We start from the raw sequence: 57159 nt of genomic DNA, 5'->3' as shown, positions 1-57159 counted from the left end.
CGCTCGAAGTTACCACGGAGTCCGAATACCAGCCCGGCCGCGAAGTCCACCAAACGTTTGGCGTCTGCCTCGTCCATTTCGGTGAGGTTCATGATCACCGGCACGCCGTCGCGGAAGTGCTCCCCGATGGTGCGCGCCTCGTTGTACGTGGTCGGGTGCAGCGTGGTGATCGCGTAACGGCGATCGTCGCTGTCCTCCTCGACCTGCGGGCGGTCCCGGAGCGTGCTCGACGGGGTGAGCGCGAGATTGTCGCGTGTCGGGTAGCTGATCGACGAGCTCGGCCGCGTGATGGAGCGCACGGTGCTGGTCCGGCTGGCCGCGCTGGCCTCCAGCCGCTCGGCCGCGGAGAGCCGGTCGGAGCCGCTCAGCCGGTCCGACGAGGACAGCCGGTCGGACGCGCTCAGCCGGTCGGAGCCGCCCAGCCGGTCCGACGAGGACAACCGGTCGGAGGCGCTCAGCCGGTCGGACGTCCGATCCACGGCCGACAGCCGGTCGGCGGCCGACAGGCGGTCCGAGGACGTGCGGGAGCGCGGCGCCGGCACCTCGTCGACGTCATCGTCGTCGTCGAGTAGGTCGTCGCCATACCGGTAATGACGATCGTCGTAGCCCCGATCGTCCTCGTCCTCGACGAGGCCGAGCCAGACGCCCGCCCTGCGCAGAGCACCCATGCGCGCCCCTCCGTCCACCGCCATGCGGCACTTCCCCCCGTTGTCCGTGCCACCGATCACGTTGTGCGACACCGCCCCGCCGGCGCAGAACCACACCCGTGTAGTTTTTCCGTTACCGCGGCCAGGCTACCCCAGCGGGGTGCGTTTTCCGAGCAATGCACTTCCGACACGAACATGTGTCGAGCCGTGCAGAATCGCGGATTCCAAGTCGTTGCTCATGCCCGCGGAAATCCAGTCCGCGGGGTCGTGCGGGCCGGCGAAGCGCTGGCGAATCCGCGACCCGATCGCGGCGAGCCGCGCGAATGCCTCGTCGGGGGCCCAGTCCAGCGGGGCCACCGCCATGACGCCGCGCAGCGACAGCGCCGGGCTGGCCGCGATCGCCTCCGCCACCTTCTCCACCATGCCGGTCAGCGCCCCGCCGCGCTGCTCGTCGTCGTCCAGGCTGACCTGCACCAACGCGCCGAGCGCAGCCTCCCGCCCGGCCCGCGCCGCGGCGTCGGCCAGGGCGTCGACCAGGCGCAGGCTGTCCACGGAGTGCACGGCGTCGGCGTAGGACGCCACCGAGCGGGCCTTGTTGCGCTGCAGCTGCCCGACGAAGTGCCAGCGCACGCCGGGCACGGCGGCGGCCTTGGCGGCCGCCTCCTGGTCACGATTCTCCCCGACGTCACGAATGCCGAGCTCGGCCAGGCGGGCGACGTCCCCGGCCGGATAGGTCTTCGTGATCGCCACGAGCGTCACCGATTCCGGCTCGCGCCCCGCGGCCCGGCAGGCGGCCGAGATCCGCTCGCGCACCGTCGCGAGATTGGCCGCGATCAGCGCCGTGCGCTCGTCCACACAAAACTCCCCCAGATATGGCGATTGGGTAGACCGCCCCAGCGGCCTACCCAATCGCGGCAGTTGTCAATCACGCGCCGTTCTTGAGGAAGTCCGGCACGTCGACGTCGTCGAACAGGACCCGCCGGGGCGGCGGCGGGGCCTGGCGCTCCTGGGGAGCCGGCTCCTTGGGCTGGCTGTGCTGCGGGCCGTGCGCGGTGCGCGGGGCCCGCGCCTCGATCGGGCGGTACGCCGGGGCGCCCCCGTCGAAGCCCGCCGCGATGACCGTGACGCGCACCTCGTCGCCGAGCGCGTCGTCGATGACCGCGCCGAAGATGATGTTCGCGTCCGGGTGCGCGGCGTCGGTGACCAGCTGCGCCGCGTCGTTGATCTCGAACAGGCCCAGGTCGGACCCGCCCGCGATGGACAGCAGCACGCCCCGCGCGCCGTCCATGCTCTGCTCCAGCAGCGGGCTAGAGATCGCCGACTCCGCGGCCTCGACCGCGCGGTTGTCCCCGCGGGCGCTGCCGATGCCCATGAGGGCGCTCCCGGCGCCGCTCATGACGCTCTTGACGTCGGCGAAGTCGAGGTTGATCAGGCCCGGCGTGGTGATCAGGTCGGTGATGCCCTGCACACCGGAGAGCAGCACCTGGTCGGCCTGACGGAACGCGTCCATCATGCTGATGCCGCGGTCCCCGAGGGCCAGCAGCCGGTCGTTGGGGATCACGATGAGCGTGTCGCACTGGTTGCGCAGCTCCTCGATGCCCGCCTCGGCCTGCACCTGCCGGCGCTTGCCCTCGAACGAGAACGGCCGGGTGACCACGCCGATGGTCAGCGCGCCGAGCTTCCGCGCGATATTGGCCACGACGGGCGCCCCGCCGGTGCCGGTGCCGCCGCCCTCACCGCAGGTGACGAAGACCATGTCGGCGCCCTTGAGCACCTCTTCGATCTCGTCCCGGTGGTCTTCGGCCGCATTCTTGCCGACGTCGGGATTGGCGCCCGCGCCGAGGCCACGGGTCAGTTCCCGGCCGACGTCGAGCTTGACGTCGGCGTCGCTCATCAGCAGGGCCTGGGCATCGGTGTTGATCGCGATGAACTCGACGCCCTTCAGGCCAACCTCGATCATGCGATTGACGGCATTGACACCGCCGCCGCCGATGCCGACGACCTTGATGACCGCGAGATAGTTGTGCGGATGTGTCATCGGACCACCTTTCCTTTCGAGGTTGGCGAGCGCCGATCCTGCCCGGAGTCGTGATGCCCGACCCCGCGACGGGTGGCGTCCGCCAAAGTGCGAACGCATCGGATGGGGGTCCCGCAAACCCTCATCCTTTACTAGAGGCTTATAGTTATGTCAACTAATGCCTTATCGCAAGGTAAGGGCCCGACTGTCGTGATCCAAGGACCACGCCTCGGCGTGTCGGCTAATCGCCCACGACGCCGTCGACCAACTTCCTAACGGCGTCGAGGCGCCCGTTGTGACGGGCGGTCCCCTCGATCATGCGCAAAGCGCACTCGAGGTGCACCGTCTCGCGATGGAAGTCGAGCCGGCGGGCCAGCTGGACCGGGGTGTGGGTCACTTCTCCAGCACCACGCCGGGCGCGCTCACGTCCAGGGTCCGGCCCGGCTCGATCCGGGTGAGCTCCAGCACCCGCACCTTGGCCACGTTCTGCGTGGCGTCGCCCCAGATCACCACCCGGTTGCCGGTCAGCTCGAGCCGGATGCGGGTCGGACTCTCGGCGACCAGGGCGACCAGCTGCGCGCGGATCCCCGGCGACAGGGCCCCGAGCACGGTCAGGGCGCCCTTGGTGGTCGGGTCGCCGGGCCCGGGCTGGGCGATGCGGATCACCGGCAGGCCGGGCGGGACGGCGTCGACCGGCAGGTAGGCCACGCCGTCGCCGTCGAGCAGGGTGTACCCGCCGGCCTTGGGCACCACGGCCACCGCCGTGCGCTCCCGCACCGCCACGACGAGGGTGTGCGGGTAGCGGGTGGTGACGGCGGCCGAGCGCACCGGGGCGAGCGCCTCGACCCGCCGCTGCACCGCGCGCAGGTCGAGACGGGGCATCGGGGTGCCGTGCGGGACGGCCGCGGCTCGCCGTACCGCCGCGGGGTCCATCGCCGAGGCACCCGTGACCTCGATGCTGCCGACGCCCAGGACCGGGGTCAGGTAGACGATCGCCACCACCCCGCCGAGCAGCGCCGCCACGGCCAGGCCGATCAGCCAGGGCAGGGCCGCGCGGAGGCGGTGCTGCCGGGCCCGCTTCGCGAAGCGCCGCACCGAGGACGGCGCGTCGCGAGGGGCCAGGACGAGCCGCCATCCGCGCGTCTGCGTCACGACGTGGCCTAGTCGTCGACCCGGGAGTGCCGGCCCACGTAACCCTCCGGATCCGGGTCGTCCTTGAGCGCGGCGAGCAGTTCGTCGCCCATGAGCGAGATCGGCGGGGCGCCCATGGTGACCACCACGTCGCCCTCGCGCACCCGGGCGACGACCTCGCCGGGCACGTCCTCCCAGGACGGCACGAACACCTTGCGGTCGTCGGGCAGGTCGACGGCGGCGGTCAGGGCCACCCCGCCCTCACCCGGCTCGCGCACCTCGCCCGGGCCGAAGACCTCCATGATGATCGCCTCGTCGGCCAGCGACAGGCCGGCCGCGATCTCGGCCTGGAAGTCGCGGGTCCGGTACACCCGGTAGGGCTGGAAGACCACGACGAGCCGCCCGTCGCCGGCGACCTCGCGCAGCGTGCGCAGGGCCGCGGCGATCGGGACCGGGTGGTACGCGTACTCGTCGTACACCCGCACCCCGGCCTCGGCGCCCTTGAACTCGAACCGGCGGCGCACGCCCGGGAAGGTGGCCAGGCTCTCGATCGCCGTCTCGGCCGGCACGCCCAGCCGCAGCGCGGCGAGGATGGCGCCGGCCGAGTTGAGCCCGAGGTGGGCGCCCGGCACCGGCAGGAAGACCTCGCCCAGCGGCACGCCGTCGTGGTGGGCCACGTAGCGCACCCCCTGGACGGAGGAGCGGACCTCGCTGATGCGCAGGTCGGCGTCGGGCGCCGTGCCGTAGGTGACTACGTCGGCGCCGGCCGCGCGGGCGCGCACCGCCATCCGCATCGCCCCGGCGTCGTCCGCGCAGGTCACCACGAACCCGCCCGGCTCCACCCGGGAGCAGAACTCGACGAACGCGTCCTCGAGCCCCTGCAGGTCGCCATAGGTGTTGAGGTGGTCGGCGTCGATGTTCGTGACGACCGCGACGTGGGGGGTGTACAGCAGGAAGGACCGGTCGCTCTCGTCCGCCTCGGCCACGAACAGCTCGCCGGTGCCGTGGTGGGCGCTGGAGCCGACCGCCGAGATCTCGCCGCCGATCACGAACGACGGGTCGAGCCCGGCGTGCTGCAGGATCAGCGTGATCATCGAGGTGGTGGTGGTCTTGCCGTGCGTGCCGGCCACGGCGATGCTGCGCCGGCCGTGCATCGTGGCCGCCAGGGCCTCCGAGCGGTGCATGAGCCGCAGGCCCCGCTCCCGGGCGGTGACCAGCTCGATGTGGTCCTTCGGGATGGCGGTGGAGTAGACGACCGTGTCCACGCCGTCGAGGTTGGACGGCTCGTGGGTGCGGTAGATCGTCCCGCCGAGCGCCTTGAGGGCGGCCAGCTGGGGCCACTCCTTGAGCTCGCTGCCCGACAGCGGGATGCCGCGGGTCAGCAGCAGCCGGGCGAGCCCGCTCATGCCGACCCCGCCCACCCCGACCAGGTGCACCTTGCCCAGGTCCTCGGCCGTGAGACCGTTCCCGCTTCGCTCCGGACCGCTCATGCTCCGACCACCTTCAGCACGTACCGACGAAGGGCCTCGTCGCCGTCGCGGCGGCCGTAACCGGCGGCCGCGCGGCTCATCGCGGCGAGCCGGGCGCCATCGCGCACCAGCGGCACCACGGTGTTCGCGATCAGTTCGGGCGACAGGTCGCCGTCCTCGACGATCAGTCCTCCCCCGGCCTCGACCACCGGCAGCGCGTTGCGCCGTTGCTCGCCGTTGCCCCACGGCAGCGGCACGTAAACCGCCGGCATGCCGATCGCCGCGGTCTCGGCGCAGGTCATCGCGCCGCCGCGGCACAGCGCCAGGTCACCCGCGGCGTAGCCCAGCTCCATCTCGGAGAGGAACTTGACCCGCACGTACGGCGCGGCCAGCCCGAACGGGACGTCGAAGTCCTCGTTGCGGGCGCCGATGATGTGCAGCACCTGCACGCCGGCCGAGGTGATCGCCTTGGCCGCACCGGCCACCGCGTTGTTGATCGAGCGGGCGCCCGAGGAGGCGCCGAACACGAACAGCGTCGGCAGGTTGGGGTCCAGGCCGAAGTAGCGCCGGGCCTCGGCCCGCCGGGCCGCCCGGTCCAGGGTCGCGATGCTCTGGCGCAGGGGGACGCCGACGACCTCGGCGCCGGCCACGGCCGGCATCTGCTGCCGCTGGTGCGGGAAGCCGAGCACGAGGTGGTTGGTGAAGCGCATGCCCATCTTGTTGGCCACGCCGATAGGCACGTTCACCTCGTGGATCACGGTCGGCGTCTTGCGTCGCCAGGCCGCGAGGTAGGCCGGCACCGAGACGTAACCGCCGAAGCCGACGACGGCGTCGGCGTTGACCTCGTCCAGGATCGCCCGGGTGGCCCGGGCCGCCTTCCACATCCGGTCCGGGGTGCGGACGAGGTTCATGTTGACCGAGCGGGGCAGTTGGTACGCCGGAACGTGGCGCAGATCGTAGCCGCGCTGCGGGATGAGGTCGTTCTCCATCCCGCTGGGCGACCCGATGCAGGTGATGCGGACGCCGGGGTCGTGCCTGCGCAAACAGTCGGCGAAGGCCAGCAGCGGGTAGATGTGCCCGCCCGTGCCTCCGCCGGCCAGCACCACCGAGCGCAGCGCTGCCATCAGGTGCTCCTTCCGCGGGTCGACCCCGCGAGGCTGGGCCGGCCCGTCGTGCGTGTCGAGGGGTCCGTGCCGTCGTCGTCCTCGCGGGCGCGCGGAAGCGGCGGCAACGGCGCCCAGAGTAGTCGCACCCATTTCCGGGGTGGACGGGCGTGCATGGCTAGCGCGCACTCCGGCTCGGCCCGGGCGGCTGACGTCAGGATGCCGGCCGCGGCGAGCGCTACCACGAGGGCGGTGCCGCCGTAGGAGATGAACGGCAGCGGAAGGCCGGTGATCGGCATCAACCCGACCACCCCGCCGATATTGATGATCGCCTGACCGACGAACCAGATGGTGATCGCGGCCGCCATCAGCCGGCGGAACGGGTCCTCAACCCGGCGGGCGATGCGCAGCCCGGTGTACGTCAGCATGCCGAACAGCAGCAGGATCACCATGCAGCCGACCACGCCGAGCTCCTCGGCGACGATGGCGAAGATGAAGTCGTTGTGCGCGTTGGGCAGCCGGCCCCACTTGAGGTGTCCCTGGCCGAGGCCCACGCCGAACCAGCCGCCGTCGGCCATCGCCCAGAGGCCGCGCAGGTACTGATACCGCCCGTTCTCCCCCTTCGGGTCGATGCTCGGGTCGAAGAACACCTTGAGCCGGTCGAGCCGGTAGTCCTTGTGCGCCGGCAGCAGGATGAGCGCCAGCACGCCGGCGGCGAAGAAGCCGCCCAGCCAGCCGAACACCTGCAGCCGGGCCCCGGCCGCCCAGAGCAGTCCGACGAACAGCACGACCATGCAGATCATCGAGCCGAGGTCGTTGTAGCCGACGAGCAGCAGCAGGGTGACCGCCACCGGGAACAGCGGCATCAGCAGCTCGCGCCAGGACAGGATGGTGCGGCCCTTGCGCACCAGCAGGTCGGCGCCCCAGACCACCAGCGCGATCTTGGCCAGCTCGGCCGGCTGCAGCTGCAGGCTGCCGATGCCCAGCCAGAGGTCGTAGACCCAGATCGGCCCGAGATGGATCGCCGACACCTTGTCGCCGGGCGGCGTATGCCGCGCGGCGAGCCACCCCATCAGGTCCACGAAGGACATGAGCAGGAACGACGCGAGCAGCAGCGGGATCGCCAGGGCGCGGAAGGTGCGCGTCGGCAGCCGCTGGAAGACCCAGAACGCGAGCAGCCCGACCACCGCCCAGAGCGCCTGCTTGGCGATCGAGGTGAACGGGCTGCCCGTGGTCGCGAAGTTGCCGACGCTGGTCACGGAGAAGACCATGATCAGGCCGATGAGCACGAGCAGCCCGACGCTGGACAGCAGCAGGTAGTACGAGGCGAGCGGGCGGTCCAGCAGGCCCCGCAGGGTGCCGACGAAGTTCGCGGCCCACCCGCCTTCCGCGGGACGCGTCCGCTCGTGCGTAAGGTTCGGAACTTCCTCCCCGTCGCTCCTCATGCCGCCCATCATTCCGGCGCGGCGCGCCGAATGCCCGTTACGACGCGCGGACAGCGGCAGGGGGTTCCGCCGCGGAACCCCCTGCCGCTACGAACCGGCGACGAGGCGACTACGAAGCGCCACTCATCACTCTGAGGAAGTCGGCGGCGAAGAGGCCGAGGGCCGCCGCCACGCCGAGGCCGGCGATGATCCAGAACCGGACCACGATGTTGACCTCGCTCCAGCCGGCCAGCTCGAAGTGGTGCTGGAGCGGGACCATCCGGAAGATGCGCTTACCCGTCGTCCGGTACGAGCCGATCTGCATCACCCAGGTCACCACGATGATGACGAAGAGCAGGCCGAGCAGCGGCAGCAGCAGGATGGTCTTGGTCGCCACCGCCAGGCCGGCGATGAGCGAGCCCAGCGCCATGGAGCCGGTGTCGCCCATGAAGATGCGGGCCGGGGACGTGTTCCACCACAGGAAGCCCACGAGCGCGCCGACGGCGGCCCCGGCGATCAGGGCCATCTCCAGCGGGTCGCGCACGTCGTAGCAGAAGTCGGCGGTGTACTGCGCGTCGGCGCACCAGTGGCGGTACTGCCAGAACGCGATCGCCATGTAGGAGATGAGCACCAGGATCGACGTGCCCGTGGCCAGGCCGTCGAGGCCGTCGGTCAGGTTCACCGCGTTGGACATCGACATCACGACGAACACGAAGAACACGACCGCGGCGATCTTGCCGATGTTGAGCCAGTCGATGTCGTGCACCCAGGACAGCTTGGGGCTGGCCACGGTGGTGACTTCCTGCCGGCCGGTCTTCTTGGCGCCCACGTAGAGGGCGATCGCGCCGAAGATGGCGCCGATGAGCGCCTGGCCGATGAGCTTGCCGCGCTTGTTGAGCCCGTCGCTGTTGCGCTTGGCGACCTTGAGGTAGTCGTCGAGGAAGCCCAGCAGGCCGGTGAAGACGAACAGGCCGAGCAGCACGACGGCGGTGGCGGTCGGCCCAGCCGGGCGCAGCTGCTTGTCGGGCAGCGTGGTGAGGGCCACGTGACCGCCCGTGTAGGCGACCAGGGTGGCGAAGATGAAGACGACGCCGCCCATGGTGGGCGTGCCCTTCTTGCCGAGGTGGGTCTGCGGGCCCTCGGTGCGGATGGGCTGGTCGGCCTTCAGGCGGGTGAAGTACTTGATCGCGATCGGCGTGCCGAACAGCGAGATGAGAAATGCCACGAAGGCCGCGACGAAGACGGCCCTCACTTCAGAGCACCTTCCAGGTCACCGGAGCGCAGGGCGTCGGCGACCTCCCAGGTCCGGTACCGCGATCCCTTGACCAGGACCACATCGCGCGGAAGCAGCTCGGCGCGCAGCAGCGCCACGGCGGCCTCCTGATCGGTCACGAGCACCGAGTCTCCTCCCCAACTCGCCACGGCGGCCGCCCCGTCCAGGATCGGCGCGGCCTGCTCGCTGACGGCCACGAGACGGTCGACGCCGAGTTCCGCGGCGAGGCGACCGACCTCTTCGTGTCCGGCTCGCTCGTACTCGCCGAGCTCCGCCATGAAGCCGAGCACCGCGATCTTGCGCCGCCCGCCGGCCACGGCGACGAGCGCGCGCAGCGCCGCCTCCATGGACGCCGGATTGGCGTTGTACGAGTCGTCGATGACCGTGACATCGTCGGCACGGTCGAAGACATCCATCCTTCGGGTCGACAAACCCGCTAGATCGCCGAGTCCGGCGGCGATCGCGGCCGGGTCCATGCCCGCGTGGGCCGCGACGGCGGCGGCGAGCAGCGCGTTGCCCACGCTGTGCCGCCCGGCGACGTCGAGGCACACGGGCACCGGCTCGGCGCCCGGCAGGTGCAGCGTGAAGCCGAAGCGGCCGCGGTCCAGCGCCACGACGTCGGTGGCCCGCACCTCGGCGCCGGCGGCCTCGCCGGCCGGCACGACCCGGGCCCGGGTGCGGGCGGCCATGGCGCTCACCCGCTCGTCGTCGGCGTTGAGCACGGCCACGCCGTCCGGCCCCAGGACCTCCACGAGCTCGCCCTTGGCCTGCGCGATGCCCTCGACGGAGCCGAACTCGGCGATGTGGGCCACGCCCACGTTGAGCACGACGGAGACGTCCGGAGGAGCGATTTCGCAGAGGTACCTCAGGTGCCCGATCCCCCGCGCGCCCATCTCGAGCACGAGGAAGCGGGTCCGCTCGCCGGCCTTGAGGACCGTGTAGGGCGTGCCGAGCTCGTTGTTCTCGCTGCCGTTCGTGGCCACGGTCTCGCCGTGCGTGGCGAGCAGCCGGGCGATGAGGTCCTTCGTGCTGGTCTTGCCGGACGAGCCGGTGATCGCCACGACGGTCAGGCGGGGCAGCCGGTCCAGCACGGCCCGGGCCAGCAGCCCGAGGGCGTGGCGCGGGTCCTCGACCACGATCGTGGGCACGCCCGGGACGGGGCGGCTGCCGAGCACCCCGGCGGCGCCGTCGGCCATCGCCTTGGGCGCGAACTCGTGCGCGTCGACCTTGGCCCCCGCGAAGGCGACGAAGAGCCCGCCGGGCCCGACCTTGCGCGAGTCGTACTCCACCGGCCCGTCGACGATCGCGGCCGGGTCGCCCCCGTGCAGCGCCCCGCCGACGATCCCGGCGATCTCCCCCAGCGATAACGCGATCATGAGGCCGCCTCCCGCAACACCGCCGCCAGCTCGACCCGGTCGTCGAACGGCAACACCTCGCCGTTGATCTCCTGGCCGCGCTCGTGGCCCTTGCCCAGCAGCGCGATCACGTCGCCGGGCTTGGCCTGGGCGACCGCGTGGGCGATCGCCGCCCGCCGCCCGTCGACCTCGACCACCGCCGCCGCGCCGCCGGTGGCGCCGCGGGCACCGGCGAGCACCTCGGCCCGGATCGCCGCCGGGTCCTCGGTGCGCGGGTTGTCGTCGGTGACGATCACCAGGTCGGCCCCCTCGGCCGCGGCCCGCCCCATGAGCGGCCGCTTGCCGCGGTCCCGGTCGCCGCCGGCCCCGACCACGCACAGCACCCGGCCGCCGCGGTCGGCGGCCAGCGCGCGCAGTGCCCGGAGCACCTCGACCATGGCGTCGGGCTTGTGCGCGTAGTCCACCACGCCGATCACGTCGCCGGGGGCGTCCACGCGCTCCATGCGCCCGGGCGAGCCCGGCGCCGCGGCCACGGCGCCCGCCGCGACGTCGAGGTCGACGCCCACCGCGACCAGGGAGGCGATCGCCAGCAGCGCGTTGGCCACGTTGTGCCGGCCCGGCAGCCGCACGCCGGAGCGGGCCGTGCGCCCCTGCCAGTGCACGTCGAACGCCTGGCCGTAGCCGTCCGGCGTCACGCCGGAGACGCCGAAGTCCGCGCCGTCACCCGCGGCGGAGTAGGTCCACGTGCCGGGCTTGCTCAGTCGCATAACCGACACATCATCGAAGTTGAGGATCTCGACGGCGGCGCGGCCGTCGAAAAGGCGCGCCTTGGCCGCGAAGTACGCCTCCACGCTCGGGTGGAAGTCCAGGTGGTCCAGGCCGAAGTTGGTGAAGCCGGCGGCGGCGAAGTGCACCCCGCCGACCCGGCCGACCTCCAGCGCGTGGCTGGAGACCTCCATCGCCACCGACTGCACGCCGCGCTCCAGCGCCGCGGCGAACAGGGCGTGCAGGTCGGTCGCCTCGGGGGTGGTGCGGATGCTCTCGACGCTCAGGTCGCCCAGCCGCGTCTCCACGGTGCCGATCAGGCCGGTGACCTGGCCCGCGGCCCGCAGCCCGGCCTCGATGAGGTACGTCGTGGAGGTCTTGCCGGCGGTCCCGGTGATCCCGATCGTGCTCAGCCGGCGGGTCGGCTCGCCGTACACCTTGGAGGCGACGTCGCCGAGCACGTCGCGGGGCCGGTCGACCACGATGAACGGCACGCCGGCGTCCTCCCGCACCCCCTCGGGGTCGGTCAGCACCGCGACCGCGCCGCGCTGCAGCGCCTCGGGGATGAACCGGGCGCCGTGGACGCGCGAGCCCGGCAATGCCGCGTAGAGATCACCCGGAAGTACGGCCGAGCTACTGTGCGTCACCCCCGTGACCGAGACATCTTCCGGTCCGCCGCCCAGCTCAGCGATGAGTACGGGGCGGACATTCCGCGGACGGGGATAGCCGGGCACGGGGTCAGACCCTACCCGCCTCGCCGGAGGCCCCCGGAGCCGGTATCACGGGTAGATGCGGAGCTTCGGCGGCTCGGTTCCGGTCGGCTGGACCCCGAAGCTTGACAGGGTCATGGCCATCATGTCGCGGAACGCCGGGGCGGCCACGGAGCCGCCCGCCCCGCCGGGCACGTGCGCGACCACCGCGACCACGTAGCGGGGCGCCTCGGCCGGCGCCATGCCGATGAACGACACCACGTCGCCGGGGGCGTACCCGCCGTTCTGCGGCATTTTGGAGGTGCCGGTCTTGCCCGCGATCCGGTACCCCGGGATCGCCGCCTGGTGGCCGGTGGCGTCGTCCAGCGTGGTCACGCCCTCGAGCATGACCCGCAGCTCCTGCGCGACCTGCGGGTCGAGCACCTGGCGGGTCTGCTGCGGGGCCGGCTTGGACACCGCGCCGTCCGGCGAGATGATCTTGCGGACCAGCGTCGGCTGCACCCACAGGCCGTTGTTGGCGATGGCGCCGTACACCGCGGCCATCTGGATCGCGGTCGCCGCCACGCCGTTGCCGATCGGGATCGAGCCCGGGCTGGAGCCGGTCCACTGGCTCGGCGGCAGCAGCTGGCCGGGCGACTCGTTCGGCAGCCCGACGCCGGTGCGCTGGCCGAGCCCGAACTTCTGCTGGTACTCGTACAGCTTGTCCTTGCCCAGCCGGTCGGCGACCGCGATGGTGCCGACGTTGGACGACAGCGCCAGGATGCCCGGGATGGTCATCTGCGTGCCGTCCTTCTGCGGCGGGTGATCCGTGTAGGTGGTGTCGCCCTTCTTCACCCTCGAGTTCACCGTGATCGTGCTACTCGGGGTGATGATGCCCTCCTGCAGCGCGGCACCCATGACGATCGCCTTGTGGATCGAGCCGGGGTCGAACACGGTCGCCGTGCACTGGTCCTTGACCAGCTCCATCGCCGTGCGCCCGGGGTCGGCCGCGGCGAAGCTCGGGTAGCTGGCCATCGCCAGCACCTCCATCGAGCGCGCGTCGAGCACGATGGCGGCGGCGAAGTCGGCGTTCAGCGGGCCCATGCGCTCGGCCAGGGTGCTCTGCACGGAGTACTGCAGGTCGGCGCTGATCGTCAGCTCCACCGAGCTGCCCGGGCGGGCCGGTTCGAGCTCCTCGTAGCCCCAGGGCAGCGGCTTGTCGAGCTCGCCCTCGCCGTGCTCGTAGACGTGCACGCCGTCGACGCCGCGCAGCACCTGGTCGAACTGCTGCTCGATGCCCATCTTGCCGGACAGGTCCTCGCGCGAGGTGTAGCCGATGACGTTGGACGCCAGGTCGTAGCCGGGGATCTCGCGGCGCTCGTCGCGGGCGACCTTGAGCGCGCCGACGTGCAGCGCCGCGATGCGGTCGCCGTCGGCGACGTCGATCTGGTGGACCAGGTACTCGAAGCGCACGTTCCTGCGCCCGTCGGCGGTCTTGTGCGGGGTCAGCTTGCGCACCAGGTCGGAGCGCAGCACGCCGTACTTGTCGAGGATGGCGAACAGCTGGTCGGCCAGCGCCTCGGGATTCTTGACCGCCATCGGGTCGGCGGCGACGAAGCGGGTCTCGACCGAGTGCACCAGGATCTTGCCGTTGCGGTCCAGGATGGCGCCGCGGGCGGCCGGCAGCACGACATTGGCCAGGCGGTCCTTGAGGCCCTCGGCGGCGTACGCGCTCGCGTCGGTCAGCTGCAACTGCACCAGGCGGCCGCCGATGATCGCGAACAGCACCAGCGCGATGACCGTCGCCAGGCGGAGGCGGCGGCGCGGCTCGGCCAGCTTGGGCAGGCTGGGGCGGCGGGCCAGGCGGGGGACGCGGACGCGGCTCAGCTTCTTGCCCGCGCCGCCCGATCTGCCCGTGCCTACCGATCTGCCCCGGCCGGTCCTGCTCCTCGCCCCGGCCCCCCGGACGGCGCCCCGGACGCCCGCGGCCCGTCCCCCCCTCAATCGGGTGGGCCGGGCGCCGCGTTCCGCGTCGAAGCTGTCGCCGCGCTGCGCCCGCCCGGCGTCCTGGTCGCGGATCGGATGGTTGCGTTGCGCCCAGTCGGCGCTGTCGTCGGCGTCACGATTGTGGAACGCACCGCTGCGCCGCGCCCGTGCGGCGCGCTCGGCGCGGGCCTCGCGCTCCGCGCGGGTCATCCGCTCGGCGCGCGAGGCCGTGGTGCGGCGGGCCGGCTCGCGCTGCTGCGCCCCAACGACGCCGTCGCCGTCCGGCGATCCGTTGCGTTGCGCCCGCTCGGCCCGCTCGTCCCGCGCCGCGCGCTCCGCACGGGCGGCCCGCTCGGCGCGGGAGGCGGCGCTGCGGTCGGCGCGCGCCGGGGTGTCCGTCCGTTCGACGCGCAGCGGATCGGACCGCTGCGCGTCGTAGTCCTGGTCCGCCTCGTCCTCGCGGGGGCGGCGGACCGCCGTGCGGCGCGGGTCGGCGCGGCGCGGGTCGCGGGTCGGGTCGGTGCGGCGCGGCTGCTCGCTGCGGCCGCCCTGGATGACCTCCAGCGCCGGGCGGAACGGGTCCTTGCGGCCGCCGGCCTCGACCGACGCGTCGCGGACCGAGCGCCCCCGCGGGGTGTACCGCTTGGCCTCGGACATCGTGCCGCGCAGCGGCTGGTCCGCCGTGCCGTTGCCGCCGGACGGCGAGGCACCCTCCGAACGGGAACGGGCGGAGGCACCGGCACCCCCCGCGCCGGCGCGACCGCCCGTCCGCTGCCGACCGGCGTCAGCCCCCCGACCGGTGGTGTCCCTGCGCTCGGCGCCCCCGCGCCGCTCGCTCCCGCCCCGCCGATCTGGAGTGTCGCCAGCCATCGTCCCGACTTCCGTTCGTCAGTCCACTATGGACTTGGGTGGAATTCCCTTGGTCACTTGCTCGGGCCCGGCATCTCCAGCTTGGTGCCGTCGGGCAGCACCAGGAAGGCCGGCGTGCGCGACGGCACGAGGCCCAACTGCTTCGCCCGCGACGCGAGCGTCACCGGCGATTCCTTGTTGGCCAGATCGCTGCGCAGCCGCTCCTCGTCGCGGTCGAGGTTGTCCTGCCTGGTCTTCAACGCGTCGAGCTTGAAGGCGTTCTCGGCGATCCGCGTGTTCAGCACGAGGATGCCGACCACGCCCGAGAGCACCAGCACGAGCACGAGCGCCACGAACGGCGCCCGCGGCGCACTGACCGGCGCCGGCGGCGCCACCCGCAGGCGCGGGGACGCCTGCTTGGTGTCGGACGCGTGCCGTTCGGGCGCGGCGCCCGCCTTCGTGGTCTCGTGCTGCGGCGCGAGCGCCGTCGCACCGTCGATCAGATAGTCCCGTCGCTGCTGCTGGTCCTGCTCAGCGACGCGCCCCGTGGTCCGGCCCCCCGACCGCGGTGCACCCTGCTGAGCCTTGCGCTGCCGGCTGGCCGGCAGTGTCGTCACGTTCATCACACCTCCCCCAATGTGTTTGTCCGGGATCACGCTGGACTGTTCGGACGTTTCTTGCGTTCCACCGCGCGGAGTCGCACCGACGCCGCGCGCGGGTTGGCCGCTGTTTCGGCCGCGTCGGGGAGCTCGGCTCCCCGGGTGAGCGCCCGCAGCTCGGGTTCGCTGCCGGGCGGCTCGAAGGGCAGCTCGACCGGCACGGTCGAGCGGGTCCGCTCCGTGATCGCCTGCTTGACCAGGCGGTCCTCGAGCGAGTGGTACGACAGCACGACCAGCCGCCCCCCGGGCCGCAGCGCGTCCAGCGCCGCGGGGATCGCCCGCTCGAGGACCGCGAGCTCGCGGTTGACCTCGATGCGCAGCGCCTGGAAGGTCCGCTTGGCCGGGTGCCCGCCGGTGCGCCGGGCGGGCGCGGGGATGGACTCGCGGACCAGTTCGGCAAGGCGGGCCGAGCTGGTCAGCGGGGACTTCTCCCGCTCCCGGATGATCGACGCGGCGATACGGGAGGCGAACTTCTCCTCCCCGTACACGCGCAGGACCCGGGCCAGGTCGCCGTGGCTGTAGGTGTTGAGCACCTCCGCCGCGGTCGTGCCCCGGGTCTGGTCCATGCGCATGTCCAACGGCGCGTCCTGGGCGTAGGCGAAGCCGCGCGCGGCCTCGTCCAGCTGCAGGGAGGACACGCCCAGGTCGAACAGGCCGGCGTCGATCCGCTCGTCGCCCAGCACCTCGGGCAGCTCGTCGTAGACGGCGTGCACGAGGCGGATCCGATCGGCGAACGGCGCGAGCCGCTTGCCCGCCAGCGCCAGGGCCTGCGGGTCGCGGTCCAGGCCCAGCAGCCGGGCCTGCGGGTTCGCCGTGAGCACCGCCTCGGCGTGCCCGCCGAGGCCGAGCGTGGCGTCCAGGTACAGCGCGCCGGGCCGGGTCAGCGCCGGGGCGAGCAGCTCGAGGCAGCGCTCGAGCAGCACGGGCACATGAACGTCCCGCTCCCCCATCGTCGCCCCCCTGCCGGCGGCGGGTTCGCGGCCCGCCGTGGTGCTGAAAAACCTGCCCCAGTGCGCGAGCGCCGTACCGCCAGCTCCCCATCCGCCCGCCCGCCCTGGCACCGGGGAAGTGGTGTCAGGACTTCGAGAAACTCTGAGCGGCTGGAGAGCTGCCGGTACGGCGGCCTCAAAGTCGGTTACTGCAGTTGGACCTCACAGTCCTCCCGGCAGCACCCCCTCCTCGATGCCCGCAAAGTCCTCCTCGCTTTCAGCGAGGTAGGTGTCCCAGGCCTGGCGATCCCAGATCTCTACCCGGGTGCTTGCCCCGATCACGACGAGATCGCGGTCCAACCCGGCATACTCGCGAAGATGCTGCGGGATGGTGACCCGGCCCTGCCGATCGGGAACCTCGTCGTGCGCGCTGGCGAAGAACACCCGGCTGTACGCCCGGGCCGCCTTGTTCGTCATCGGTGTGGCGCGAAGCTGCTCGGCGATTCGGGCGAATTCGGCACCGGGGAACACGTAGAGGCAGCGCTCCTGTCCCTTGGTGATCACGACACCTCCCGCCAGTTCGTCCCGAAACTTGGCCGGCAGGATCAACCGGCCCTTTTCGTCCAGGCGAGGAGTGTGGGTGCCCAGGAACATGCGGCAACCACCCCTTCCCACCGCGAACGGTCCCCCCGGGGCCGGCCGAGCCCCCCGGCTCCGCCATCGCGCTCCACTGTACTCCACTTCCCTCCACCGTCAACGGAAAACCGCCCGATCCGGCGCGCCCGCCCGTGAAGAATTCCCACGTCAAACGGGGTGGAGACGAGTGGAGGACGCCGGGCGTGCCCGATCGGTGGAGGCCACTCCCGCCGCTCGATAAATCGGACAAACCGCCCTATGGTGCGCCCTTCGGCGCCGGGCCGGCTGCCCGGGGAGTCGCGGTGGAGGGAAGTGGGGGGCCGCGGGGAGCCGGGTGGGCCCGTGGGACCGTGTGGGTGTCGCGCGCGCCGGGTAGGGTCAGCGCATCGCCGAACACCGTGGAAGCGAGATGACGGACAACAAGCTGCCGATGCGGGCCAAGCTCGCCACCTCACTGTCGCGCGGCGCCGCCGCGCTGTCACGCGCAACCGGCCGGGGCGACGGATCGGTCATCGGCGGCCGCATCGGCCTGATGATCGACCCGAACCTCCTCGCGGCGCTGGCCGCCGGCCGGCAGATCGCGCTGGTCTCCGGCACCAACGGCAAGACCACCACCACCCGGCTGACCGCCGCCGCGATGGGCGTGCTCGGCCCGGTGGCGACCAACAGCCTGGGCGCCAACATGCCGACCGGGCACACCTCGGCCCTGGCCAAGGCGGGCGCGACGCCCTACGCCGTGCTGGAGGTCGACGAGCACTACCTCAAGCAGGTGCTCGACCAGACCAGGCCCAGCGTCGTCGCGCTGCTCAACCTGAGCCGCGACCAGCTGGACCGGGCCAAGGAGGTCGCCATGATGGCGGCCATGTGGCGCGACGCGCTGCCCGGCCGCGACCTGCACCTCGTGGCCAACGCCGACGACCCGATGGTCGTGTGGGCGGTCGGCAAGGCCGTCACCGGGGGCACCGGGGTGACCTGGGTCGCCGCCGGCCAGCGCTTCCACGACGACTCCTGGGTCTGCCCCGAGTGCGGCGCGTCGATCGAGCGCGACGGCGAGCAGTGGAGGTGCGCGGCCGGCAACCTCAGCCGCCCGATCCCCCACTGGACGGTCAGCGGCGACGGCGTGGTGGACAACACCGGCATGTACCACCAGATCACCCTCCAGCTCCCCGGCCGGGTGAACCGGGCCAACGCGGCGACCGCCCTGGCCGTGGCCGCGTACTTCGGCGTGCCGCCGGCCAAGGCGGTGCCGGAGCTGGCCAAGGTGGCCTCCGTCGCCGGCCGCTACGCCACCGTGGTCCGCGACGGGCGCACCATCCGGCTGCTGCTGGCCAAGAACCCGGCCGGCTGGCTCGAGTCGTTCGACATGGCCGAGGACGTGCCGACGCTGCTGTCCATCAACGCGCGGGACCCCGACGGCCTGGACACGTCGTGGCTGTACGACGTCGACTTCTCCCCGCTGCGCGGGCGCCGTGTGCTGATCACCGGCGACCGGGCCATGGACCTGGCGGTGCGCCTCGAGGTCAACGAGGTGCGCTTCGAGCACGTCCGCTCGTTCGGCCAGGCGCTCTCGCTGGTCCCGCCGGGCCGGCTCGAGGTCATCGCCAACTACACCGCTTTCCAGGACATCCGAGCGGAGCTGGACCGTGTCAACTGAGTCCCACCTGCGCCTGATCTGGCTGTACCCCGACCTGCTCTCGACCTACGGCGACCGCGGCAACCTGCTGATCCTGGCCCGCCGCGCCGACCTGCGCGGCCTGCCGGTCGAGTGCGCCGAGGTCCGCGCGGACAACCGGGTCCCGGCCGACGGCGACATCTACCTGCTCGGCGGCGGCGAGGACGGCCCGCAGGCCCTGGCCGCCCAGCGCCTCGCCGCCGACGGCAACCTGCGCCGCGCGGTCGAGCGCGGCGCGACGGTGTTCGCGGTCTGCGCCGGCTATCAGCTGCTGGGCCACTCGTTCTTCGCGAAGGGCGCGAAGTACCCCGGCCTGAGCCTGCTGGACCTCGACTCGGACCGCGGCGAGTCCCGCGCCGTGGGCGAGCTGGCCGGCGAGACCCACCCGGCCCTGGGCCTGCCGACCCTGACCGGCTTCGAGAACCACGGCGGCCGCACCCACCTCGGCCCGGGCGTGAAGCCCCTGGCCAAGGTCACCACGGGCATCGGCAACGACGGCCAGTCCGAGGGCGCCTGGAACGGCCGGATCCTGGGCACCTACTCCCACGGCCCCGCGCTGGCCCGCAACCCGGCCATCGCCGACCTGCTGCTGCGCTGGGCCACCGGCCTGGCCATGGAGCCGATCGACGACCGCTGGCCCATGGCCCTGCGCAACGAGCGCCTCTCCGCCATCGCCAGGTAACTGCGGTCTTGCCACCACAAAGCTGGCAGGGAGGCCCCCAGGGCCGACCGGTCGCTGACGGGAGCAACGGCGCCCTGGTTGCGCGGACCGGAGCCATATGTATTGCAAAGGGCCGGCTCTTCGGTAAGAGCCGGCCCTTTGCGTGCGCCAGGATCAGACGACGACCGAGACCATGCGGCCCTTGACGACGATGACCTTCTTCGGGGTCTTGCCGGACAGCTGGTCGGCGACCGCGGCCAGGGCGGCGGCGCGGACCGTCTCCTCGTCGGCGTCGGCGGCGATGTCGATCTTGCCGCGGACCTTGCCGTTGACCTGGACGGGGTAGGTGACCTGCTCGGCGACCAGGTAGGCCGGGTCGGCCGCCGGGAAGTCGGCGTAGGCGACCGACGTGGTGTTGCCCAGGCGCTGCCACAGCTCCTCGGCCAGGTGCGGGGCGAACGGGGAGATCATGCGGACCAGCGGGTCGGCGACCTCGCGCGGCGTGCCGCTCGGGGACACCTGGGTGGCCCGGTTGGTCAGCTCGATCATCTTGGCGATGGCGGTGTTGAAGCGCATCTCCTCGATGTCGACGCGCACGCCGTCGATCACCCGGTGCAGCAGGCGGCGGGTCTCGTCGTCCAGGGCGTCGTCGGTGATCCGCACGGCGTCGCTCTGCTCGTCGATGACCAGGCGCCACACGCGCTGCAGGAAGCGCTGGGCGCCGACGACCGCCCTGGTCTCCCAGGGGCGGGAGACGTCCAGCGGGCCCATCGACATCTCGTAGACGCGGAACGTGTCGGCGCCGTAGCGCTCGCACATCTCGTCCGGGGTGACGACGTTCTTCAGGGACTTGCCCATCTTGCCGTACTCCCGGACCACCTCCTCGTCGCCGTAGAAGAACCTGCCGGCCTGGCGCTCCTCGACCTTCTCGGCCTCGACGTACATGCCGCGGGAGTCCTTGTACGCGTACGCCTGGATGTAGCCCTGGTTGAACAGCTTGCGGAACGGCTCCTCGGACGAGACGAAGCCGCGGTCGAACAGCACCTTGTGCCAGAAGCGGGCGTACAGCAGGTGCAGCACCGCATGCTCCACGCCGCCGACGTACAGGTCCACGCCGCCGACGTCGCCGGGCTGCTGCGGGCCCATCCAGTACTGCTCGTTGGCCGGGTCGACCAGCTTCGCGGCGTTGGCCGGGTCCAGGTAGCGCAGCTCGTACCACGACGAGCCAGCCCACTGCGGCATGACGTTGGTCTCGCGGGTGTACGCCTTCGGGCCGTCGCCCAGGTCCAGGGTGACCTCGACCCACTCCTTCGCCCGCGACAGCGGCGTCTCCGGCATGCTGCCGGCGTCGTCGACGTCGAACGTGCGCGGCGAGAAGTCCTCGACCTCGGGCAGCTCGACCGGCAGCATCGACTCGGGCAGCGCGATCGGCAGGCCGGTCTCGTCGTAGACGATCGGGAACGGCTCGCCCCAGTAGCGCTGGCGGCTGAACAGCCAGTCGCGCAGGCGGTAGGTGATGGCGCCGACGCCGTGGCCGTTGGCCTCCAGCCACTCGGTGATCTTCGCCTTGGCGTCGGCGACGCCCAGGCCGTCCAGGCTGAACCCGTCGGGGCGGGTGGAGTTGATGGCGGGGCCGTCGCCGGTGAACGCCTTGCCGTCGAAGCCCTCGCTCGGCTGCACCGTGCGGATGATCGGCAGGTCGAAGACCTCGGCGAAGGCCCAGTCGCGCTCGTCCTGGCCGGGCACCGCCATGATCGCGCCGGTGCCGTAGCCGGCCAGCACGTAGTCGGCGATGAAGACCGGGATCGAGCGGCCGTCGACCGGGTTGGTGGCGTAGGCGCCGATGAAGACGCCGGTCTTCTCCTTGGCGTCGGCCTGGCGCTCGACGTCGGTCTTCGAGGCCGCGAACGCGCGGTAGTCGGCGACCGCGTCGGCCGGGGTGGCCGCGCCGCCGGTCCACTTGTCGTTGGTCCCCTCGGGCCAGGCGGCCGGGACCAGGTCGTCGACCAGCGCGTGCTCCGGGGCCAGCACCATGTAGGTCGCGCCGAACAGCGTGTCGGGGCGGGTGGTGAAGACCCGGATCGGCGCGCCGGCCTCGGTCGCGAAGTCGACGTGGGCGCCGCGGGACCGGCCGATCCAGTTGCGCTGCATGGCCTTGACCTTGTCCGGCCAGTCCAGCCGGTCCAGGTCGTCCAGCAGCCGGTCGCCGTAGGCGGTGATCCGCATCATCCACTGGCGCAGGTTGCGCTTGAAGACCGGGAAGTTGCCCCGCTCGCTGCGCCCGTCCGGCGTGACCTCCTCGTTGGCCAGCACGGTGCCCAGGCCGGGGCACCAGTTGACCGGGGCCTCCGACATGTACGCCAGGCGGTAGCCGTCGACCACGCCGCGGCGCTCGACCGCGGACAGCTCGTCCCACGCCCGGCCGTCCGGGGTGGCCCGCTCGCCGGACGCGAACTCCTCGATCAGCTCGTCGATCGGCCGGGCCTTCTGCCGGTCGGTGTCGAACCAGGAGTTGAAGATCTGCAGGAAGATCCACTGGGTCCAGTGGTAGAACTCGGTGTCGGTGGTCGCTACGCTGCGCCGGTCGTCGTAGGCCAGGCCCAGGCGGCGCAGCTGGCCGCGGTACCGCTCGACGTTGGCCTCCGTCGTGGTGCGCGGGTGCGTGCCCGTCTGCACCGCGTACTGCTCGGCCGGCAGGCCGAAGGCGTCGAAGCCCATCGGGTGCAGCACGTTGTAGCCGGCCATGCGGAAGTACCGCGTGTAGCAGTCCGTGCCGATGTACCCCAGCGGGTGGCCCACGTGCAGGCCGGCGCCCGACGGGTAGGGGAACATGTCCATCACGTACAGCTTCGGCGCGCCCGCGCGCGGGTGGGCAGGGTCGCTGAGCGGACCGGTCGGGTTCGGTGCGTGGAACGTGCCGTTCTCGGACCAGTAGTCCTGCCAGCACGCCTCGATCTCCGCCGCCATCGCCGCCGTGTAGCGGTACGGCGGGATGTCGACCGCTCCGTCGGTCACTGCCTCGCTCATGACTGTCGCCACCTCAGGGTCTCGGAATTCTCCAGCATTGTCCGGGCATGAAAAAACCCCTCGCGCAGGAGGGGTCGCCGTGCCGTCGCGTTTCAGCGCGTCAGCACGGCTCGCTAAGAAGCCGGACCACCCGGGTCATACCCGCAGTGTACCCCAGCGTGCGAGGCGGCTATCCGAGCGTCGATCGGGCTCACCCGGCGGCCACCGGGGGCGCCGCGGCATCACCGCGAACCGTGCGTGACCGTCCGTTTCCCCGTAGTCGTAGACGTTCGTCATGTTCGGGTGCGAAAGTCACGCCGCGCGCCGGATTCGGCGACGCCAATCGGTGTCGGCGGCGAAGCGCGGGCGCCGCCCTCGCCCGGCAGCCACCCCGCTTCCACCCTTCTGGTCTGCCCCGATCGACGGTGGCCGACATCCCGGGCCACCGTTTACCCGCAGCCTGGCCGGGTACGTCGGGGCCGCCGGAAAAAGCTGCAACCGGCCGGGCCAGGATGTCCGCAATGACGGAATCCCGTCCGGCGCCGCGTCAATTCCCCGGCTAGCCTGAGGGGACACGACGGCCCGAGTCGCGATTGATGACAACGTTTTCGCGCAACCGGGCGGTTCACCTATGGGTCTTACACCTAACGGTGGCCACGGCACGATCACGAGGAGGCCAGTTGACCAGGCACCGCACGTTCGAGGAACTCGGGGCCCCGCTACCCGCGCCCGAGTTCCGCGCGGCGACCGACGCGATCGTCGCGAACATCGAACAGGTCATCGAGGGTAAGACGGCGACCGTGCGGCTGGCCCTAGCCGTGCTGCTCGCCGAGGGGCACCTGCTCATCGAAGATGTTCCCGGCGTCGGCAAGACCAAACTCGCCAAGGCGCTCGCCCGCTCCATCGACTGCTCGGTGCGGCGGATCCAGTTCACGCCGGACCTGCTGCCCAGCGACGTCACCGGCGTCAGCGTCTACAACCAGGAGACGCGGGACTTCGAGTTCAAGCCGGGCGCCGTGTTCGCCAACATCGTCGTCGGCGACGAGATCAACCGGGCCTCGCCGAAGACGCAGTCGGCGCTGCTGGAGAGCATGGAGGAGCGGCAGGTCACCGTCGACGCGGCGACGTACCCGCTCCAGGTGCCGTTCATGGTCATCGCGACGCAGAACCCGATCGAGATGGAAGGCACGTACCCGCTGCCCGAGGCCCAGCGCGACCGGTTCACCGCCCGGATCGCCATGGGTTACCCGGACATGGGCGCCGAGCTCGCCATGCTCGACGTGCACGGCCGCCACGACGCCCTGGACGACCTCGCGCCGGTCTCCGACTCCACCACCATCCGCCGCATGATCGCCAGCGTCCGCGACGTGCACGTCGCCGACGCCGTGAAGCAGTACGCCGTGAACATCGTGACCGCCACCCGCGAGTCCGGCGAGCTGCGCCTCGGCGCCTCCCCTCGCGCCACGCTGCAGCTGCTGCGCACCGCCCGCGCCGTCGCCGCCATCGAGGGCCGCGAGTTCGTGCTCCCGGACGACCTGCAGGCGCTCGCCGTGCCGGTGCTGGCGCACCGCGTCATCCCCACGGCCGAGGCCCAGCTGTCCCGCCGGACCACCGACGCCATCATCGCCGAGCTGGTGCACCGGCTGCCGCTGCCGTCGGACCGCCAGCCGCGCTCGCCGTACGACACCCGGCAGCAGCGGCCGCAGCAGTACGGGGGCCGCTGAGCATGCGAGAGGCGCTGCGGGGGCTCACCACCCGGGGTCGTAGTTTCCTGGCCGCCGCCGCAGCGGCCCTCATCGCCGCGCTGATCCTCGGCGAGCGCGACCTGCTGCGCGTGGCGATCCTGCTCGCCGCGCTGCCGCTGCTGTCCGCTGCGTACGTGGGGCGCACCCGCTACCGCCTGTCGTGCAGCCGCACCCTCGACCCGCACCGCGTGCAGGTCGGGGCGAACGCACGCGTCATCCTTCGGCTGCAGAACCTGTCCCGGCTGCCCACCGGCACCATGCTGCTGGAGGACCGGCTGCCGTACGCACTGGGCAGCCGGCCCCGGCTGGTGCTGGAGAAGCTGGGCGCGCACCAGGCCAGCTCGGTGGCCTACACCGTGCGGGCCGACGTGCGCGGCCGCTACGAGGTCGGCCCGCTGGTCGTGCGGCTGACCGACCCCTTCGGGCTGTGCGAGCTGACCCGGGCCTTCCCGTCGGTCGACCGGCTCACGGTGATCCCGCAGGTCGCGCCGCTGCCGGCGGTGCGCCTGGCCGGCGAGTTCGCCGGCTCCGGGGACAGCCGGGCCCGCTCGGTCGCCGTGCACGGCGAGGACGACGCGGCCACCCGGGAGTACCGCTACGGCGACGACCTGCGCCGCGTGCACTGGCGCTCGACGGCCCGCACCGGCGAGCTCATGGTGCGCCGCGAGGAGCAGCCGTGGGAGAGCCGGGCGACCGTCGTGCTCGACACCCGTTCCGCCGCCCACCGCGGCGAGGGTCCCACGGCGAGCTTCGAGTGGGCGGTCTCCGCGGCCGCGAGCATCGCGGTGCACCTGCGCGAGGCGGGGTACAAGATGCGGCTCGTCACCGATGCCGGCGTCGACGTGGACGCGACCGAGATCGACGGCGACGGCCCGCTGCTCGACCAGCTCGCCGACGTGCGGCTGGCCCAGCGCAGCGACATCGGCACCCTCATCGAGCGGGTGCGCCGGCGCAGCGACGGCGGCCTGATCATCGGCATCTTCGGCCTGCTGTCCTCGGCCGAGGCCGAGCTGCTGGCCTCGTTCCGCTCCAACAACGCGACCTGCGTCGCGCTGTTCATCGACTCCTCGACCTGGCTGAACCTGCCCACGGCGGCCCGCGAGGAGGCGGACAAGGCGCACGGCGTCGCGTCCCTCGCGCTGCTGCGCAGCGGCTGGCGGGTCGTGGAGGTGCCGCACGGGGCCAAGCTCTCCGGGTTGTGGCCGCAGACCGGGCGAGGGTCGCAGGGCTTCGCCTGGCGCGCCGCGTCCGCGGAGAGCGTCGCTGGAGGAGTCCGGTGAACCAACGCAAGCACCTGACGCTGATCGCGGCCGGCTCGGCGTTCCTCGCCTCGCTGCCGCTGACCAACGTCTTCGACCACTACACCTGGGCCTTCCGCGCGCTGCTCGTGGTCGCCGTCATGTGCGGCGTGGGCCTGCTGGTGCGCAGCCTCCGGGCGCCGGTCTGGGCCCCGACGGCGGCGATGGCGCTGGCCGCGCTGCTGTCGCTCACCTGGCTGTACCGCAGCCACGAGGAGTACCTGGGCATCCTGCCCTCGCCGGGCACGATCGCGCACTTCGCGCAGCTGCTGCGCACGGCGTCGGTGGAGATGAGCGAGTACGCGACGCCGGTCAGCGACCGCGACGGCTTCCTCTTCCTGGCCACGCTCGGCGTCGCCGTGGTCGCGCTGCTCGTCGACGTGTTCGCCGTGGTGGTCCGCCGGCCGGCCCTGGCCGGCCTGCCCATGCTGGCGATCTACTCGGTGCCGGTCACCGTCGACACCGAGGACACCAGCTGGTTCCCCTTCGCGCTGGGCGCCGTCGGCTTCCTGTGGCTGCTCGTCACCGACAACGTCGACCGGGTGCGCCGCTTCGGCCGCCGCTTCACCGGCGACGGCCGCGACGTCGACCTGTGGGAGCCGTCCCCGCTGGCCGCGGCCGGTCAGCGGCTCGGCGCGCTGAGCGTGATCGCCGCGGTGATCCTGCCGCTCATCCCGTTCGCCATGCCGGCCGGCCTGCTCGGCAGCATCGGCGCGGGGGCGGGCGGCGGCGGGGGCGGCGGCATCGGCAACGGGCACAACGGCAGGTCGGTCAGCATGTTCGCCCTGCTGTCCGGCCAGCTCAACCGGGACAAGGCGTTCGAGATGGTCAAGGTGACCGACCTCGACGACCCGCACCCCTTCTACCTGCGCTTCAACGTGCTCGAGGACCTCTCCGCCAAGGGCTTCAGCGCCCGGCCGATCAGCGGCGGCGCGCCCGTCGGCAACGGCTTGCCCAAGCCCGAGTGGGAGTCGTCGGTCAAGGTCGCCAGCCACCAGGCCCGCATCGAGGTCACCAACGAGCTCGCGATCAGTTACCTGCCGATCTACACCTGGCCCACCAAGATCGACAAGGTCAGCAACAGCTGGGCCTTCGACCCGAGGACCGCGGTGGTGTACTCCGGGAAGGACACCACCGCCAAGAAGTCCTACAACGTCACGTACCTGCGCCCGGAGATCTCGCCGGACGAGCTGCGCGCCGCCGCCCCGCTCAACCCGAACGACCCGCAGCTCAAGGACCTCGCCACGGCCCCGCCCAACGCGGTCGTCAAGGCCAAGGTGGACGAGCTCATCAAGGGCAAGACGACGGAGTACGACAAGGTCAAGGCGATCTACGACTCCTTCTCGCCCGACAAGGGCTTCACCTACGACACGTCGACCGGCGCGGACACCAGCGGCACGAAGATCGCCGACTTCCTGACCAACAAGCGGGGGTACTGCGCCCAGTACGCCGCCGCCTTCGGCTGGCTGCTGCGCGAGGCCAAGATCCCGGCCCGGGTGGCGTTCGGCTTCGCTCGGGGCAGCCAGGGCGCGAACAAGACCACGACGCTGACCAACTTCAACCTGCACGCGTGGACCGAGGTGTACTTCCCGGGCTTCGGCTGGCTGCCGTTCGACGCGACGCCGCCGACGGGCGTCATCGGGTCGATGAGCCCGGAGTACCTCCCGGCGAACAACGCCACCATCGGCGACGATGCCCCAAACCGGCGCGGCAACCAGCCCCTGCCGGACTCGTCCTCGTCGGCCGCGCCCGGCGCCGTCGGCACGCACGACAACCCGGGCGACACCGGCGGCAACCAGGACGCGCAGACGAAGTCGTTCGGCGACCGGCTGCAACGCTTCCTCTCCAGCGCCCTCGGCGTCACCTCGATCAGCGTGGTCCTGCTGCTCCTGCTGCTGGCCGTCCCGGCCCTGGCCCGCGCCCGCACCCGCCGGCGCCGCCTGAGCCTCACCCCCGCCGGACCGGCCGGCCTCTCGGTCTCCGGCGCGGACGCCCCGGAGATGGTCGTGGTCCCGGACGAGCGCGCGATCGGCGCCGCCCGCGACGACGCCCACCGGGCCTGGGACGAACTGCTCGACACGATGCTCGACTACCGCATCCCCGTCGACGAGGCAGAAACGCCCCGCGCGACGGTCGATCGGCTGGTCCGCAAGGAGCGGCTGCGCGACCAGGCCGAGTCCGGGGCGCGGCTGCTGAGCACCGCGGAGGAGCACGCGCGGTACGCCCAGCGGCCCCTCACCGGCCGCGAGCTGCGCTCGGCCATCTCGGCGGTGGAGTCGTCCTTCGCCACGAACGCCACCGGCAAGGTGCGCTTCACGGCCCGCTTCCTGCCGCCGTCGGTGCTGCGGCGGTGGCGCATGGGGATCGGCATCCGCGGTGGCAACGCGGCGCTGGCCGTCGGGCGCGGCTGGGACTCGGTGATGCGGGTGCTGAGCGTGCGGCGGTTCGTGGCTCGGCGCGGGGAGCGCTGACCTCTTCCCCGATGGGGACGCCTCCATTTCGGGGGCGTCCCCATCGGGCATTTTCCGGGGTGTCCCGGCGGGCGTTTTGCACGATAAGTCGGGCGCTGGCGCGCCACGACTTATCGGATTTTTCGCCTGTCGGGGCTTAGATCGCACTTTTCGCTTCTGCCCGAATTTCGGCGGCGCGCGGGCATTGGCGATGGTGCCATTTGCGGAGTTGGTCGCATTTCGCCGGAACAATGCCGCGACGGTTCAGCGCTGCCGTCGAGTCCTTCGCCGGGTCGGTGCACAGCAGCGTCGAGTGCGCCCCCGCCGACCCGCCCACCAGCGCCGCGCATCCGGCGAACGCGCTGGCGCCGCAGGGGTACTTCGCGAGGCGGGCAGCATCACGGTGCCGGCGAGGAGGTTTCTGACGAGACTTACGTCGTCCGGGCGGACGATGCGACGAACACGGCCGGCGACGAGAGCGACAGCAGCAGGCCCGGCCCCCGCTCGAGGGCGCCGAGGAGGAATCCTGCAGGCGGTACGGGCCGGCGAGCATCGAGGCCGCACCGGCGGGCCCGGATCGCGGGGTAGTTCGCGGCACCGCCGAGCAGACCGGGGGCGCGGGTTCTCGCCAAGCGGCAGGTCGCCGGCCGGGGGCAGGCAATCGTCCAGACCCCAGGGTTGAGCTCGGCGTGGCCCCGGACGACCAAGGCTGAAGCCCGGGCGATCCGCGGGTCGATCGGCGCCCGTGGCTCGCGGATTTCGCCGGACCGGTCCGCCCGGGTTCCGGCGGCCGACGCGTCGGCTTCCCGGCCCGGACAGGGGCGTGCACGGCTTGAAAGCCGGCGGGATCAGGTCGGGCTGACCGGGCCGCTCTCGTTTCGGAGCGGGTCCAGGAAGGAGCGGGTCCAGGAACAGGAGGGGGCGGCGGTGAGGCCGACCGCGGCCCGGCGATGAGATGAACCGGGGCGCGCCGCAGCACGGCGGCCGGCGCGGCTCTGAGGTGCCACAGGTGGGCGCGGGGTGGCCACTCGCGGGTCGCTCCGCGAGGCGGGGTGACCGGCGCGGCTCTGAGGTGCCGCGGGCGGGCGTGAAGTAACCACTCGTGGTCACCCAACCGGAGGTCAGCGCGGCGCCGGCCCCTCCACGCGGCGGGGTGGCCGGCGCGGCTCTGAGGTGCCGCTGGCGGGCGCCAAGTAGCCACTCGCCGGCCGCTCCGCGAGGCGGGGTGGCCGGCGCAGGCTCAGGCCGTCGTCAGAGGTCGCCCTCCGGGCGGCGGCGCCAGCGGTCCTCGAGCCGGTCCACCAGGCCGCCGCGCCGCTGGCGGGTGCGGCGCGAGGCCGTGCCGCCGACGGCGTGCAGGTCGGTGGTCTGGCCGCGGCGGTATGCCTGGACGCCGAACGCCAAGGCGCACAGCATGACCAGGAAGCCGCCCACGCCCAGGAGTGGGATGGAAATCGCCACGCCGTAGACAAGCAGCGCCATGCCGGCCAGCAGCAGGATCCCTGCGGCGATCATCCGGCGCTTGGCATGGAACCGCGGGTCGGTGGCGCGCACCGCCGAGGCAAACTTTGGATCCTCGGCAAGCGACCGCTCGATCTGCTCGAACAGCCGCTGCTCGTGCTCCGAGAGCGGCACGGCACTCCTCCCCGGTCGCGAAGGCCGGCCCTGAAGGGACCGGCTGTCCGGCACAGCCGGACGGCTGCGTACTGGCAAGTTTACGAGGGGGTCAACCAGTCGGAAAGCGGGACGATGGTCCGGTCGTGCCGATTTTCCGACGAGTGTGACTCCTATGTCCTTCCATTGTGTCGTGTCGGGGACGCTCCTGCCCCATCCCCCGCCGGTGCGGCTCCGTTTCCGTCGGTTCGCATTCCGTCACCGCGCAGTAAGCTGGCGGGCTTGACGAGGCCCGGGCCGAAGCGGGCGGCGACCGCGTCGGCGGCCCGCTCGGCGTCGCGCCAGCCGTGGTCGCGCTCACCCAGCGTCATCTGCCGCGGGGTGCCGTCGGTGTGTGCGAGCCCCTCGACGCGCACCCCGACGAGGCGAATGCGCTCGCCGGGGCGGCCGGACTGGAACAGCGCCCACGCCAGCTCGAAGATCTCGCGGCTCACGTCGGTGGGCACGTCTACGGTGCGTGATCGGCTGAGCGTCTGGAAGTCGGCCAGCCTGATCTTGACCGAGACGGTGCGGCCGACCTGGCCGGCGTGGCGCAGGCGGCGGGCGACCTTGTCCGACAGGGCGAGCATCGCGCGTCGGATGGTGGACAGGTCGCTCACGTCGACGTCGAACGTGGTCTCGGCGCCGATCGACTTCTCGACGTGGTTGGGAATCACCCGTCGGGGGTCACGGGCGAGGGACAACTCGTGCAGGTGATGGGCGGCCGCGTCACCCACCGCCGAGCGCAGCATCCCGACCGGGGCGGCGGCGAGATCGCCGATGGTCTTCAGCCCCAGCCGCTGGAGGGTCTCGGCGGTGCGCTCGCCGACGCCCCACAGCGCCTCGACGGGCAGCGGGTGGAGGTACTCCAGCTCGCGGTCCCTCGGGATCACCGCCATCCCGTCGGGCTTGGCCCGCGTGGACCCGAGCTTGGCCAGGAACTTCGTGCCGGCCACCCCCACCGAGCAGGTGAGCCGCTGCTCCCCCGCCACCCGCCGCCGGATCAGCGCCGCGATCTCGGCCGGCCGCCCGAGCAGCCGCCGCGCGCCGGCCACGTCGAGGAAGGCCTCGTCGAGCGAGAGCGGCTCGACCAGCGGCGTCACGTCGCGGAAGATCGCCATCACGGCGCGGGACGCCTCCGTATACGCCGCGAAGTCCGGCGGCAGGAACACCGCGTGCGGGCACAGCCGTTGGGCCCGGCTGCCGGGCATCGCGCTGCGCACCCCGTATTTGCGCGCCTCGTAGCTGGCCGCGGAGACCACCCCGCGCGGGCCCGCCCCGCCGACGATGACGGGCTTGCCGCGCAGGTCGGGGCGGCGCCGGACCTCCACCGACGCGTAGAACGCGTCCATGTCCACGTGCAGCACCGTGCACCCGGAGTCGTCGGCGTCGGGCCCGAACTCGCCGGCGCCCCCGCGTGGTACCACCTGACTTCGCCCCACAGTGGGAACCCTAGCGGGGGCGTATGACAAGTTTGACGAGAACTTAGGTTTGCCTTACCTTCCAGGCATGGCCCATGTCGCGATGACCTCGCCCCTGGCGCCGGTCGTCGCGGCCGTGGAGGGTCTTCGCCGCCGCCACCCGGCCCTGACCAGATGCGTCACCCGGGGTCTGGTGATCACCCCGACGGCGCAATGGTCCAGAGCGATCAACCCCGAAGCCGCCGCGGTACTGCTCGTAGCCGGCTGGACCCGGGCCCGCCGCGTCCCGTTGCTGATTCCGGGTGAGACCTTCGTGAACCGCGCCGGGCAGCTGGGCGTGCGCCGGGCCCACGTCGCCGTGCTGGCCGACGACCCGGCGGCGGGCGCGCCGGGCGTGGTGGTCGCCGGAGATCGCATGGAGCTGCTCGACCTGGTGGCGGAGCACGCGGGCGCGGAGGTTTCGCCCTGGGAACTCGCCCGCCACGTGACCACCCTGCTGGCCGCGACGATCCCGCCCACACCCGCCGCCTGTCCAGCCGCGGCACTCGCCACATCACGATGAAGACGGCACTCGCTGAGTCGCGATAAAGCTCGCCGAGTCGCGATAGCGGCGACACAACGGATCAGCGGCGGAGCACCAGCAGGGGGATCTCCATCTCGGCGGCCGTGTTCGAGCCGTGGAAGGCGATCATCTCCGACAGCCGCGGCGTCTCGTGGGCGCTGGCCAGTACGATCCACCGGTCGCGGCAGACCACCACCACGTCGCCGATGCGCCGCAGGTGGGTCTCCGGGACCTCGCCGAACCACCCCGACGCTACGGCCTCGGCGCGCGGGACGACCCAGGCCGCGTCGCCCAGGACGCCCCGCCAGGTGGACAGCACGTCCTGCTCGGCGCCGGGGGCGGTGTGTAGGTAGCGGACCCGCGGCTCGCCCGCCACCACGGCCACGCCCTCGGTCAGGCGCGGGTCGCGGTCCAGGTCGATGCGGCGGTCCGGCGGGACGTCGAGCTGCCCGTGGTCGGCCGTCACCAGCAGCGCAGTGTCGGGCGGGAGCGCGTCGACCAGGCGGGTGAGCAGGCGGTCGGCGGACGCGGCGGCCTCCTGCCACTGCGCGCTGCCGAGGCCCTGGTCGTGGCCGGCGCGGTCGACGTCGGGCAGGTAGCCGTACACCAGGCGGGAGTCGGCCAGCGCGGCCAGCATCTCGTCGGCGACCGCGTCGGCGGCCACGCCGGGGCCGAGCCGGGCGCCGCGGTAGGCCGAGCGGGTGAGGCCGGTGTCGGTGAACGCCGGGTTGGTGACCACGGTCGGGGCCAGGCCCGCCCGCTCGGCCCGGGTGAACGCGGTCGGCAGGGGCTGCCATACGGCCGGGTCGGGGACGTCGGTCCAGTAGAGGTGGTTCACGACCCGGTCGGTGCCGGGGCGGTTGAGGGTGAAGCCGACGATGCCGTGGCGGCCGGGGGCGGCGCCGGTGCCGAGGGTGACCAGGCTCACCGGGGTGGTCGACGGGAAGCCCGACGTGATCCGGCGGGCGGTGCCGAGGCGGCCCTGCACGATGTCGGCGAGCGTCGGGGCGTGGCGGGCCGCGGCCGGGAGCTGGTGCCAGCCCAGGCCGTCCAGCAGCACCACGGCCACCCGGCGCACGCCGGCGAGCTGGGTGGCCAGGCCGAGGTGGTCCGGCTCGCCGGGGACGCCGAGCGCGTGCAGGACGCTGGGCAGGACGTCGGCGAGGCTCTCCCGGCCGTACCGCGGCTCGACCCGCCCCAGCGCCTCCATCACGCCCCGCGGCGGGCCAGGAGGTGCAGCTGGGTGGCGATGTCGCGGTACGGCGGCAGGCCCGCCAGCGCGAGCTCGAAGGCGGCCAGGGCCTCCGGCTCGCTCTCGGCGACGGTGCCGGGGACCAGGTCGGCGACCACGCGCACGCCGTGGACCTGCTCGACCGTCAGGCCGCACTCGTCGAGCAGCGCGGTGGCGGAGTCCGCGGTGTAGCGGCGGCGCAGGCGGTCCCGCGCGTCGGTGCGCCCGTCGGGGCTCGCCAGCAGGACCGACGCGGCGGCCAGGTGACCGCCGATGGCGCGGGCCAGCACGGCGGCGGCCCGGTTGGCCACGACCACGCTGGCCGCGCCGCCGGGGCGCAGGGTCCCGGCGAGCGCGGCCACGGCCTTGTGCGGGTCGTCCACGACCTCCAGCACGCTGTGGCAGAGGGCCAGGTCGATGGTGTCGGGCCCGACCTGGTCGGCCAGGCCGTCGGCGTCGCCCTGCACGGCCCGGACCCGCTCCCCCACGCCCGCCTCGGCGGCCCGCCGGATGAGCGCGGCGAGCGCGTCCGGGCTCGCGTCGACCACGGTGACGGTGTGGCCGGCCCGGGCCAGCGGCACGGCGAAGCCGCCGGTGCCGCCACCGACGTCGAGGACGGTCAGCGGGCGGCCGGCCCGCTCCAGCTCGCGGCGAAGGACCTGCCAGACGACGGCGGTGCGAGGCGCAGAGGACTCCACACGACTAAACCTTAGTCGACAGCGGCAGGTACACCTGGTTGCCCGTCGCCGCGAACTCCTCCGACTTCTCGCGCATGCCCTGGGCGGCGTACTCGCGCAGGTCCTGGCTGATGCGCATCGAGCAGAACTTCGGGCCGCACATGGAGCAGAAGTGCGCGGTCTTGGCCGGCTCGGCGGGCAGGGTCTCGTCGTGGTACGCCCGCGCGGTGTCCGGGTCCATGGCCAGGTTGAACTGGTCCTCCCAGCGGAACTCGAAGCGGGCCTTGGACAGCGCGTCGTCCCAGGCCTGGGCGCCGGGGTGGCCCTTGGCCAGGTCGGCGGCGTGCGCGGCGATCTTGTAGGCGATGACGCCGGCCTTGACGTCGTCGCGGTTGGGCAGGCCGAGGTGCTCCTTCGGGGTGACGTAGCAGAGCATCGCGGTGCCGTACATGGCGATCATGGCGGCGCCGATGGCCGAGGTGATGTGGTCGTACGCCGGCGCGACGTCGGTGGTGAGCGGGCCCAGCGTGTAGAAGGGCGCCTCGTGGCACCACTCCATCTGCAGGTCCACGTTCTCCTTGATCTTGTGCATGGGGACGTGGCCGGGACCCTCGATCATGACCTGGACGTCGTGCTCCCACGCGATCTTCGTGAGCTCGCCCAGCGTCTTGAGCTCGGCCAGCTGGGCCTGGTCGTTCGCGTCCGCGATCGAGCCCGGGCGCAGGCCGTCGCCGAGGGAGAAGGTCACGTCGTAGCGGGCGAGGATCTCGCACAGCTCGGCGAAGTTGGTGTACAGGAAGTTCTCCTCGTGGTGCGCCAGGCACCAGGCGGCCATGATCGAACCGCCGCGCGACACGATGCCGGTGACCCGCTCGACGGTCAGCGGGACGTACCGCAGCAGCACCCCGGCGTGCACCGTCATGTAGTCGACGCCCTGCTCGGCCTGCTCGATCACGGTGTCGCGGTAGGCCTCCCAGGTCAGCTTCACCGGGTCCCCGCCGACCTTTTCGAGGGCCTGGTAGATGGGCACGGTGCCGATCGGGACCGGCGAGTTGCGGATGATCGCCTCGCGGGTGGCGTGGATGTGCTTGCCGGTGGAGAGGTCCATGACCGTGTCGGCGCCCCAGCGGGTGGCCCAGGTGAGCTTGGCGACCTCTTCGGCGACGCCGGAAGAGACGGCACTGGTACCGATATTCGCGTTCACCTTCACCAGGAACCGCGACCCGATGATCATCGGCTCGCTCTCCGGGTGGTTGACGTTGTTCGGCAGGATGGCCCGGCCGGCGGCGATCTCGTCGCGCACCAGCTCCGGCGCGACGCCCTCGCGGATCGCCACGAACTCCATCTCCGGCGTGACCACGCCTTGGCGGGCGTAGTGCAGCTGCGTGCGCTCCACCGGCCCGCGCTCGGCGATCCACGGCGCCCGCAGCGCCGGCAGCCCGGCGGGCGGGTCGTTCAGGGGCCCCGACGTGTCGTAGAGCCGGACCGGCGGGTTGTCCCCCGTCAGCTCCACCTCGGCGAAGGGCACCTGGAGGTCGGGGCGGGAGCCCGGGACGTACACCTTCCGCTTCATGACAATCCTCTCGAAAAGGGCATGGCGAACCAGGCCCCTTCACCAGAAGGAGCCTGTTGTGTCCGGTGAGTTATCGGCCCCAGGCGAGCGGGCCGTGCCCCGCGCCCAGGGTCCAGCCCGCGGAGCGGACCAGGGCCGAGTGCACGTAGGACTTGGCGCCGGACAGCGCGTCGGCCAGCGACGCGCCCCCGGCCAGCAGGGAGGCGGTGGCGGCGGCGAAGGTGCAGCCGGTGCCGTGGTTGTTGGCGGTGTCGATCCAGGGCGCGGTGAGCAGGGAGACCTCGCCGTCGTGCCAGACCGCGTCGACGGCCTCGGTGCTGCCCCGCAGGTGGCCGCCCTTGACCACCACGCAGCGCGGGCCGTAGGCGCCCAGGTCGGCGGCGGCCTTAGCGGCGTCGTCGGCGTCGAGCACGTCGCGGCCCAGCAGCACCGACGCCTCGCGCAGGTTCGGCGTGACCACCGCGGCGTGCGGGAAGAGCAGTTCGAGGTACGCCCGCTCGGCGTCGGCGGTGAAGAGCCGGTCGCCGGAGGAGGCCACCAGCACGGGGTCGACGACGAGGTTGGGCAGCCGCGCGGCGTATCGGGCGACGAGCGCGACCGTCTCCGGGGTGGCCAGCATGCCGGTCTTCACCGCGGCCACCGGCAGGTCGTCGAGGACGGCGTCGAGCTGGGCGGCGACGAAGTCGGCGGCGACGGCCGAGATGCCCCGCACCCCGGCGGTGTTCTGCGCGGTGAGCGCGGTGATGACGCTGGTGCCGAAGACGCCGTGCGCGGCGAAGGTCTTGAGGTCGGCCTGGATGCCGGCACCGCCGCCGGAGTCCGAGCCGGCGATGGTCAGGGCCACCGGTGGGTTCATGCAACCTCCGCTTCGCTCCGGTTGCCTGAACTTTGAAAGCTGAGCCATTGATGAGTGGCCCCTCCGCTGCGCTCCGGACCACTCATGCGGCCAGCAACTCCTTCACCAGCCGGGCCGGGTCGTCGGCCCGCATGACCGCGCCCATCACGGCGACGCCGGCCGTGCCCTCGTCGAGGCAGTCGCGGACCCGGGCCGGGGTGTCGACCCCGCCCAGCGCGTACACCGGGACGGACGCGACCCGCGCCATGCGGCCGAGCGCGGCCAGGCCGAGCGGCGGGCCGTAGCCGGGCTTGCTGCGGGTCGGGTAGATGGGCGAGAGGGTGGCGTACGCGACGCCGTCCGCCCCGGCCGCCACCAGGTCCTCCAGGCCGTGGCACTTACGCAGGGCCGGGTCCTCCTCCAGCAGCAGCCGGCCGCCGACCTGGTCGAGCACGGTGCGCAGGGCGCTGGCCAGCTTGAGGCGCCGCCGCGGCGGCAGGTCGTGCTCGCGCAGGACCACCTCCCGGGCGCCACCGTCGACGGCCATGGCGACCACGTCCTCGAGCGGCCGCTCCGCCAGGTGCCGGTCGGTGAAGATCAACAGGCCGGGCTCTACCACGGGAGACCCTCCATCGGGCTGGATGCGGTCGCGTGCGTACGGCGGGGGATGCGGCCGGCGAGGTACGCCAGCCGGCCGGCCCGCACCGCGAGGCACATCGCCTCGGCCATGCGGGCCGGGTGCTCGGCCCGAGTAACGGCGGAGGCGAGCAGCACCCCGTCGCAGCCCAGCTCCATGGCCAGCGCCGCCTCGGAGGCGGTGCCGATGCCGGCGTCGAGGATGACCGGGACGGTGACCTTCTGCCGGATCAGCGCGATGTTGTGCGGGTTGCGGATGCCCAGCCCCGAGCCGATCGGCGCGCCGAGGGGCATGACGGCGGCGCACCCGGCGTCGGCGAGGCGCTGGGCGAGCACGGGATCGTCCGAGGTGTACGGCAGGACGACGAACCCGTCCGCCACCAGCTGGGCGGCCGCGGCGACCAGCTCCACCCCGTCGGGCAGCAGCGTGTCCTCGTCGCCGATCACCTCCAGCTTCACCCACGAGGTGCCGAAGGCCTCGCGGGCCAGGTGGGCGAGCTTGACCGCCTCGGTCGCCGTGTAGCACCCGGCGGTGTTGGGCAGGACCCGCACGCCGCACCGCTCGATGACGCCGAGCAGCGACGGCGCGGCCGGGTCGAGCCGGCGCAGGGCGACGGTGACCAGGGCGGTGCCGCTGGCCCGGATGGCCGCCTCGAGCGCGGCATGGCTGCTCGCCCCGCCCGTCCCGAGGATCAGGCGGGAGTCCAGCTCCTCCCCGGCGATCGCAAGCCCGTCAGCCACCCTGCACCGCCGTCAGCACCTCGACGTGGTCGCCCTCGGCGGGGCGGGTGTCGGCCCAGCGCGAGCGCGGCACCACGTCGCCGTTGAGTGCGACGGCGATGCCCCGCGGGTCGTCGCCCGCGAGGGCGTGGACCACGTCGGCGACGGTGATGTCATCCGCGACGGTCGACTCGATGGTGTTGACCACGAGCTGCATACGGCTCACTCCTGACTCCCTGCGCCGGCATGACCCGGATCAGGTTCGACGGTCGGGGGCTCACAGCCCCCCTCTCAGCCCGGTCACACCGGACTCCCGTGGGGTACGCCTCGACCTTAACGCCGCAGCCACCGTCAGGTAAAGCGGGTCGGCCCGAACGCGTCGAGGTTCACGCCGGTCGATCCGCGCGTCGCCAGGTCGGCGATGGCCTCGGCGGTGACCGGCGCGAGCAGCACGCCGTTGCGGTGGTGCCCGATCGCGACCAGGGCGCGGCCGCCCGGCAGCCGGCCGAGGACCGGCGCGTTGTCCGGGGTCCCCGGGCGCAGGCCGGCGAGGGTCTCGGCCAGGGCCAGCTCGGCGACGCCGGGCAGCAGGTCGGCGGCGGGGCGCAGCAGGTCGAGCACGCCGCCCGCGGTCACCGTGCGGTCCTCGCCGCGCTCCTCCTCGGTGGCCCCGACGACCAGTTCGCCGTCGGCCCGCGGGACCAGGTACACGTGCCGGCCGTTCGCCACGCCGCGGACCACGCGGGTCAGCAGCGGCTCCGGTCCGCGCAGCCGCAGCAGCTGCCCCTTCACCGGGCGGACGGGCAGCCCGGTCAGACCGGCCGCGGAGGCGCCGGTGGCGACGATGGTGAGCTCGTGCGGTACCGCGGCCAGGTCTTCGATCTTCTCCGCGGCGAAGCGAACGGGCAGGGTCCGCAGGGCGCGCAGCAGCAGCCTGGGGTCGACCTGGTGGTCGCCGGGGGCGAACGCCCCGCCGCGCACCCGCGGGGACAGCAGCGGCTCCCGCTCGCGCAGCTCGCGGCCGGTGAGCGGCTCGATCGGCGCCCCGGCCCGCCGGTAATAGCCCACGAGACGGTCGATCTCGGCCTGGTCGTCGCCGGTGAGCGCGACCAGCAGCGTCCCCTCGGTGCGGTAGCCCAGCGCCTGCCCGGTGCGCGCCTCGACCCGCGCGGCGAAGCCCGGCCAGCGGCGCATCGACGCGGTCATGAGCTCCTGCAGGGCCTCCTCGCCGAAGTTGGCCTCGGCGGTCGGGGCGAGCATGCCGGCCGCGACCAGCCCGGCGCCGCGCGCGGGGTCGGGGTCGTAGACGGTGATGTCGGTGACACCCCGCTCGAGCAGCTCGAAGGCGATGGCCAGGCCGATGATCCCGCCCCCGACGATGCCGGCGCTCATCGCGTGAACTCCATGGCCGCCGCGTAGGGGTCCTCGGCCCCGCTGACCGCGCCGACCACGGCGACCGCGTCCGCGCCGGCGGCATAGAGCTCCCGGGCCCGGGCCGCGGTCACCCCACCGATGGCCACCACCGGCACGTCGACCGCCGCGGCGACCGCGCGCACCCCCTCGGGGCCGATCGCGGCCGGCAGCCCGGCCTTCGTGGTGGTGGTGAAGGCGGGCCCGACACCGAGGTACGAGGCGCCGTCGGCGACCGCGCGCCGGGCCGTCTCCGGGTCCCGCGCGGTCGCGCCGAGGATGGCGCCGGGGCCGAGGATGCGCCGGGCCGCGGCCACCGGCAGGTCGTCGGCGCCCACGTGCCCGCCGTCGGCCCCCGCGGCGAGCGCGATGTGCAGCCGGTCGTTGACCAGGCAGGTGCGTCCCAGCTCGCGGCACATCGCCAGGACCCGCCGCGTGAGCTCGTAGGCCTCGCGGTCGGTGACGTGGTCCTCGGGCCGCACCTGGATCACGTCGAAGCCGGCCTTGAGCGCGGCGGCGACGGTCTCGATCGGGTTCTTCCCGGGCCTGGTATCGGTCACCAAATGAAGTCGCACCGCGTCAGCTTCGCAGACGTGCGGCAGGCACGACCCGACCGGACCGGCCTGCAGCCGCCTGTCGGACCACGGCCGCACGATGGCGCGGGGTCATCGTGGCGACGGCCAACAACGCGCGCTGTCCGCCCCTGACTCGCGGGCCGCCGTCGGGGTACTCACCCTGGAACCCGACGCTGGGGCACTGGGCCGTCAACCAAGAGTGGGGCTAGTCGTGATCGGCGCAGGTGTCGATCGGGTTTGCCGTCTCCAACGTCCGAGGGTTCACAGTGGCTGTGCCCTCGAAGCCGTCATGTGCACGGACCTTGACCTCAGCAGGACCAACGAAGCTCACCTCGATCTGGTCGGCGTCATAGCAGATGGAGGCGAGTGGATGTATGGCATTCCTGCTGAACACCCCGTCACGGCTACGCGCCCGCAGAATCACGTAGTTCCCGGAGTCGCCATAACGGGTGGCGACAATGACCTCAAGTCTCCGGTCCGGCGCGACCGCGACAACGGCCACATCGTGATCCATCTCTTCATAGAAGAACAAGTGAGTAACCGGATAACCGCACCACAGGGCCACTGCCAGCAGAAACGCCAGGAGCGCCCCGCCTTTCGCCGCCCAGCTACTCCGGTCCACCGCCGGCGCACCGAGCGAGACCGCCGCCCCGACCAGCAGCGGCATCACAAACACCGCGACCGACAACATGACCGCACCGCGCAAAGGCTGCAAGTACACGTAGCGGCCATGATCGAACTGTGCGACGACGACTACCAACGCGACAACAAAGAGCATGGCGAGCACCAGAACGCCGACCCGGCGGTATCGCGTCACCGACAGGCGCTCAGAACGAGTCGCAGGAGTCGTCACGGGCGCATCCTCGCATGGAGGCGCGCCACCGGCCGGCCTGAGCACGATGCCTCGGCGCCATCACGAGTCGCAGAGCGCGGGGTCGACCTCGTTCCGCGTCGGAGTTCCCCTCGTCGGACACCGCGGATCGAGCGCAGCCGCTGAAACAGTGCGAGCGGTGCACACACGGCGCCCGGGGAGGGATACGGACGAGGCTTTTCGCAGCTGACCGGGGCTTATGTCCGGAAATGGGGGCGAAAAAGGCCCGGCCAACGCGTTGGCCGGGCCTTTTGGCGGTGTTCAGCTGGAGGCGACGCCCAGGTGGCCCTCGCCGCCGTGGAACTGGGTGCCCTCGGCGAAGGCGGTGTCGAAGCGCGACTGCAGGGCGTCGAGCTCGCCGAACTGGCCCTGGTGCGCGTTCTCGCTGCCCTCGGCGCCGAACACGTGGTCGTCGACCGAGGCGTCGTGGCTGTAGCTGGTCTGGTCGTCGGCCTCGTAGTGCACGGCCGGGGCCTGGTCGAACTCGACGTGGGTGCCGTGCGCGTAGTCCGTGGACGTGTCGGCGTGGTGGTCGTTCTCGTAGGTGCCGAACTGGTTGTTGTAGTCGGCCTCCGAACCGTGAGCCTGGTGCAGCTGGTTCAGCGCGTCGTGCTCCTGGCCGGCGCTGACGTGGCCGTAGTCCACGCTGTCGTGGCCGCCGTCGTAGCCGCTGTCACCGGCGTCGAAGTCGCTCATCTGTTCCCCTAGGTCGTCCTGGCGTTGCCTGGAACGGTACGGCCACCGCCGGGCCGTGCAATCCCGGAAACCTGCCAATGGCGGGTAGCCGACAGAAGTGCACCATGCGCACAGCGGCTTGGCTGTCGGGCTTTGGCGTGTTCGGGTCGGGCCACGGGGAGGTCTCCGGGGCCGCCGGATACGCTGTCCGCCGTGATCGGGCCGCTGGCAGTCGCCATCCACGTGCTGTCGCTGGCGCTCGCCGTCTGGGCGTTCGCCGAGTTCTTCCGGCACCGGGAGCCGACCCGGCCGCTCTTCGCCGGCCTCGGCGTGGTCGAGCTGCTGGTGCTCGTCCAGGTCGTCGTGCTGGCCGTGCGCATGGCCGGCGGCCAGGGCCCGCAGACCGGCGACGAGCAGGTCACGCTCGTCGGGTACCTGCTCACCGCCGCCCTGCTCCCCCCGGCCGGCGCGGTGCTGGCCCGCATGGAGCCGACCCGGTGGGGCTCCCTGCTCATCGGCGCGGCCGCGGTGATCGTGCCCGTGCTCATCCTGCGACTCGGGCAGATCTGGAATGGCTGAACCAACCAACAAGGGCCCCGGCCGCGTGCTCGTGGCCATCTACGGCGTCTTCGCCCTGTCCGCCGGCGCCCGCGCGAGCGTGCAGATCGCCTCGAAGTTCCGCGAGGCTCCCCTGGCGTTCACCCTCTCGGCCCTCGCCGCCCTCGTCTACATCGTCGCGACCGTCGCCCTGGCCCGCTCCAGCGCGACGGCCCGCCGCGTCGCCGTCGCCGCGGTCGCCTTCGAGCTGGTCGGGGTGCTCGCCGTGGGCACCGCCAGCCTCCTCGACAAGGACGCGTTCCCGGACGCCACGGTCTGGTCCGGCTTCGGGCAGGGCTACGGCTACGTCCCGCTGGTGCTGCCGTTCGTCGGCCTCTTCTGGCTTTGGCGAACCTCCCGACGCGACCCCGTCGCCTCTGCGACTGCGCCGAAGGACTGACGCAGCGAACATTCGCGGCATGACCTCATCCCGCGTGCTGTTCGCGGTCGCCGCCCTGGAACTGGCCCTGGGCGTCGGCTTCCTCACCCTCGGCGCCGACGTCACGCTCGCGTACGTGGGCGGCGCGCTGATCGTGGCCTCCGCGCTGCTGTTCTGGGTCGGCGTGCGGTTCTCGATGCGCGCCGCCCAGGCCCGCGCCCTGCGCCTGCGGGCCGTCGTCGGCACGGCCCAGGTCCTGGCCGCCCGCCAGACCGGCGTGTCGGTCAACGACCAGCCGCAGGTGGCGTTGGACCTGCGGATCACCGCACCGGGCCACGGCACCTACGACACGACGGTGCAGGACTACGTGCCGCTCATCGCGCTGGGCCTGCTGAGCAACGGCCGCCCGCTGTCGGTGCGCGTCGACCCCCTCGACCGTCAGCGGATCCTGATCGACTGGGAGTTCGTCCACGCGGCCTCCGCCGCCGAGATCCGGCGGGCTCTCCCGTCCAGCTAACGGAAGTCGCGGGACGGGGACCGGATCGGCAGGGCCAGCACCGCGAGGTGGTCGGCCCGCAGGTTGAGCACCCCCTCCACCCGCTCGAGGATCCCCCGCACGAGCATGGCGTTGGCCGTGCGGGCGACCTTGCGGTACCGCTGCCAGAGCCCCGGCGTGCAGGTCACGTTGAGCATGCCGGTCTCGTCCTCGAGGTTGATGAACGTCACCCCGCCCGCAGTCGCCGGCCGCTGCCGGTGCGTGACGATCCCGCCGACCGACACCCGCCGGCCGGCCTCGACCCCGTGCAGCGCCTCGACCGCGAACGCGCCGATCGTGTCGAGGTACGGCCGGGCGAACTGCGCCGGGTGCGCGTCCGGGGCCAGGCCGGTCGCCCAGATGTCGGCGACCATGCGCTCGACGGCGTCCATGCCGGGCAGCATCGGGGCCGTGGTCCCGCCGGTGGTGCCGGGCAGCCGGCCCACGGTCTCCTTGGCCGCCGCGCCAGCCGCCCACAGCGCCTCGCGGCGGGTCAGCCCGAGGCCGGCGAACGCGTCGGCGGTCGCCAGCGCCTCGAGGTGGGCCGTGGTGAGGGCGGCGCGGCGGGCGAGGTCGGCCATCGAGGCGTACGGGCCGCCGGCCAGGCGTTCGGCCTCGATCCGCTCGGCCACCTTCGCGCCCAGCGAGCGCACCGCCTTCAGGCCCAGCCGCACGATCGGGCCGCCGCGGCCCCAGTCGCGCGGCCGCGCGCCGGCGCCGTCCGGCGGGTGTGCGGGCGGTTGCAGGGTGGCCATGGCGGCGCTGCGGTTGATGTCGGGGCGCAGGACCGTCACGCCGTGGCGGCGGGCGTCGTCGACCAGGCTCTGCGGGGAGTAGAAGCCCATCGGCTGGGCGTTGAGCAGGGCGGCGCAGAAGGCGGCCGGGTGGTAGCGCTTCAGCCACGCGCTCGCGTACACCAGGTAGGCGAAGCTCATCGCGTGGCTCTCCGGGAAGCCGTAGTTGGCGAACGCGGACAGCTTGTCGAAGAGCTCCTCGGCCAGCGGGCCGGTGATGCCGTTGCGGGCCATGCCGGCGAAGAGGCGGGCGCGGATCGCGGTCATGCGCTCCATCGAGCGCTTCGAGCCCATGGCCCGGCGCAGCTCGTCGGACTCGGCCGGGGTGAAGCCGGCCACGTCAATGGCCATCTGCATGAGCTGCTCCTGGAACAGCGGCACGCCCAGCGTCTTCTCCAGGGACGGTTCCAGGAGCGGGTGCGGGTAGGAGATCTCCTCCAGGCCGTTCTTGCGCCGGATGTACGGGTGGACCGAGCCACCCTGGATCGGGCCCGGGCGGATCAGGGCGACCTCGACGACGAGGTCGTAGAACGTGCGGGGCTTCAGGCGCGGCAGGGTGGCCATCTGGGCGCGGCTCTCCACCTGGAACACGCCCACCGAGTCGGCCCGGCAGAGCATGTCGTAGACCTCGGGGTCGTCCAGGGGCATGTGGGCGATGTCCAGCTCGGAGTCGATCATCTCGAACGCGTACCGCAGCGCCGAGAGCATGCCCAGCCCCAGGAGATCGAACTTGACCAGGCCGACGGAGGCGCAGTCGTCCTTGTCCCACTGCAGGACGGTGCGGTGCGCCATGCGGGCGTGCTCGACGGGGCAGACCTCGATCACCGGGCGGTCGCAGATGACCATGCCGCCGGAGTGGATGCCCAGGTGACGCGGGAACGTGAGCAGCTCGTTGGCGAAGTCCACGACCTGGGACGGGATCTCTTCCAGCTCGGCGGTCGCGACCGCATGTTCCGCGTTCGCGACTGCGGGGCTCGCAGGCTCACTCCTCGCGCTCACATAGCCCCAATGCTCGACCTGCTTGCTCCACGCGTCCTGCTGGCCCGGGGAGTGGCCGAACGCCTTGGCCATGTCGCGGATCGCGGACTTCGGGCGGTACGAGATGACGTTGGCCACCTGGGCGGTGAACGTGCGGCCGTACTTGCCGTACACGTGCTGGATGACCTCCTCGCGGCGGTCCGACTCGATGTCGATGTCGATGTCGGGCGGGCCGTCGCGCTCCGGGGACAGGAAGCGCTCGAAGAGCAGGCCCCAGCGCACCGCGTCGACGTTGGTGATCTTCAGGGCGTAGCACACGGCCGAGTTGGCCGCCGAGCCGCGGCCCTGGCAGTAGATGCCGTTGCTGCGGCAGAACGTCACGATGTCGTGCACGACCAGGAAGTACCCCGGAAAATCCAGCTCCTCGATCAGCGCCAGCTCGTGTTCGAGCTGCTCATGGGCCTTCTGATTGCCGGGGTACCGCTCCGCCGCGCCCTGCGCCGTGAGGTGGCGCAGCCACTGCATCTCCGACACGCCCGCGACCGGGACGGGGTACGCCGGCAGGTTCGGCGCGACCAGCTGCAGGTCGAAGGACAGTTCCTCGCCCAGGGCGGCGGCATGCGGTACCGCATCGGGGAACGCGGCGAACCGGGCGGCCATCTCGGCGCCGCTGCGCAGGTGCGCGGTGCCGGCCGCGGGGAGCCACCCGTCGATCTCGTCGAGGCTGCGGCGGGCCCGCACGGCGGCCAGCGCGGTGGCCAGCCGGCGCCGCGCGGGGCCCGCGTAGTGGACGTTGTTCGTGGCCACGACCGGAAGGCCGAACCGGTCCGCCAGGTCGGCCAGCGCGTCGTTGCGCTCGTCGTCGAGCGGGTCGCCGTGCGAGGTCAGCTCGACGGCCACCGACCCGGGACCGAACAGCGCCACCAGCCGGTCCAGCTCCGCGGCGGCCGCGTCGGGGCCGTCGCGCAGCAGCGCGGCGGGCACGTGCCCCTTGCGGCAGCCGGTGAGCGCCACGACGTGGTCGCGCAGGTCGGCGGCGGCGGACTCCAGGTCGTACACCGGGCGGCCCTTCTCCTCGCCCCGCAGGTGCGCCTCGCTGATGACGCGGGACAGCCGGGCGTAGCCCTCGGGGCCGCGGGCGAGCAGCAGCAGGTGCCGCCCGGCCGGGTCCGGCTCGCCGTTCTGCGGGCCGGGCAGCCCGAGGGACAGCTCCGCGCCGAAGACGGTGCGCACCTCCAGCGCCCGCGCCGCCTCGGCGAAGCGCACCACGCCGTAGAACCCGTCGTGGTCGGTGATCGCCACGGCCGGCAGCCCGAGCCGGGCCGCCGTCTCGACCAGCTCCTCGGGGTGGCTGGCCCCGTCGAGGAAGCTGAAGTTGCTGTGGCAGTGCAGCTCGGCGTAGGGCACCGGGTCGTCGGGCCGCACGAGCGCCGGCGCCTGGTACTCGGCGCGCTTGCGGGACCAGGCCGGCGAGTCGCCGCCGTCGCCGTGGTCGGCCGCGAGCACGTCGGGGTGGTAGCCGGGCCCGGGCGGCTCCCAGCCCTTGCCGTCCGGCCTGCGCCCGGAGAGCCGCCGTTCCAGCTCCGACCACGGGATGTCGGGGTTGTTGAAGCCCATCAGTCGTACAGCGCTTCCATGAACCAGGCACCGTTGCGCAGTACCGCGGAGAAGGCCCGGTCGTCGGCCAGCTGCAGCTGGAACCGGGCCACCCGCCACGACTCGCCCTCCGCCCACCAGCGCTCGTCCACGGGCCAGGGGCCGGCCCACCCGACGATCCCGACGAAGTGCTCTTCGCCGCCGATTCGAGCCTTCGCCGGTACGGCGCTGAGCTCGAGTCGCCCGCCGACGCGCACGGGCTGCCCCTCGATGTCGACCACCTCGGCCGGCAGCGGTTCGGCGTACACGGTGGCGGGGCTCGGCCCGGGCACCCGGCCGGGCCACGGCGCCTCGGCCCCTTGGGCGACCCGCTCGTCGCCCCAGGCCACGAGCCGGATGCGGCTGCGGTCGGCCCGCCCGCCATCGAGCACGGCGGTGAGCACCGCGTCGGGGCCGAGCAGGCCCTGGACCCGGGAGAACGCCCGGTGCGCGCGGTCGCGCTCGTCGCCGGCCTCCCCCCAGAGCCCCGGCTGCAGCCCGAGATGCTCGATCACCCCCTCCGGCACCAGCCGCAGCCGGATGATCCCCGCCGCCCGGCTGCGGGACCCGCGCAGCCAGCCGTCGAGCTGCCAGCGCAGGCGGTCGGCGATGGCGTTCACGCTCAGCAGGCCGTCGTGGCGCCAGGTGCGGACCAGCTCCTCCCCCGTCTCGGTGACCGCCTCGATGGCCAGCCGGGTGCAGGCCAGCCCGTGCGCCCCGAGCCGCTCGTGCAGCCGCTCGGCGAGCGCCCGGGCCGCGAACGCCGCCGCGTCGACCCGGTCGACCGGCTCGTCGAACGCCTCGCTCACGTCGAGGTCGACCGGCGGCCGGCGCGGCGCGAGCGGCCGCTCGTCGCGCCCCCCGGCGAGCCGGTGCGCGAGCGCCGCGTCGAACCCGAACCGCTCGAGCACGTCGGCCCCCGGCAGCGCCGCGAACTCCCCGAGCGTGTGGATGCCGAGGCGGCGCAGCAGGTCGACCAGCGACGGCCGCCCGAGCGCCCCGATGCTCAGCCCCTCCAGGAACTGCGCGGTCTCCCCGTCCGGCACGATGACCCCGGCCCGCGCCGCGAGCCCCGCCGCGAACGTCCCGTCGGCGATGCCGACCTGCGCCTCGACGTCGCACTGCTGCGCGATGTGCTCGACGATCCGCTCGGCCGCCGCGGCCTCCCCGCCGTGGTACCGCGCCGGCCCGCGCGCCCCGAGCGCACAGGCCCCGGGCCGCAGCGTCTCCACCCCGGCCGCAATGTGCTCGACCGCCGCGAGGACCGGCTCGAAGGCCCGCATGTCCCGCCCCGGATCGTGCTCGAGCACGATGAGGTGCGGGCAACGCCCCTGCGCCTCGCGCTTGCGCAGCCCCCGCCGCACGCCTTCCTCGCGCGCCGCCGGGGACGCGACGAGCACCCGGTTGGCGTGCATGACCGCCACCGCCTCGTGCGCCGGGTACCCGTCCACGATCTCGGCCGCGATCACCGGCCAGTCGGGGCACCACACCACGATCGTCCGCACCGTCCTCACCCCACCCTGCGCAACGTGTCCCCGCCGGCCTCTCGCCCACCGGCCTCCCACCCACCGGCTCCCCGCCCGCCGGCCTCCCACCCGCCGATCTCCCGCCCGCTGACTTCCCGCACGCTGACCTTTCGCTCGCCGATCTCCCGCCCGCCGGCCTTTCGCTCGCCGGCCTCGGCGCCTCGGCTGACCGGCGGGAGTACGCCCTGCACCGCCGGCAGCCACAGGGTCACCTCGCGCGGCGCCGAGGCCGCCCCCCGCCCGCGGGCCTGGATGGTCATCTCCCGCCCCCGCAGCCGCCCCCGCCCGGCGCCGAGGCCGCCCCAGGCCCCGCGCACCGGCGCGACGGTCAGGTCGGCCCCCGTCCACGCCCCTGCGGGCATGAACACGCTCCCCCGCTGCCGGGCCCGGGCCGCCAGCCGCCCGGCCACCACCGGCGCCACCGGCCCGGGCGGCGCCGCCACGACGATGTCCACCCCGTCGAGCAGCGCGGCCACGATGGTGGTCCACTCGGTCCCCGGATGCGGCACCAGCGCCAGCCGCTCCAGCGCGATCCCCATCTCGGCCGCGGCGATCGGGCTGAGCCCCGGCAACCCCACGACCGCACACCACGACCCGGCCCGCGAGGCGGCGGCGAGCAGCGCGAGCAGGACCGAGGAGGTGTGCACCGCGATCGTCGCCCCGCGCCGCAGCCCGCCGCCCGGCAGCAGGGCCCGCAGCCCCGAGAGCACCGGCAGCGTCCGGGTAACGCCCACCTCGGCGGCGGCGTGCTCCCCGGCCGTGCGCACCGCGCCGCCCAGCCCGGCCGCCCGCACCGCGCCGCCCAGGTCAGCCGCCCTCACCACCTGCAGCCCGGCCGCCCGCCGGGCCGCGCCTCGCAGCCGCTCGCCCGGAGCTTGCCGGTTCGAACCGCCGACGGGGCTCAGCCCGGAGTCCTCGGCGCCGCGCCCGTCCGGATCGGCGGCCACCCGCTCGAGCCGACGAGGCGTCGAGCGCCCGCCGACGACGGCGACCGATGCCCAGTCGTCGTCCTCGGGACGCGCCTCGTCGTACGCCTCGTCGTCGAACTCGGCGGCCACCGAAGCCGACATGCCAGCCACGGCCTTGCTCCCCCACTGTCCTGCCACTCGCTCGCCCGGCTGAACCCCGAGCGATAAACACCGATAAATATGGGCAAATCGCCCGAAAGCTCATTCGCACTGGAGCCCCGTGGACCTCCGCCGCCCTCAGGTACGGCGAGGCGGCCCCTCACCCCCGAGGCGCGACGAACGCCGCGACGGGAGGGCCTCACGGGCCACCGCCACCCGGGCACGCGACAACGGAACGGCAGCCGGAAGGGGGAAGTAACCGGCGGCCGATACCGAGACGGGCCGAAGAGCGGAAGGCACCAGACCCTGAGGGGCAAGACACGCCGCGACGGCCCGGAGACCGGCGGCCGAGCCCCGATGGATGCGACCGGAACGCCCCGCAGCAGAGCAAAGGAAAGCGGCGGAGCACGCGCGGGACGGCCGACCAGCACAGGCCGCCGACGCCGGGACGACGCCGGCAACCGGCGGGAATGCCTCGCGGAAGATCGACGCCCGGGTGAGGTGAACAACCTCCGGCAAGGCCACGCGGACGCCCGGCGCCGAGGAGAAGTGGACGACCCACGGGGAGGCCGCGCGGAAGATCGGCGCCCGGGCGAGGTGCAAGGCCACGCGGACGATCGGCGCCGAGGCGAGGCGGGCGACCCACGGGGAGGCCGCGCGGCGGGTCGGCACTGGAGTGAAGGTGGGCGGCGGGACGGGGAGGGTGGGGCGCGCCGGCCGGGAGGGCCGGCGGGCGCGGCCGGGGCGCGTGGGCACGGGGTGCGCGCCGGGGAGCGCCTGGGAGGCGGGCGTCGGAGTGGGAGCGGCGAGGCGCGCGGGAGCGCCGGGCGCGGGGGGCTGGTGGGCGCGGCCGGGGAGCGTGGGCACGTGGGTGGGCACCGGGGTACGGACCGAAGGTGGATGGCGGGGCGGGTCAGCTGGCCAGGCCCTCGAGCCGTGGCTGGTAGGAGTAGCCCAGGGCGACCTCGATCACGGCGATGAACTGCTCGGCGGCGCGCATCAGGTCGTCGGCCTCGCGGGCGCTCACCACGCGGGGGATGCCGGCCTCGGCGGCGGAGCGCTTGCTGGCGCCCGCGGCGAAGAAGGAGGCCCACTCGGTCAGCTCGGGGGCGACCAGGACCAGGAGGGACCAGACGCTGGTCACGCGGCTGCGGCGGCCGGGGGCGGCGGGGACGGCGCGGGCGGCCAGGACCGCGGCCGCGGCGCGCAGGGCGGCCAGGTGGGCGGTGGCGTAGCGCATGCCGTCGGCGCGGATCTCGGCGGCCTCTTCCAGGCCGTGGCGGGCCATGGTCAGCAGCTCGCGCGGGGTGCGGTGCGGGAGGGCGTGTGCGGGGACCTGGAGCTGCTGCCGGGACGGCGCTCCGGCCGACGTGGGGGCCGGGAAGCGACTGACGTTGGACGAGGTGGTCGAACGGTTCGTCGGCATGTGCTCTCTCCCTCGGGTGGTGCGGTGGCAAGTCGGTGCCTGTGGTGCGCCCTGGGGCGCTTGTCGCGCCGGCTGCGGGGGGAGTCGCAGCGGCACGCGGGCGAACGGGTGCCGGGTCCGCGATGAGCGACGGCGCGCCGGCCGGGCGTGGAGCTTCCCCACACCACACCCGGCCGGCTGGGTCGCCGCCCGCCGCCCGGGGGTCGTGGGCGACGAGCGGCGGCCCCGCCTGAGGCCAGACCCGCGAAAATCTGGCCTCCGCGGTGTCGCGGACCGCGCTCGGGGTGGGCGCCGCGAATCGCTTTCCCCGAAGCAGTTCGAACATCCGTTCGATGGGTTAAGACTACACTGCGGTGGGTGGGGGGTGGCAATGGTTGGGGGAGAAATTTCGAACAGATGTTCGGGTGATCATCCCCGCCGCCGGTGGGGGTGAGGGCGATCGCCCCCGCCCCGAAGGGCCGTCGTCCCCGCCCCCCAAGAGCCCTCGTCCCCCGCCCCCGAAGGGCCGTCATCCCCCGCCCCCGATGGGGTGGGCAGGAAGCCGGGCACAACCCGCACCCTAGCGAGGGGGTACGACAGAACCCGGCCGCGGACAGGCAAGATAGAGACCATGCAACCCCATCCCAACGTGCAGGCGATCCAGGACGCGCTCGACGCCGCCGATGCGCGCAACGCGGCCGGCGAGCCCTGCCGGGTCACGGTGCTCACCGAGCCGGTGCACACCGCGGCCGCCGCGGCGGCGGCCATCGGTATCGAGGTCGGGCAGATCGCCAACTCGCTGATCTTCAACGCCGACGGGGAGCCGCTGCTCGTGCTCACCTCCGGGGCGCACCGGGTCGACACCGGGAAGGTCGCGGCGCTGCTCGGGCTGGGCAAGGTCAAGCGGGCCGAGGCCGACTTCGTCCGGCTGCACACCGGGCAGGTCATCGGCGGGGTCTCGCCGCTGGGGCACCCCAAGCCGGTGCGGACGCTGGTCGACGTCGAGCTCGGGCGGTTCGACGAGGTCTGGGCGGCGGGCGGGATTCCGCAGGCGGTCTTCCCGATCACGTACGCCGAGCTGGTGCGCGTCACCAGCGGTACCCCCGCCGAAGTGGCGTGATCGCGCGCCTCCACGTCTGGCGGGTGCCGGCGCGCGCGGTGCCCGCGATGTTCTGGTCCATGGCCGTCGATCGGCGGAAGATCCGCGAACGTGCCGGCTTCGCCAAGCTGCTCGGCACCGGGAAAGGGCGCGAGTTCGGGGTGGGTGCGGCCGACCTGACCCGGTGGGCGGCGATCGTCGTGGGCGAGCCGGCGGTGCGCCCGCCGATGCGGGGGGCGGTGAGCAGCTGCACGCTGACCCTGGAGCCGATCGCGAGCCGCGGCACCTGGTCGGGATCGTCGCCGTTCACGCCCACGGGCCCGCAAGGATCGGGCGACCAGCCCGTGGCCGTGATCACGCGGGCCCGGCTGCGGGCCGCGCGGGCGGTGGCCTTCTGGCGGGCCATCGATCCCGTTGCGCGTGACCTGCGCAACGCCGAGGGGCTGCACTGCGCCTTCGGCATCGGGGAGGCCCCCGTAGGATTCCAGGGCACGGTCAGCGTCTGGCGCTGCGCGGCGGACGTCGTGCGATTCGCGTACCGTCGGCCGCAGCACGCCGCGGTCGTGGCGCGCACCCCGCGGCAGGGCTGGTACGCCGAGGAGCTGTTCGCCCGGTTCCGCGTGCTCGACATCGACGGCGACCGAGAGGTGATCGGGTGGAGGGACGGCCAGTGAGGCTGGTGCGGTGGCGCGGCGAGGACCTGCTCGACCACCTCGACGACGTCATCGCCGTCTACGGCGAGGCCATGGGGTACTCCGTGCAGCTGCTGCAGACCCGCCGCGGCTACGTCGCCGGGCACACCCGCCGCGAGTCGTTCCAGGCGGTCGCGACCCTCGACGACGAGAACAACCTGCTCGGCTTCGGGTACGGCTACCGCGGCGCCCCCGGCCAGTGGTGGCACGACCAGGTGCGCAACGCCCTGAAGCGGGACGCGCGCAAGCACTGGCTCGCCGACTGCTTCGAACTGGTCGAGCTGCATGTCCGCCCGCACGCCCAGGGCAACGGCATCGGCGCGCGCCAGCTGCACGACCTGCTCACCAACGCGCCGCACCGCACCGTGCTGCTGTCCACGCCCGAGGCGCCCGAGGCCACGTCCAGGGCCTGGCGGCTGTACCGCCGGTTCGGCTTCGTCGACGTCCTGCGCCACTTCAACTTCCCGGGCGACGACCGCCCGTTCGCCGTGCTCGGCCGGCAACTTCCCCTGTGAGACCGTGGACCGTTCCCGTGTGAGACCGTGGATCGGCCTCGGCGCCCTGGTGCTCGCCGAGATCGGCTATCCACTCACCGCAGGACACGCCCGCGCGGCGCTCGTCGTCGTCACCGTCGCCATCGGCTTCCTGCTGTCCGTGGGCCACGCCTACGCCTCGAGGGGCCCGCGCGCGGCCGCGCTGCTGGTGCTGATCACGGCCGGCGGCGGCCTCGCGGTCGAGGCCGCCGGGCGGAGCACCGGCTACCCGTTCGGCGACTACGACTACACCGGCGCGCTCGGCCCGCGGCTGCTCGGCGTGCCGCTGGTCATCCCGCTGGCCTGGACGTGGATGGCCTGGCCGGCGTGGGTGGCGGCGGCCCGGCTGACCACCCGCCCGGTCGCGCGCGTCGCCGTGGCCGGGGCCGGGCTCGCCGCGTGGGACCTGTTCCTCGATCCGCAGATGGTGTCGCAGCGGTACTGGCTGTGGCACACGACATCGCTGGCGCTCCCTGGCGTGGCGGACATCCCGCTCACCAACTACCTGGGCTGGCTGGGCGTCGCCGTCGCGCTGATGGCCCTGCTGCGCCTGGCCCTCGGGGACGACCCCGCGCGACCGGGCGACGACGCGCCGATGTACGCGATGTACCTGTGGACGTACGTCTCCAGCATCATGGCCCACGGGATCTTCCTGGGCCTGCCGGCCTCGGCCGCCTGGGGGGCCGTGGGCATGGGGCTGGTCGCGATCCCGCTGGCGGTGCGGCTGTGGCGCCGCTGATCGGGTGCGCGGCGCTGGCCGCGCTGCTGGTGCACACGCTGGTCAACGCCCGCCTGCTGCGCCGCCCGCCGGCCGCCGCGCCCGCGCCCGGGCCCGGGGAGGTCGCCGTGCTGCTGCCGCTGCGCGACGAGGCCGGGCGGGTCGAGCCGTGCCTGCGGGCGCTGCTGGCGCTGCCTCCCGCCGTACGCCTGCTGGTGCTCGACGACGGGTCGGCCGATGGCACCGCGGATGTCGTCCGGCGCGTGGCCGGGGGTCGCGCGACGCTGCTGAGCGGGCGGGCGCTGCCGCAGGGGTGGCTCGGCAAGCCACACGCGTGCCAGCAGCTCGCCGACGCGGCCGGGGACGCCGAGGTGCTCGTGTTCCTCGACGCCGACGTGGTGCTCGCCCCGGACGCGGTGGCGCGCGCGGTCGCGCTGCTGAGGACGACCGGGGTGGATCTGCTGAGCCCATATCCGCGCATCGAGGCCGGCAGTCCCGGCGAGCGGCTCGTCCAGCCGCTGCTGCAGTGGTCGTGGCTCACGTTCCTGCCGCTGCGGGCGATGGAGCGCTCGCCCCGCCCGTCGCTGGCCGCCGCCGGTGGTCAGTTCCTGGTCGTACGGCGCGAGGCCTACGAGCGTGCCGGTGGCCACGCGGCCGTGCGGGACAAGGTGCTCGAGGACATCGAGCTGGCCCGGGCGGTGAAGCGGGCCGGCGGGCGGATCGCGCTGGCGGACGGCGCGGCGCTGGCCCGCTGCCGGATGTACACCTCCTGGCGCGAGCTGGCCGACGGCTACAGCAAGTCGCTGTGGGCCTCGTTCGGCTCGCCGGCCGGCGCGGTGGCGGTGCTCGCGCTGCTGCTCGCGCTGTACGTCGCCCTCCCCGCGACCGTCTTCTTCGGACAGTGGGCGGGGCTGGCCGCCTACACGCTCGGTGTGGCCGGCCGGGTGGTCAGCGCCCGCGCGTCCGGCGGCCGGGCGTTCCCCGACGCGCTCGCGCATCCCGCGTCGGTACTGCTCTTCGCCTGGCTGGTCGCCCGCTCCTACCGGCGACGGGCCAGCACCACGTGGAAGGGGCGCCCGACGTGGCTGCGGTGATCGTCGTCGGGGCCGGCGTCGGGGGGCTCTCGGCGGCCGCGCGGCTGGCCGCGGCCGGGCATCGCGTGACGGTCTTCGAGCAGGCGGGGGTGGTCGGCGGGAAGCTCGGGCGCCACGAGCGGGCGACCGAGGCCGGGACCTTCACGTTCGACACCGGGCCGAGCCTCTTCACGCTGCCGCAGGTGGCCGCCGAGCTCTTCGCCGCCACCGGCGGGGGCGGACTGGACCTGACGCCGCTCGATCCGATCGTGCGGCACCGCTTCGCCGACGGCACCGTCCTCGATTCGGCCCCCGGCGAGCGGTTCGCCGAGCGCATCGCCGAGACCCTGGGCGCGGACGCGGCCGCGGACTGGCGGCGGCTGTGGCGGCGGGCCGGGCGGGTCTGGGAGGCGTCCTGGCGGCACGTGCTGACCAGCCCGGTGGACCCGGTGCGCATGGCCGGGCTGGCCTGGCGCCTCGGCGACCTCGCCGCCATCGCGCCCGGGCGCACGCTGCGCGGCCTCGGGCGCACGCACCTGCGCGACCCGCGGCTGCGCGTGCTGCTGGACCGCTACGCGACGTACACCGGCGCCGACCCCCGCCGCGCCCCCGCCGCCCTGCTGGCCGTCCCCTACGCCGAGCTGGCCTTCGGCGGCTGGTACCTGCGCGGGGGCCTGGGCACCCTGGCCGGCGCGCTGCTGGAGCGCTGCGCGGAGCTGGGGGTCGTGGTGCGCACCGGCACCGCGGTGCGCTCGATCGCCGTGGAGGGCTCCCGCGCGGCCGGCGTGGTGCTGGCCGACGGCGCCGTGGTGCCCGCCGACGTGGTGGTGGCCAACGCCGACGCGCTGCACGTGTACCGCGACCTGCTCCCCGCCCCTCGGCAGGCCCGCCGGCTGCACGCGCGCAGCCTGGGCGGCTTCGTGCTGCTCCTCGGCGTGCAGGGGCGCACGCCGGGGCTGGCGCACCACACGGTCCTCTTCCCGCGCGACTACGACGCCGAGTTCGACGCCATATTCGGCAGCGCGCCGTCGCCGGCCGCCGACCCCACCGTCTTCGTGACCGTGGCCGACGATCCGCTGGTGCGGCCGGAGGGGTACGAGGCCTGGTTCGTGCTCGTCAACGCCGCCCCGCAGGGCCCGGTCGACTGGCCGTCGGTCGCGCCCGGCTACGCAGACCGGGTGCTGGAGGTGCTCGCGGCGCGCGGCTTCGACGTGCGGGAGCGGCTGCTCTTCCGCGAGGTGCGCACGCCGGCCGACCTGGAGGCGGCGACCCTCTCCCCCGGTGGGGCCATCTACGGTACGGCCGCCCACGGGCTGCTGCGCCCGCCCAACCGCGCGCCGGTGCGCGGGCTGTTCCTCGTCGGCGGGTCGGTGCACCCGGGCGGCGGCCTGCCCCTCGTGATGCTGTCCGCAAAGATCGTGGCGGACCTCATCGGAGCCGGCTGAGCGACTTCATGTGCGCTGCCTGTTCTCCGGCAGGTACATCGGGTCGGGGATGTGCACCGGTTCAGCGCAGGGCCTTGCGCACGGCGGATACGAGCTGGGCCAGGCCGATCAGGGACAGGGCCAGGGCGATCGCGGCCGTGACGGTGGCGGCGCGCGGGTCGGCCAGGGTCGCCAGGAGGCCGAAGACGGTGACCAGGACGCGGGTCGGGCGCTCGGCGACCGTGATCGTGCCGATGTCGCTCATGCCGGCGGCCGTGGCGCGGGCCCGGACGTACTCGTGCAGCCACATCGCGGCGCCCGCGGCGACGGTCAGCCACGGTGGCGCGCCGAGCAGCGTGAAGGCCAGCAGCCAGGCGGCCTCGCTCAGGCGGTCGGCGGCGGCGTCGTACACCTGGCCCATGCGGGTGGCGCGGTCGGCGATCACCGCCAGCACGCCGTCGATGGTGTCGGCGACGGCGGAGAAGAGCACCAGCAACGCCGCCACCAGGGGGCCGGCGGGGAATGCGGGGGCGCTCAGCGGTACCGCCGCGGAGAGCAGCAGGCCGGCGAGGGTCACCGCGTCGGGGCTGCGCACGCCCAGGCGGACCAGCGCGGTGCCCAGCCGGTGGCCGAGGCGCAGCCAGCCGCGGACCGGGGGCGAGGCCCGGCGCGGGTCGTAGCCGCCGTGGGTGAGGGACCAGCGCGCGCAGTACTGGTCCCAGCCGAGCGGGTCAGGCCCGCGCACCGACGCCGAGCTGCTGCCACACCTCGCGGGTCGCGGTGGACCGGTTGAAGGTGATGAAGTGGATGCCGGGGACGCCCTCGTCGAGCAGGCGCTGGCCCATCTCGGTGGCGTGGTCGACGCCCAGGCGGCGCACCGCCTGCGGGTCGTCGGCGATCCGCTCGAAGCGCGCGGCGAGCGCCGGCGGGAACGGGGCGCCGGAGAGCTGCTGCGACCGGGCGATGGTGCCGATGGCGGTGACCGGCATGATCCCGGCCACGATCGGCGTGTCGCACCCGGCCGCGGCGACCCGGTCGCGCAGCCGCAGGTAGTCGTCGACGTCGAAGAACATCTGCGTGATGGCGAAGTCGGCGCCGGCCCGGCACTTGCGCACGAAGTTGGCCGTGTCGGCCTCCACGTCGGGCGAGCGCGGGTGCTTGAACGGGAACGCGGCCACGCCGATGCTGAAGTCCCCGGCCTCGTGGACCAGCTGGACCAGTTCCTCGGCGTAGAGCACGCCCTCGGGGTGGCGGACCCACTCCGCCGTCGGGTCGCCCGGCGGGTCGCCCCGCACGAGCAGGAAGTTGCGGATCCCGGCCCCGGCGAGCTGCCCGATCACGTTGCGCAGCTCGGCGATCGAGTGGTTGACGGCGGTCAGGTGCGCCATCGGCAGCAGCGTGGTCTCGGTCGCGACGCGCTCGGTGACCGCCACGGTGGTGTCGCGGGTGGAGCCGCCCGCGCCGTACGTGATCGAGACGAACGAGGGCTGCAGCGACTCGAGCTCCCGGATCGCCTGCCACAGCTGCCGCTCGCCCTCGGCCGTCTTCGGCGGCGAGAACTCGAACGAGATCGTGGGCCCGTGGTGCGCGATCAGGTCGCCGATCGACGCGGGTCCACCAGCCATGACAGAGGGAAGTCCGAGAGCCACGCCCCGAGCGTAGTGCCCAACCCCCGCAGGTAGGCAGTCCCGCGAGCTGCGGGGCGCTGCCGGACCGGGAATTCTGTCGTACCCCCGGGGTACAACGGGGGTGGACATCGTTCGGGTGGGGTCACTGGTCGCAGGAGGTGAGCAATGCCTGGCCAACCGGGCGGGCGCCAGCCCGCCACCGAGTCGTTCGGCGCCTTGCTGACCCGCCTGCGCCTGGCGCGGGGCCGCTCGCAGCTGCGCCTGGCCGAGATGCTGTGCGCCGCCGCCGGCGTGCCGACGATCACACGGCACGAGGTGTCGCGGTGGGAGCGCGGCGACCGCATTCCGGGTCCGCCGTGGCTGGCCTGGCTCGCGTTGGTGCTGCAGGTGTCGCCCACCGACCTCGAGCGCGCCGCCGCCCGGTCCCGTCGGCTGCGCACCCCACCGCCGCCGGCTCGCACGCCCGAGCCGGC

49 protein-coding genes, 2 pseudogenes and 1 riboswitch (1 of these 52 only partly in view) are annotated in these 57159 nt (G+C 73.3%); of the genes and pseudogenes, 16 read left to right on the top strand and 35 right to left on the bottom strand.

Annotated features, from left to right (window positions below; translation table 11 throughout):
- From sepF to mraZ, 15 genes and pseudogenes are all read right to left on the bottom strand, one after another.
- Positions 1-668: the 5' portion of a cell division protein SepF gene (sepF, locus tag AB0M46_RS21245; RefSeq protein WP_363338406.1), read on the bottom strand. The gene continues 100 nt to the left of window position 1, outside the view; 668 of the gene's 768 nt are visible here — the first part of the coding sequence; the start codon lies at positions 666-668; its stop codon lies beyond the left edge, outside the window.
- 126 nt (positions 669-794) lie between these two features.
- Positions 795-1502 (bottom strand): YggS family pyridoxal phosphate-dependent enzyme, encoded by a 708-nt coding sequence (locus AB0M46_RS21240; RefSeq protein ID WP_363338405.1) that lies wholly within the window; start codon positions 1500-1502, stop codon positions 795-797.
- A gap of 70 nt (positions 1503-1572) precedes the next feature.
- Entirely contained in the window at positions 1573-2685 is a 1113-nt protein-coding gene (ftsZ, locus tag AB0M46_RS21235) for a cell division protein FtsZ (protein ID WP_363338403.1), read from the bottom strand.
- A gap of 220 nt (positions 2686-2905) precedes the next feature.
- On the bottom strand, positions 2906-3061 hold the full coding sequence (locus AB0M46_RS21230) for a hypothetical protein (protein ID WP_363338401.1): 156 nt from the start codon (positions 3059-3061) through the stop codon (positions 2906-2908).
- Positions 3058-3816, bottom strand: a complete 759-nt coding sequence (locus AB0M46_RS21225; protein WP_363338399.1) for an FtsQ-type POTRA domain-containing protein — start codon at positions 3814-3816, stop codon at positions 3058-3060. The genes AB0M46_RS21230 and AB0M46_RS21225 overlap by 4 nt, the downstream gene beginning before the upstream one ends.
- 8 nt (positions 3817-3824) lie before the next feature.
- Positions 3825-5285 carry a UDP-N-acetylmuramate--L-alanine ligase gene (gene murC / locus AB0M46_RS21220; protein WP_363338397.1) on the bottom strand — a complete coding sequence of 487 codons (1461 nt, stop codon included), beginning with the start codon at positions 5283-5285 and terminating at the stop codon, positions 3825-3827.
- Positions 5282-6388, bottom strand: a complete 1107-nt coding sequence (locus AB0M46_RS21215; protein WP_363338395.1) for a UDP-N-acetylglucosamine--N-acetylmuramyl-(pentapeptide) pyrophosphoryl-undecaprenol N-acetylglucosamine transferase — start codon at positions 6386-6388, stop codon at positions 5282-5284. Before AB0M46_RS21215 ends, murC begins: the two co-directional genes overlap by 4 nt.
- A complete protein-coding gene (locus AB0M46_RS21210; RefSeq protein ID WP_363338393.1) occupies positions 6388-7812 on the bottom strand; it encodes a putative peptidoglycan glycosyltransferase FtsW in 1425 nt (474 codons plus the stop codon). Before AB0M46_RS21210 ends, AB0M46_RS21215 begins: the two co-directional genes overlap by 1 nt.
- Before the next feature lie 109 nt (positions 7813-7921).
- Positions 7922-9043: a phospho-N-acetylmuramoyl-pentapeptide-transferase gene (gene mraY / locus AB0M46_RS21205; protein ID WP_363338391.1), complete on the bottom strand. Its 1122-nt coding sequence runs from the start codon at positions 9041-9043 to the stop codon at positions 7922-7924.
- Positions 9040-10440: a UDP-N-acetylmuramoyl-tripeptide--D-alanyl-D-alanine ligase gene (murF, locus tag AB0M46_RS21200; protein ID WP_363338389.1), complete on the bottom strand. Its 1401-nt coding sequence runs from the start codon at positions 10438-10440 to the stop codon at positions 9040-9042. Before murF ends, mraY begins: the two co-directional genes overlap by 4 nt.
- On the bottom strand, positions 10437-11918 hold the full coding sequence (locus AB0M46_RS21195; protein WP_363338387.1) for a UDP-N-acetylmuramoyl-L-alanyl-D-glutamate--2,6-diaminopimelate ligase: 1482 nt from the start codon (positions 11916-11918) through the stop codon (positions 10437-10439). Before AB0M46_RS21195 ends, murF begins: the two co-directional genes overlap by 4 nt.
- Before the next feature lie 45 nt (positions 11919-11963).
- The gene (locus tag AB0M46_RS21190; RefSeq protein ID WP_363338385.1) at positions 11964-14516 is read right to left on the bottom strand and encodes a penicillin-binding transpeptidase domain-containing protein; all 2553 of its coding nucleotides are present in this window, start codon (positions 14514-14516) and stop codon (positions 11964-11966) included.
- Positions 14517-14782: 266 nt separating this feature from the next.
- Positions 14783-15331, bottom strand: coding sequence for a hypothetical protein (locus AB0M46_RS21185; RefSeq protein ID WP_363338383.1), 549 nt, complete (start codon positions 15329-15331; stop codon positions 14783-14785).
- A 56-nt stretch (positions 15332-15387) separates the two neighbouring features.
- A pseudogene (gene rsmH, locus AB0M46_RS21180) lies at positions 15388-16317 on the bottom strand (16S rRNA (cytosine(1402)-N(4))-methyltransferase RsmH); the annotation flags it as partial.
- A gap of 201 nt (positions 16318-16518) precedes the next feature.
- Entirely contained in the window at positions 16519-16950 is a 432-nt protein-coding gene (mraZ, locus tag AB0M46_RS21175) for a division/cell wall cluster transcriptional repressor MraZ (RefSeq protein WP_363338381.1), read from the bottom strand.
- 391 nt (positions 16951-17341) lie between these two features.
- On the opposite strand from mraZ, the gene AB0M46_RS21170 reads away from it, so the two are divergent.
- Together AB0M46_RS21170 and AB0M46_RS21165 are read left to right on the top strand one after the other, a co-directional pair.
- On the top strand, positions 17342-18586 hold the full coding sequence (locus AB0M46_RS21170; RefSeq protein WP_363338379.1) for a MurT ligase domain-containing protein: 1245 nt from the start codon (positions 17342-17344) through the stop codon (positions 18584-18586).
- Positions 18576-19286 carry a glutamine amidotransferase gene (locus tag AB0M46_RS21165; RefSeq protein WP_363338377.1) on the top strand — a complete coding sequence of 237 codons (711 nt, stop codon included), beginning with the start codon at positions 18576-18578 and terminating at the stop codon, positions 19284-19286. The genes AB0M46_RS21170 and AB0M46_RS21165 overlap by 11 nt, the downstream gene beginning before the upstream one ends.
- A gap of 153 nt (positions 19287-19439) precedes the next feature.
- On the opposite strand, the gene leuS is transcribed toward AB0M46_RS21165, so the two are convergent.
- Positions 19440-22292: a leucine--tRNA ligase gene (gene leuS / locus AB0M46_RS21160; RefSeq protein WP_363338375.1), complete on the bottom strand. Its 2853-nt coding sequence runs from the start codon at positions 22290-22292 to the stop codon at positions 19440-19442.
- Between the two features lie 659 nt (positions 22293-22951).
- Between leuS and AB0M46_RS21155 the strand changes: the two genes are divergently transcribed.
- Genes AB0M46_RS21155 through AB0M46_RS21145 form a run of 3 tightly spaced genes read left to right on the top strand, consistent with a single transcriptional unit; the run spans position 22952 to position 27785 of the window.
- Positions 22952-23995, top strand: a complete 1044-nt coding sequence (locus AB0M46_RS21155; RefSeq protein ID WP_363338373.1) for a MoxR family ATPase — start codon at positions 22952-22954, stop codon at positions 23993-23995.
- Between the two features lie 2 nt (positions 23996-23997).
- Positions 23998-25296 carry a DUF58 domain-containing protein gene (locus AB0M46_RS21150; protein ID WP_363338372.1) on the top strand — a complete coding sequence of 433 codons (1299 nt, stop codon included), beginning with the start codon at positions 23998-24000 and terminating at the stop codon, positions 25294-25296.
- A complete protein-coding gene (locus AB0M46_RS21145; RefSeq protein ID WP_363338369.1) occupies positions 25293-27785 on the top strand; it encodes a DUF3488 and transglutaminase-like domain-containing protein in 2493 nt (830 codons plus the stop codon). The genes AB0M46_RS21150 and AB0M46_RS21145 overlap by 4 nt, the downstream gene beginning before the upstream one ends.
- 1230 nt (positions 27786-29015) lie before the next feature.
- Here the strand turns inward: AB0M46_RS21145 and AB0M46_RS21140 are convergent.
- On the bottom strand, positions 29016-29399 hold the full coding sequence (locus AB0M46_RS21140) for a DUF3040 domain-containing protein (protein WP_344610545.1): 384 nt from the start codon (positions 29397-29399) through the stop codon (positions 29016-29018).
- A 152-nt stretch (positions 29400-29551) separates the two neighbouring features.
- Positions 29552-30859: a DNA polymerase IV gene (locus AB0M46_RS21135; protein ID WP_363338367.1), complete on the bottom strand. Its 1308-nt coding sequence runs from the start codon at positions 30857-30859 to the stop codon at positions 29552-29554.
- A gap of 67 nt (positions 30860-30926) precedes the next feature.
- Here AB0M46_RS21135 and AB0M46_RS21130 point away from each other — a divergent pair, with 67 nt between their 5' ends.
- The gene (locus tag AB0M46_RS21130) at positions 30927-31400 is read left to right on the top strand and encodes a hypothetical protein (protein WP_363338365.1); all 474 of its coding nucleotides are present in this window, start codon (positions 30927-30929) and stop codon (positions 31398-31400) included.
- 61 nt (positions 31401-31461) lie between these two features.
- Here AB0M46_RS21130 and AB0M46_RS21125 read toward each other — a convergent pair whose 3' ends face one another.
- From AB0M46_RS21125 to AB0M46_RS21075, 11 genes are all read right to left on the bottom strand, one after another.
- A complete protein-coding gene (locus AB0M46_RS21125) occupies positions 31462-32610 on the bottom strand; it encodes a nucleotide pyrophosphatase/phosphodiesterase family protein (protein WP_363338462.1) in 1149 nt (382 codons plus the stop codon).
- The gene (locus AB0M46_RS21120; protein ID WP_363338363.1) at positions 32610-33329 is read right to left on the bottom strand and encodes a methyltransferase domain-containing protein; all 720 of its coding nucleotides are present in this window, start codon (positions 33327-33329) and stop codon (positions 32610-32612) included. Before AB0M46_RS21120 ends, AB0M46_RS21125 begins: the two co-directional genes overlap by 1 nt.
- A 4-nt stretch (positions 33330-33333) precedes the next feature.
- On the bottom strand, positions 33334-34887 hold the full coding sequence (gene thiC, locus AB0M46_RS21115) for a phosphomethylpyrimidine synthase ThiC (RefSeq protein ID WP_363338460.1): 1554 nt from the start codon (positions 34885-34887) through the stop codon (positions 33334-33336).
- Between the two features lie 64 nt (positions 34888-34951).
- Positions 34952-35737: a bifunctional hydroxymethylpyrimidine kinase/phosphomethylpyrimidine kinase gene (thiD, locus tag AB0M46_RS21110; protein WP_363338361.1), complete on the bottom strand. Its 786-nt coding sequence runs from the start codon at positions 35735-35737 to the stop codon at positions 34952-34954.
- A gap of 82 nt (positions 35738-35819) precedes the next feature.
- Positions 35820-36335: a thiamine phosphate synthase gene (locus AB0M46_RS21105; RefSeq protein ID WP_363338359.1), complete on the bottom strand. Its 516-nt coding sequence runs from the start codon at positions 36333-36335 to the stop codon at positions 35820-35822.
- Positions 36329-37093, bottom strand: a complete 765-nt coding sequence (locus AB0M46_RS21100) for a thiazole synthase (protein WP_363338357.1) — start codon at positions 37091-37093, stop codon at positions 36329-36331. Before AB0M46_RS21100 ends, AB0M46_RS21105 begins: the two co-directional genes overlap by 7 nt.
- On the bottom strand, positions 37086-37289 hold the full coding sequence (gene thiS / locus AB0M46_RS21095; protein WP_363338458.1) for a sulfur carrier protein ThiS: 204 nt from the start codon (positions 37287-37289) through the stop codon (positions 37086-37088). The genes AB0M46_RS21100 and thiS overlap by 8 nt, the downstream gene beginning before the upstream one ends.
- A riboswitch (TPP riboswitch) is annotated at positions 37288-37398 on the bottom strand. It overlaps the preceding gene by 2 nt.
- Before the next feature lie 25 nt (positions 37399-37423).
- Positions 37424-38464: a glycine oxidase ThiO gene (gene thiO / locus AB0M46_RS21090; protein ID WP_363338355.1), complete on the bottom strand. Its 1041-nt coding sequence runs from the start codon at positions 38462-38464 to the stop codon at positions 37424-37426.
- The gene (thiE, locus tag AB0M46_RS21085) at positions 38461-39057 is read right to left on the bottom strand and encodes a thiamine phosphate synthase (RefSeq protein WP_363338353.1); all 597 of its coding nucleotides are present in this window, start codon (positions 39055-39057) and stop codon (positions 38461-38463) included. The genes thiO and thiE overlap by 4 nt, the downstream gene beginning before the upstream one ends.
- A 205-nt stretch (positions 39058-39262) precedes the next feature.
- Positions 39263-39910, bottom strand: a complete 648-nt coding sequence (locus AB0M46_RS21080) for a hypothetical protein (protein ID WP_363338351.1) — start codon at positions 39908-39910, stop codon at positions 39263-39265.
- A gap of 279 nt (positions 39911-40189) precedes the next feature.
- A complete protein-coding gene (locus AB0M46_RS21075; RefSeq protein WP_363338349.1) occupies positions 40190-40624 on the bottom strand; it encodes a hypothetical protein in 435 nt (144 codons plus the stop codon).
- 192 nt (positions 40625-40816) lie between these two features.
- On the opposite strand from AB0M46_RS21075, the gene AB0M46_RS21070 reads away from it, so the two are divergent.
- The 3 genes from AB0M46_RS21070 to AB0M46_RS21060 are packed head-to-tail and all read left to right on the top strand — an operon-like array spanning position 40817 to position 42096.
- Entirely contained in the window at positions 40817-41182 is a 366-nt protein-coding gene (locus AB0M46_RS21070; RefSeq protein ID WP_363338347.1) for a hypothetical protein, read from the top strand.
- Entirely contained in the window at positions 41175-41600 is a 426-nt protein-coding gene (locus AB0M46_RS21065; protein WP_363338345.1) for a hypothetical protein, read from the top strand. Before AB0M46_RS21070 ends, AB0M46_RS21065 begins: the two co-directional genes overlap by 8 nt.
- 19 nt (positions 41601-41619) lie before the next feature.
- Complete coding sequence (locus AB0M46_RS21060; RefSeq protein ID WP_363338343.1) at positions 41620-42096, top strand: hypothetical protein; 477 nt, start codon at positions 41620-41622, stop codon at positions 42094-42096.
- Here AB0M46_RS21060 and AB0M46_RS21055 read toward each other — a convergent pair.
- From AB0M46_RS21055 to AB0M46_RS21040, 4 genes and pseudogenes are all read right to left on the bottom strand, one after another.
- Positions 42093-45503 (bottom strand): error-prone DNA polymerase, encoded by a 3411-nt coding sequence (locus AB0M46_RS21055; RefSeq protein WP_363338341.1) that lies wholly within the window; start codon positions 45501-45503, stop codon positions 42093-42095. The genes AB0M46_RS21060 and AB0M46_RS21055 overlap by 4 nt on opposite strands.
- Positions 45503-47035: a DNA polymerase Y family protein gene (locus AB0M46_RS21050; protein WP_363338339.1), complete on the bottom strand. Its 1533-nt coding sequence runs from the start codon at positions 47033-47035 to the stop codon at positions 45503-45505. The genes AB0M46_RS21055 and AB0M46_RS21050 overlap by 1 nt, the downstream gene beginning before the upstream one ends.
- A 206-nt stretch (positions 47036-47241) precedes the next feature.
- Positions 47242-47907: pseudogene (locus AB0M46_RS21045) on the bottom strand (hypothetical protein); the annotation flags it as partial.
- Positions 47908-49027: 1120 nt separating this feature from the next.
- Positions 49028-49540: an SAV_6107 family HEPN domain-containing protein gene (locus AB0M46_RS21040; RefSeq protein WP_363338337.1), complete on the bottom strand. Its 513-nt coding sequence runs from the start codon at positions 49538-49540 to the stop codon at positions 49028-49030.
- A gap of 610 nt (positions 49541-50150) precedes the next feature.
- Here AB0M46_RS21040 and AB0M46_RS21035 point away from each other — a divergent pair.
- The 6 genes from AB0M46_RS21035 to crtI are packed head-to-tail and all read left to right on the top strand — an operon-like array spanning position 50151 to position 55079.
- Positions 50151-50639: a YbaK/EbsC family protein gene (locus AB0M46_RS21035; protein WP_363338335.1), complete on the top strand. Its 489-nt coding sequence runs from the start codon at positions 50151-50153 to the stop codon at positions 50637-50639.
- Positions 50636-51292, top strand: coding sequence for a monooxygenase (locus AB0M46_RS21030; RefSeq protein WP_363338333.1), 657 nt, complete (start codon positions 50636-50638; stop codon positions 51290-51292). The genes AB0M46_RS21035 and AB0M46_RS21030 overlap by 4 nt, the downstream gene beginning before the upstream one ends.
- Entirely contained in the window at positions 51289-51825 is a 537-nt protein-coding gene (locus AB0M46_RS21025; protein ID WP_363338331.1) for a GNAT family N-acetyltransferase, read from the top strand. Before AB0M46_RS21030 ends, AB0M46_RS21025 begins: the two co-directional genes overlap by 4 nt.
- 19 nt (positions 51826-51844) lie before the next feature.
- On the top strand, positions 51845-52582 hold the full coding sequence (locus tag AB0M46_RS21020) for a carotenoid biosynthesis protein (RefSeq protein ID WP_363338329.1): 738 nt from the start codon (positions 51845-51847) through the stop codon (positions 52580-52582).
- A complete protein-coding gene (locus AB0M46_RS21015) occupies positions 52570-53655 on the top strand; it encodes a glycosyltransferase (RefSeq protein ID WP_363338327.1) in 1086 nt (361 codons plus the stop codon). Before AB0M46_RS21020 ends, AB0M46_RS21015 begins: the two co-directional genes overlap by 13 nt.
- Positions 53643-55079, top strand: coding sequence for a phytoene desaturase family protein (gene crtI, locus AB0M46_RS21010; protein ID WP_363338325.1), 1437 nt, complete (start codon positions 53643-53645; stop codon positions 55077-55079). The genes AB0M46_RS21015 and crtI overlap by 13 nt, the downstream gene beginning before the upstream one ends.
- A gap of 61 nt (positions 55080-55140) precedes the next feature.
- Here the strand turns inward: crtI and AB0M46_RS21005 are convergent, their stop codons facing one another.
- Positions 55141-55803 (bottom strand): CDP-alcohol phosphatidyltransferase family protein, encoded by a 663-nt coding sequence (locus AB0M46_RS21005; RefSeq protein ID WP_363338323.1) that lies wholly within the window; start codon positions 55801-55803, stop codon positions 55141-55143.
- On the bottom strand, positions 55790-56707 hold the full coding sequence (metF, locus tag AB0M46_RS21000) for a methylenetetrahydrofolate reductase [NAD(P)H] (RefSeq protein ID WP_363338321.1): 918 nt from the start codon (positions 56705-56707) through the stop codon (positions 55790-55792). Before metF ends, AB0M46_RS21005 begins: the two co-directional genes overlap by 14 nt.
- Positions 56708-56851: 144 nt before the next feature.
- On the opposite strand from metF, the gene AB0M46_RS20995 reads away from it, so the two are divergent.
- The coding region (locus tag AB0M46_RS20995) for a helix-turn-helix transcriptional regulator (protein ID WP_363338319.1) at positions 56852-57159 on the top strand (308 nt) is incomplete at its 3' end.

It is taken from the genome of Dactylosporangium sp. NPDC051485, assembly GCF_040682015.1.
Taxonomy (GTDB): domain Bacteria; phylum Actinomycetota; class Actinomycetes; order Mycobacteriales; family Micromonosporaceae; genus Dactylosporangium.
The sequence above is the reverse complement of the archived record's forward strand: the minus strand, read 5'-3'. Positions and strand labels throughout refer to the sequence as shown.

Bases quoted from the DNA above. Each gene is read 5' to 3' on its own strand.
- thiS (WP_363338458.1), bottom strand. From the start codon at position 37,289: ATGCAGCTCGTGGTCAACACCATCGAGTCGACCGTCGCGGATGACATC.
- AB0M46_RS21055 (WP_363338341.1), bottom strand. From the start codon at position 45,503: ATGGGCTTCAACAACCCCGACATCCCGTGGTCGGAGCTGGAACGGCGG.
- AB0M46_RS21060 (WP_363338343.1), top strand. From the start codon at position 41,620: ATGACCTCATCCCGCGTGCTGTTCGCGGTCGCCGCCCTGGAACTGGCC.
- AB0M46_RS21190 (WP_363338385.1), bottom strand. From the start codon at position 14,516: ATGTCCGAGGCCAAGCGGTACACCCCGCGGGGGCGCTCGGTCCGCGAC.
- AB0M46_RS21185 (WP_363338383.1), bottom strand. From the start codon at position 15,331: ATGAACGTGACGACACTGCCGGCCAGCCGGCAGCGCAAGGCTCAGCAG.
- leuS (WP_363338375.1), bottom strand. From the start codon at position 22,292: ATGAGCGAGGCAGTGACCGACGGAGCGGTCGACATCCCGCCGTACCGC.
- AB0M46_RS21215 (WP_363338395.1), bottom strand. From the start codon at position 6,388: ATGGCAGCGCTGCGCTCGGTGGTGCTGGCCGGCGGAGGCACGGGCGGG.
- AB0M46_RS21125 (WP_363338462.1), bottom strand. From the start codon at position 32,610: ATGGAGGCGCTGGGGCGGGTCGAGCCGCGGTACGGCCGGGAGAGCCTC.
- AB0M46_RS21170 (WP_363338379.1), top strand. From the start codon at position 17,342: ATGACGGACAACAAGCTGCCGATGCGGGCCAAGCTCGCCACCTCACTG.
- AB0M46_RS21130 (WP_363338365.1), top strand. From the start codon at position 30,927: ATGGCCCATGTCGCGATGACCTCGCCCCTGGCGCCGGTCGTCGCGGCC.
- AB0M46_RS21065 (WP_363338345.1), top strand. From the start codon at position 41,175: ATGGCTGAACCAACCAACAAGGGCCCCGGCCGCGTGCTCGTGGCCATC.
- murF (WP_363338389.1), bottom strand. From the start codon at position 10,440: ATGATCGCGTTATCGCTGGGGGAGATCGCCGGGATCGTCGGCGGGGCG.
- AB0M46_RS21210 (WP_363338393.1), bottom strand. From the start codon at position 7,812: ATGAGGAGCGACGGGGAGGAAGTTCCGAACCTTACGCACGAGCGGACG.
- mraZ (WP_363338381.1), bottom strand. From the start codon at position 16,950: ATGTTCCTGGGCACCCACACTCCTCGCCTGGACGAAAAGGGCCGGTTG.
- AB0M46_RS21040 (WP_363338337.1), bottom strand. From the start codon at position 49,540: ATGCCGACGAACCGTTCGACCACCTCGTCCAACGTCAGTCGCTTCCCG.
- ftsZ (WP_363338403.1), bottom strand. From the start codon at position 2,685: ATGACACATCCGCACAACTATCTCGCGGTCATCAAGGTCGTCGGCATC.
- thiO (WP_363338355.1), bottom strand. From the start codon at position 38,464: ATGAGCGCCGGCATCGTCGGGGGCGGGATCATCGGCCTGGCCATCGCC.
- AB0M46_RS21035 (WP_363338335.1), top strand. From the start codon at position 50,151: ATGCAACCCCATCCCAACGTGCAGGCGATCCAGGACGCGCTCGACGCC.
- thiD (WP_363338361.1), bottom strand. From the start codon at position 35,737: ATGAACCCACCGGTGGCCCTGACCATCGCCGGCTCGGACTCCGGCGGC.
- murC (WP_363338397.1), bottom strand. From the start codon at position 5,285: ATGAGCGGTCCGGAGCGAAGCGGGAACGGTCTCACGGCCGAGGACCTG.
- AB0M46_RS21075 (WP_363338349.1), bottom strand. From the start codon at position 40,624: ATGAGCGACTTCGACGCCGGTGACAGCGGCTACGACGGCGGCCACGAC.
- AB0M46_RS21150 (WP_363338372.1), top strand. From the start codon at position 23,998: ATGCGAGAGGCGCTGCGGGGGCTCACCACCCGGGGTCGTAGTTTCCTG.